At 73.4% G+C, this 55,876-nt stretch carries 49 protein-coding genes and 1 pseudogene (1 of these 50 cut by a window edge); 26 read left to right on the forward strand and 24 right to left on the reverse strand.

Features of this window, described 5'->3' with window-relative positions; translation table 11 throughout:
- Nucleotides 1-492: 492 nt before the first annotated feature.
- Together ACIBEC_RS39985 and ptsP are read left to right on the forward strand one after the other, a co-directional pair.
- Nucleotides 493-942 carry a PTS glucose transporter subunit IIA gene (locus tag ACIBEC_RS39985; protein WP_360504874.1) on the forward strand — a complete coding sequence of 150 codons (450 nt, stop codon included), beginning with the start codon at nt 493-495 and terminating at the stop codon, nt 940-942.
- A 102-nt stretch (nt 943-1,044) separates the two neighbouring features.
- A complete protein-coding gene (gene ptsP / locus ACIBEC_RS39990; protein WP_360504876.1) occupies nt 1,045-2,715 on the forward strand; it encodes a phosphoenolpyruvate--protein phosphotransferase in 1,671 nt (556 codons plus the stop codon).
- A gap of 93 nt (nt 2,716-2,808) precedes the next feature.
- Here the strand turns inward: ptsP and ACIBEC_RS39995 are convergent, their stop codons facing one another.
- The 4 genes from ACIBEC_RS39995 to ACIBEC_RS40010 all read right to left on the reverse strand — a co-directional run bounded on the left by ACIBEC_RS39995 (nt 2,809) and on the right by ACIBEC_RS40010 (nt 7,818).
- Nucleotides 2,809-3,834, reverse strand: a complete 1,026-nt coding sequence (locus ACIBEC_RS39995; RefSeq protein WP_396290177.1) for an IS30 family transposase — start codon at nt 3,832-3,834, stop codon at nt 2,809-2,811.
- Between the two features lie 276 nt (nt 3,835-4,110).
- Nucleotides 4,111-6,231, reverse strand: a complete 2,121-nt coding sequence (locus tag ACIBEC_RS40000; protein WP_396290155.1) for an acetoacetate--CoA ligase — start codon at nt 6,229-6,231, stop codon at nt 4,111-4,113.
- 45 nt (nt 6,232-6,276) lie between these two features.
- A complete protein-coding gene (locus tag ACIBEC_RS40005; RefSeq protein WP_360504880.1) occupies nt 6,277-6,825 on the reverse strand; it encodes an NUDIX domain-containing protein in 549 nt (182 codons plus the stop codon).
- A 90-nt stretch (nt 6,826-6,915) separates the two neighbouring features.
- Complete coding sequence (locus tag ACIBEC_RS40010) at nt 6,916-7,818, reverse strand: NUDIX domain-containing protein (protein WP_360504882.1); 903 nt, start codon at nt 7,816-7,818, stop codon at nt 6,916-6,918.
- A gap of 195 nt (nt 7,819-8,013) precedes the next feature.
- On the opposite strand from ACIBEC_RS40010, the gene mmuM reads away from it, so the two are divergent.
- The 5 genes from mmuM to ACIBEC_RS40035 all read left to right on the forward strand — a co-directional run bounded on the left by mmuM (nt 8,014) and on the right by ACIBEC_RS40035 (nt 14,338).
- Nucleotides 8,014-8,958 carry a homocysteine S-methyltransferase gene (gene mmuM / locus ACIBEC_RS40015; protein ID WP_360504884.1) on the forward strand — a complete coding sequence of 315 codons (945 nt, stop codon included), beginning with the start codon at nt 8,014-8,016 and terminating at the stop codon, nt 8,956-8,958.
- A 191-nt stretch (nt 8,959-9,149) separates the two neighbouring features.
- Nucleotides 9,150-9,914, forward strand: coding sequence for an IclR family transcriptional regulator (locus tag ACIBEC_RS40020; protein WP_360504886.1), 765 nt, complete (start codon nt 9,150-9,152; stop codon nt 9,912-9,914).
- A 286-nt stretch (nt 9,915-10,200) separates the two neighbouring features.
- Nucleotides 10,201-10,938 carry an MIP/aquaporin family protein gene (locus ACIBEC_RS40025; RefSeq protein WP_396290157.1) on the forward strand — a complete coding sequence of 246 codons (738 nt, stop codon included), beginning with the start codon at nt 10,201-10,203 and terminating at the stop codon, nt 10,936-10,938.
- Between the two features lie 109 nt (nt 10,939-11,047).
- Nucleotides 11,048-12,568: a glycerol kinase GlpK gene (glpK, locus tag ACIBEC_RS40030; protein WP_360504890.1), complete on the forward strand. Its 1,521-nt coding sequence runs from the start codon at nt 11,048-11,050 to the stop codon at nt 12,566-12,568.
- A 174-nt stretch (nt 12,569-12,742) separates the two neighbouring features.
- The gene (locus tag ACIBEC_RS40035; RefSeq protein ID WP_360504892.1) at nt 12,743-14,338 is read left to right on the forward strand and encodes a glycerol-3-phosphate dehydrogenase/oxidase; all 1,596 of its coding nucleotides are present in this window, start codon (nt 12,743-12,745) and stop codon (nt 14,336-14,338) included.
- Nucleotides 14,339-14,503: 165 nt separating this feature from the next.
- Here the strand turns inward: ACIBEC_RS40035 and ACIBEC_RS40040 are convergent, their stop codons facing one another.
- The gene (locus ACIBEC_RS40040; RefSeq protein WP_360504894.1) at nt 14,504-15,724 is read right to left on the reverse strand and encodes an amidohydrolase family protein; all 1,221 of its coding nucleotides are present in this window, start codon (nt 15,722-15,724) and stop codon (nt 14,504-14,506) included.
- Between the two features lie 123 nt (nt 15,725-15,847).
- Here ACIBEC_RS40040 and ACIBEC_RS40045 point away from each other — a divergent pair, with 123 nt between their 5' ends.
- A complete protein-coding gene (locus ACIBEC_RS40045) occupies nt 15,848-16,477 on the forward strand; it encodes a TetR/AcrR family transcriptional regulator (RefSeq protein WP_360504896.1) in 630 nt (209 codons plus the stop codon).
- Nucleotides 16,478-16,870: 393 nt separating this feature from the next.
- Here ACIBEC_RS40045 and ACIBEC_RS40050 read toward each other — a convergent pair whose 3' ends face one another.
- Together ACIBEC_RS40050 and ACIBEC_RS40055 are read right to left on the reverse strand one after the other, a co-directional pair.
- Nucleotides 16,871-18,265, reverse strand: coding sequence for a gluconate:H+ symporter (locus ACIBEC_RS40050; RefSeq protein ID WP_360504898.1), 1,395 nt, complete (start codon nt 18,263-18,265; stop codon nt 16,871-16,873).
- A 73-nt stretch (nt 18,266-18,338) separates the two neighbouring features.
- Nucleotides 18,339-18,893 carry a gluconokinase gene (locus ACIBEC_RS40055; protein WP_360504900.1) on the reverse strand — a complete coding sequence of 185 codons (555 nt, stop codon included), beginning with the start codon at nt 18,891-18,893 and terminating at the stop codon, nt 18,339-18,341.
- A gap of 150 nt (nt 18,894-19,043) precedes the next feature.
- Between ACIBEC_RS40055 and ACIBEC_RS40060 the strand changes: the two genes are divergently transcribed.
- From ACIBEC_RS40060 to ACIBEC_RS40070, 3 genes are all read left to right on the forward strand, one after another.
- Complete coding sequence (locus ACIBEC_RS40060; RefSeq protein WP_360504902.1) at nt 19,044-19,739, forward strand: FCD domain-containing protein; 696 nt, start codon at nt 19,044-19,046, stop codon at nt 19,737-19,739.
- A 186-nt stretch (nt 19,740-19,925) separates the two neighbouring features.
- Complete coding sequence (locus tag ACIBEC_RS40065; protein WP_360504904.1) at nt 19,926-20,393, forward strand: hypothetical protein; 468 nt, start codon at nt 19,926-19,928, stop codon at nt 20,391-20,393.
- Nucleotides 20,390-20,527, forward strand: coding sequence for a hypothetical protein (locus ACIBEC_RS40070; RefSeq protein WP_360504906.1), 138 nt, complete (start codon nt 20,390-20,392; stop codon nt 20,525-20,527). Before ACIBEC_RS40065 ends, ACIBEC_RS40070 begins: the two co-directional genes overlap by 4 nt.
- Here ACIBEC_RS40070 and ACIBEC_RS40075 read toward each other — a convergent pair.
- The 4 genes from ACIBEC_RS40075 to ACIBEC_RS40090 form a co-directional block, all read right to left on the reverse strand.
- On the reverse strand, nt 20,524-21,288 hold the full coding sequence (locus ACIBEC_RS40075) for a metallophosphoesterase (protein ID WP_360504908.1): 765 nt from the start codon (nt 21,286-21,288) through the stop codon (nt 20,524-20,526). The two genes, ACIBEC_RS40070 and ACIBEC_RS40075, sit on opposite strands and share 4 nt — an antisense overlap.
- Before the next feature lie 89 nt (nt 21,289-21,377).
- A complete protein-coding gene (locus ACIBEC_RS40080) occupies nt 21,378-25,940 on the reverse strand; it encodes a hypothetical protein (RefSeq protein ID WP_360504910.1) in 4,563 nt (1,520 codons plus the stop codon).
- A 41-nt stretch (nt 25,941-25,981) separates the two neighbouring features.
- Complete coding sequence (locus ACIBEC_RS40085) at nt 25,982-26,857, reverse strand: hypothetical protein (RefSeq protein ID WP_360504912.1); 876 nt, start codon at nt 26,855-26,857, stop codon at nt 25,982-25,984.
- A 59-nt stretch (nt 26,858-26,916) separates the two neighbouring features.
- Nucleotides 26,917-28,461 (reverse strand): hypothetical protein, encoded by a 1,545-nt coding sequence (locus ACIBEC_RS40090; protein ID WP_360504988.1) that lies wholly within the window; start codon nt 28,459-28,461, stop codon nt 26,917-26,919.
- A gap of 194 nt (nt 28,462-28,655) precedes the next feature.
- On the opposite strand from ACIBEC_RS40090, the gene ACIBEC_RS40095 reads away from it, so the two are divergent.
- The 6 genes from ACIBEC_RS40095 (at nt 28,656) to ACIBEC_RS40120 (ending at nt 33,813) form a co-directional block, all read left to right on the forward strand.
- Complete coding sequence (locus ACIBEC_RS40095) at nt 28,656-29,708, forward strand: IPT/TIG domain-containing protein (RefSeq protein ID WP_360504914.1); 1,053 nt, start codon at nt 28,656-28,658, stop codon at nt 29,706-29,708.
- Nucleotides 29,709-29,914: 206 nt separating this feature from the next.
- A complete protein-coding gene (locus ACIBEC_RS40100) occupies nt 29,915-30,439 on the forward strand; it encodes a hypothetical protein (RefSeq protein ID WP_360504916.1) in 525 nt (174 codons plus the stop codon).
- A gap of 152 nt (nt 30,440-30,591) precedes the next feature.
- The gene (locus ACIBEC_RS40105; RefSeq protein ID WP_360504918.1) at nt 30,592-31,368 is read left to right on the forward strand and encodes a 5-oxoprolinase subunit PxpA; all 777 of its coding nucleotides are present in this window, start codon (nt 30,592-30,594) and stop codon (nt 31,366-31,368) included.
- A gap of 140 nt (nt 31,369-31,508) precedes the next feature.
- Entirely contained in the window at nt 31,509-32,138 is a 630-nt protein-coding gene (gene pxpB, locus ACIBEC_RS40110; protein WP_360504990.1) for a 5-oxoprolinase subunit PxpB, read from the forward strand.
- Between the two features lie 54 nt (nt 32,139-32,192).
- Nucleotides 32,193-32,720 (forward strand): hypothetical protein, encoded by a 528-nt coding sequence (locus tag ACIBEC_RS40115; protein WP_360504920.1) that lies wholly within the window; start codon nt 32,193-32,195, stop codon nt 32,718-32,720.
- Nucleotides 32,721-32,802: 82 nt separating this feature from the next.
- A complete protein-coding gene (locus ACIBEC_RS40120; protein ID WP_360504922.1) occupies nt 32,803-33,813 on the forward strand; it encodes a biotin-dependent carboxyltransferase family protein in 1,011 nt (336 codons plus the stop codon).
- Nucleotides 33,814-33,822: 9 nt separating this feature from the next.
- On the opposite strand, the gene ACIBEC_RS40125 is transcribed toward ACIBEC_RS40120, so the two are convergent.
- The gene (locus ACIBEC_RS40125) at nt 33,823-34,746 is read right to left on the reverse strand and encodes an aminoglycoside phosphotransferase family protein (protein ID WP_360504924.1); all 924 of its coding nucleotides are present in this window, start codon (nt 34,744-34,746) and stop codon (nt 33,823-33,825) included.
- A gap of 114 nt (nt 34,747-34,860) precedes the next feature.
- Nucleotides 34,861-35,631, reverse strand: a complete 771-nt coding sequence (locus tag ACIBEC_RS40130; protein ID WP_360504926.1) for an alpha/beta hydrolase — start codon at nt 35,629-35,631, stop codon at nt 34,861-34,863.
- 170 nt (nt 35,632-35,801) lie between these two features.
- Here ACIBEC_RS40130 and ACIBEC_RS40135 point away from each other — a divergent pair, with 170 nt between their 5' ends.
- On the forward strand, nt 35,802-36,335 hold the full coding sequence (locus ACIBEC_RS40135; RefSeq protein WP_360504927.1) for a PadR family transcriptional regulator: 534 nt from the start codon (nt 35,802-35,804) through the stop codon (nt 36,333-36,335).
- 112 nt (nt 36,336-36,447) lie between these two features.
- Here ACIBEC_RS40135 and ACIBEC_RS40140 read toward each other — a convergent pair.
- Nucleotides 36,448-36,594 (reverse strand): annotated as a pseudogene (locus ACIBEC_RS40140) (DUF4396 domain-containing protein); the annotation flags it as partial.
- A 124-nt stretch (nt 36,595-36,718) separates the two neighbouring features.
- Between ACIBEC_RS40140 and ACIBEC_RS40145 the strand changes: the two are divergent.
- Together ACIBEC_RS40145 and ACIBEC_RS40150 are read left to right on the forward strand one after the other, a co-directional pair.
- The gene (locus tag ACIBEC_RS40145; RefSeq protein WP_360504929.1) at nt 36,719-37,414 is read left to right on the forward strand and encodes a class I SAM-dependent methyltransferase; all 696 of its coding nucleotides are present in this window, start codon (nt 36,719-36,721) and stop codon (nt 37,412-37,414) included.
- Nucleotides 37,415-37,641: 227 nt separating this feature from the next.
- Nucleotides 37,642-38,484 carry an undecaprenyl-diphosphate phosphatase gene (locus tag ACIBEC_RS40150; protein WP_360504992.1) on the forward strand — a complete coding sequence of 281 codons (843 nt, stop codon included), beginning with the start codon at nt 37,642-37,644 and terminating at the stop codon, nt 38,482-38,484.
- Nucleotides 38,485-38,632: 148 nt separating this feature from the next.
- Here the strand turns inward: ACIBEC_RS40150 and ACIBEC_RS40155 are convergent, their stop codons facing one another.
- Complete coding sequence (locus ACIBEC_RS40155) at nt 38,633-40,144, reverse strand: HEAT repeat domain-containing protein (RefSeq protein ID WP_360504931.1); 1,512 nt, start codon at nt 40,142-40,144, stop codon at nt 38,633-38,635.
- 287 nt (nt 40,145-40,431) lie between these two features.
- Between ACIBEC_RS40155 and ACIBEC_RS40160 the strand changes: the two genes are divergently transcribed.
- Nucleotides 40,432-41,037: a hypothetical protein gene (locus tag ACIBEC_RS40160; RefSeq protein ID WP_360504933.1), complete on the forward strand. Its 606-nt coding sequence runs from the start codon at nt 40,432-40,434 to the stop codon at nt 41,035-41,037.
- A 60-nt stretch (nt 41,038-41,097) separates the two neighbouring features.
- Here ACIBEC_RS40160 and ACIBEC_RS40165 read toward each other — a convergent pair whose 3' ends face one another.
- Nucleotides 41,098-42,579, reverse strand: coding sequence for a hypothetical protein (locus ACIBEC_RS40165; RefSeq protein WP_360504935.1), 1,482 nt, complete (start codon nt 42,577-42,579; stop codon nt 41,098-41,100).
- A 533-nt stretch (nt 42,580-43,112) separates the two neighbouring features.
- Here ACIBEC_RS40165 and ACIBEC_RS40170 point away from each other — a divergent pair.
- Nucleotides 43,113-44,351 (forward strand): aminoglycoside phosphotransferase family protein, encoded by a 1,239-nt coding sequence (locus tag ACIBEC_RS40170; RefSeq protein ID WP_360504937.1) that lies wholly within the window; start codon nt 43,113-43,115, stop codon nt 44,349-44,351.
- A gap of 81 nt (nt 44,352-44,432) precedes the next feature.
- Here the strand turns inward: ACIBEC_RS40170 and ACIBEC_RS40175 are convergent, their stop codons facing one another.
- From ACIBEC_RS40175 to ACIBEC_RS40190, 4 genes are all read right to left on the reverse strand, one after another.
- Complete coding sequence (locus tag ACIBEC_RS40175; protein ID WP_360504939.1) at nt 44,433-45,782, reverse strand: acyl-CoA dehydrogenase family protein; 1,350 nt, start codon at nt 45,780-45,782, stop codon at nt 44,433-44,435.
- Between the two features lie 164 nt (nt 45,783-45,946).
- Nucleotides 45,947-46,030, reverse strand: a complete 84-nt coding sequence (locus ACIBEC_RS40180; RefSeq protein ID WP_355211871.1) for a putative leader peptide — start codon at nt 46,028-46,030, stop codon at nt 45,947-45,949.
- 103 nt (nt 46,031-46,133) lie between these two features.
- The gene (locus ACIBEC_RS40185) at nt 46,134-46,628 is read right to left on the reverse strand and encodes a hypothetical protein (RefSeq protein ID WP_360504941.1); all 495 of its coding nucleotides are present in this window, start codon (nt 46,626-46,628) and stop codon (nt 46,134-46,136) included.
- 771 nt (nt 46,629-47,399) lie between these two features.
- Entirely contained in the window at nt 47,400-47,612 is a 213-nt protein-coding gene (locus tag ACIBEC_RS40190) for a DUF397 domain-containing protein (protein WP_360504994.1), read from the reverse strand.
- Between the two features lie 375 nt (nt 47,613-47,987).
- Between ACIBEC_RS40190 and ACIBEC_RS40195 the strand changes: the two genes are divergently transcribed.
- Nucleotides 47,988-48,527: a PTS fructose transporter subunit IIA gene (locus ACIBEC_RS40195; RefSeq protein ID WP_360504943.1), complete on the forward strand. Its 540-nt coding sequence runs from the start codon at nt 47,988-47,990 to the stop codon at nt 48,525-48,527.
- Between the two features lie 23 nt (nt 48,528-48,550).
- Here the strand turns inward: ACIBEC_RS40195 and ACIBEC_RS40200 are convergent, their stop codons facing one another.
- The 3 genes from ACIBEC_RS40200 to ACIBEC_RS40210 form a co-directional block, all read right to left on the reverse strand.
- Nucleotides 48,551-49,039: an NUDIX domain-containing protein gene (locus tag ACIBEC_RS40200; RefSeq protein WP_360504945.1), complete on the reverse strand. Its 489-nt coding sequence runs from the start codon at nt 49,037-49,039 to the stop codon at nt 48,551-48,553.
- Between the two features lie 120 nt (nt 49,040-49,159).
- Nucleotides 49,160-49,678 (reverse strand): sugar transferase, encoded by a 519-nt coding sequence (locus ACIBEC_RS40205; RefSeq protein ID WP_360504946.1) that lies wholly within the window; start codon nt 49,676-49,678, stop codon nt 49,160-49,162.
- Nucleotides 49,679-49,972: 294 nt separating this feature from the next.
- Nucleotides 49,973-50,188 carry a hypothetical protein gene (locus ACIBEC_RS40210; protein ID WP_360504948.1) on the reverse strand — a complete coding sequence of 72 codons (216 nt, stop codon included), beginning with the start codon at nt 50,186-50,188 and terminating at the stop codon, nt 49,973-49,975.
- Between the two features lie 594 nt (nt 50,189-50,782).
- On the opposite strand from ACIBEC_RS40210, the gene ACIBEC_RS40215 reads away from it, so the two are divergent.
- Entirely contained in the window at nt 50,783-51,745 is a 963-nt protein-coding gene (locus ACIBEC_RS40215; RefSeq protein ID WP_360504950.1) for a polysaccharide deacetylase family protein, read from the forward strand.
- Between the two features lie 1,522 nt (nt 51,746-53,267).
- Here ACIBEC_RS40215 and ACIBEC_RS40220 read toward each other — a convergent pair.
- The gene (locus ACIBEC_RS40220; RefSeq protein ID WP_360504952.1) at nt 53,268-54,038 is read right to left on the reverse strand and encodes an aspartate/glutamate racemase family protein; all 771 of its coding nucleotides are present in this window, start codon (nt 54,036-54,038) and stop codon (nt 53,268-53,270) included.
- Between the two features lie 57 nt (nt 54,039-54,095).
- On the opposite strand from ACIBEC_RS40220, the gene ACIBEC_RS40225 reads away from it, so the two are divergent.
- Together ACIBEC_RS40225 and ACIBEC_RS40230 are read left to right on the forward strand one after the other, a co-directional pair.
- A complete protein-coding gene (locus tag ACIBEC_RS40225) occupies nt 54,096-55,244 on the forward strand; it encodes a glycosyltransferase (protein ID WP_360504954.1) in 1,149 nt (382 codons plus the stop codon).
- Nucleotides 55,245-55,332: 88 nt separating this feature from the next.
- Nucleotides 55,333-55,876, forward strand: the 5' portion of a protein-coding gene (locus ACIBEC_RS40230) for a class I SAM-dependent methyltransferase (protein WP_360504956.1). 203 nt of this gene lie beyond the right edge of the window; the window shows 544 of its 747 coding nt (coding positions 1-544); the start codon lies at nt 55,333-55,335; the stop codon falls past the right edge of the window.

The raw sequence follows: 55,876 nt of genomic DNA on the forward strand, positions 1-55,876 counted from the left end.
TTTGGCACGCTGTTGAGTTCTCAAGGAACGGACGCTTCCTTCGGACCGCCTTCCAGCGGACCCTCCGGGCTTCGTTCTTTCGTGTTCCCAGCTTACCAGATGTTTTCCGCTCCGTTTACCGGGGCTTTTCGCATCTGAAATCTGGTGTTAACCGCCAAGTTGTGGCGACTCGACCAACCATAGCGGGTCGGTGACCGGAGTGCGAATCGAGGCGCGCCCGGTGTCACCCGGTCGGCGGCATGATTTGTTGCTCTCGCGAGCATATACAGCAATGGTCCCGATTCGCCAAGATGCCTGTAGAGTTCGGCACATCGGCCGAGAGGACTAGACCACTCGCGGGCTGGCGAGACGCCCGCCGACAGGCGGGCGGGGGCGGGGTTTTCGCCCGGGAATGTTGACAGATGTCCGAAGTTGACATGATTTAGGCTTCAGCTGATCGTCGCGCCGCTCCTCGCGGCCGCTCGCTGTACTGCGCCCTTGGGAGGCACCACCATGACCACTGTGACGTCGCCGCTGACCGGCAAGGTCGTCGGGCTCGCCGGCGTGCCGGACCCGGTGTTCTCGGGCGCGATGGTCGGCCCCGGTACCGCGATCGACCCGGTTCGTCGGCCCACCGAGGCGCTCTCTCCGGTGGACGGCGTCGTCGTCTCCATGCACCCGCACGCCTTCGTCGTCGTGGACGCAGAGGGCCACGGTGTGCTGACCCACCTCGGGATCGACACCGTCCAGCTCAACGGCGAGGGCTTCGAGCTGCTCGTCACCAAGGGCGACACGGTGACCCGCGGCCAGGCCGTCATCAAGTGGGACCCGTCCGCCGTCGAGGCCGCCGGCAAGTCGCCGATCTCGCCGATCGTCGCGCTGGAGGCCACCCCGGACTCGCTCGGCGACCTGCGGGAGGACGGCGAGGCCGTCTCCGGCGAGCCGCTGTTCAGCTGGAGCTGACCCTCTCGGCCACCGATACACACCCGCCCCGCAGGAAGTGACGGGGCGGCCCGGCACTCAGCGGTTCCCGGCGGGGCCGCTCCTCTCAGCGGAGACAGGTAGATGGAGAAGACACTGCGCGGCGTGGGTGTCAGCCACGGGGTCGCGATCGGCCAGGTGCGGCACATGGGGACGGCGGTTCTGGAACCCCCGGCCACCCAGATCCCGACCGAGGACGCCCCGCGGGAGCAGGCACGCGCCCAGGCCGCCGTGGAGGCAGTCGCCGCCGACCTGATCGCGCGCGGCAACCTGGCGGGCGGCGAGGCGCAGGCCGTCCTCGAGGCCCAGGCGCTGATGGCGCAGGACCCCGAGCTGATGGCCGACGTGTCCCGCCGGATCGCCGTCGGCAGCAGTGCCGAGCGCGGTGTGTACGACGCCTTCGCCGCCTACCGCGCGCTGCTCGCCTCCGCCGGGGAGTACCTGGCCGGGCGGGTCGCCGACCTGGACGACGTGCGGAACCGGATCGTGGCCCGGCTGCTCGGGGTGCCGATGCCGGGTGTGCCGGACAGCGACGAGCCGTACGTGCTGTTCGCGCGGGACCTGGCGCCGGCCGACACCGCGCTGCTGGACCCGACGCTGGTGCTCGGCTTCGTGACCGAGGAGGGCGGGCCGACCAGCCACAGCGCCATCCTGGCGCGGGCGATGGGCGTGCCGGCCGTCGTGGCGCTGCCCGGTGCGACCGACATCGCCGAGGGCACCGTCGTCGCGGTGGACGGCAGCTCGGGCGATGTGCTGCTGGAGCCGTCGCAGGAGAGGCAGGACGAGCTGCGGGCGATCGCCGCCGAGCGCAAGGCCGCGCTGGCCGCTTCCTCCGGTCCGGGGCAGACCTCGGACGGGCACCGCATCCCGCTGCTCGCCAACGTGGGTGGCCCGGCGGACGTGCCGGCCGCGCTGGAGAACGGCGCCGAGGGGGTCGGCCTGTTCCGTACCGAGTTCCTGTTCCTGGACGACTCGGCGAAGGCTCCCGGCGAGGAGAAGCAGGTCGAGGCGTACCGCAAGGTGCTGGAGGCCTTCCCCGAGGGCCGGGTCGTGGTCCGGGTGCTCGACGCGGGCGCGGACAAGCCGCTGGACTTCCTGACTCCGGCCGACGAGCCGAACCCGGCGCTCGGCGTACGCGGTCTCCGTACCCTGCTGGAGCACCCCGAGGTGCTGCGCACCCAGCTGCGGGCGCTGGCCACGGCAGCCGCGGGTCTGCCGGTGCACCTGGAGGTGATGGCGCCGATGGTGGCCGACCGCCAGGACGCCAAGGACTTCGCGACCGCGTGCCGTGAGGCCGGGCTGGACGCCAAGTTCGGTGCGATGGTGGAGATCCCCTCGGCCGCGCTGCGGGCCAGGTCGATCCTTCAGGAGGTCGAGTTCCTGTCCCTGGGGACCAACGACCTGGCGCAGTACACCTTCGCGGCCGACCGCCAGGTCGGTGCCCTGGCGCGGCTGCAGGACCCGTGGCAGCCGGCGCTGCTGGACCTGATCGCCGCGGCGGCCGACGCCGCGCGGGCGAGCGGCAAGAGCTGCGGCGTCTGCGGCGAGGCGGCCTCCGACCCGCTGCTGGCCGTGGTGCTGACCGGTCTGGGCGTCACCAGCCTCTCGATGGGCTCCGCGTCGATCCCGTACGTGCGGACGGCGCTGGCCAAGTACACGCTGGCGCAGTGTCGCCGGGCGGCCGAGGCGGCCCGGGCCGCGGACAGCGCCGAGGAGGCGCGGGTCGCGGCGCAGCAGGTGCTGTCCGGCGAGTAAGGGCCGAATAACAGCGCTGAAGGCGAGAACACGAGAAGGGGCGTCAGGACCAAGGGCGGTTTCTAGCGGTCGTCGCAACACGTGGTCGGTTGTCTAGGCCGCGATGAGTTTATGCAGACGCTCGGCTGGGGTTTCCCAGCCGAGCGTTTTGCGTGGGCGGCCGTTGAGCTCGGCGGCGGCCGCTGTGAGGTGCTCCGGGGTGTGGACGGACAGGTCGGTGCCCTTGGGGAAGTACTGCCGCAGCAGGCCGTTGGTGTTCTCGTTGGAGCCGCGCTGCCAGGGACTGGCCGGGTCGCAGAAGTAGACCGGGACGCCGGTGGCGACGGTGAAAGCACCGTGGGCGGCCATTTCAGCGCCCTGGTCCCAGGTAAGCGAGCGCACCAGGTGCGTGGGCAGGGTCCGCACGGTCTCCACGAGGGCGTCACGGACCTGTTCGGCGGTGCGGCCGTTGGGCAGGTGCAGGAGTATCGCGTAGCGGGTGGCGCGCTCGACCAGTGTGCCGATCGCGGAGGCGCCGTCCTTGCCGATGATCAGATCGCCCTCCCAGTGCCCGGGAACCGCCCGGTCCTCGACCTCGGCGGGACGTTCACTGATCATGATCATCGAGTCGATGAAACGCGGCCGGCGGACGGCGGCCTGGCGGTGCGGGACGCGGCGGGCGCGGCCGGTGCGCAGGGCGCCGGCCAGCTCGCGGCGGAGCTCGCCCCGGCCCTGGATGTAGAGGGCCTGGTAGACCGTTTCATGGGCCACGTGCATCTCCGGCCGTTCGGGGAAGGCGTCCCGTAGAGCCTGGCAGATCTGCTCCGGGCTCCACTTGCGGTCGAGGTGGGCCTGGATGAAGTCGCGCAGGTGGAGGTTCCGGGCGATCTTGGCCGGCTTGGGCCGGGGCCGACGCTGATCGGCGCGGGCCTGCGCGGCATGCGGCCGGTAACTCCCACTGTCCGGATGGCAGTTGCGCCGGATCTCCCGACTGACCGTGGACGGGCTGCGGCCCAGCTCGGCCGCGATCGCCCGGACGGTGGCCTTCTCCCGAAGCCGGTCGGCGATGTGGATCCGCTCGCCCTCGCGCAGGTACCGGGACGGACCGGACGGCTCTGCTACCGCGCGTAGCGGTAGCAGAGCCGTCCTTTGCGTCCCGGTGGGCTTGCGCCCCGTTTCGCCACTTCTGGCCGGTCCGAACGTCGATGCCGACGATCCGGCAGGCCTCCTTGTTGCCGTAGCCCTGCTGCATGAGCCGGAAGTATGCCGCCCGTTCCCGGGTCAGCTTCCGCGGGCCCTGAGGGGTCCGGTCCGCCCGGATCTCGAAGTCCAATGCATCCCCTGAGCTGGGGTGTTGCAACGACTCCTAGAACCCAAGTCGCGGTGGGGGCGCCCCTTTCGTGTGCGTCGGGGAGGTCAGGCCCGGCGGTCGATGCGGAGCCGCTCGAAGAAGCGCAGGTGCTCGATGTTGTCGACGGAGCCGGGGTTGACGGCCTGCTCCAGCGGGGTGCCGGAGAGGATGCGCTTGACCGGGACCTCGATCCGCTTGCCGGTGAGGGTGTGCGGGAGGCCGCGGACGGCGATGACCTCGTCGGGGACGTGGCGCGGGGAGAGTTCGGTGCGCAGCGAGGTGCGGATGCGGCCGATGAGGTCGTCGTTCAGTTCGGCGCCGGGGGCGAGGACGACGAACAGCGGCATCCAGTAGCCGCCGTCGGGTTCCTCCAGGCCGATGACCAGGGACTCGGCGATCTCGGGGAGGCGCTCGACCACCTCGTAGATGTCCGAAGAGCCCATCCGGACGCCCTGACGGTTGAGGGTGGAGTCGGAGCGGCCGTGGATGACGACGGTGCCCCGGGAGGTGACGGTGATCCAGTCGCCGTGGCGCCAGATGCCGGGGTACATGTCGAAGTAGCTGTCGTGGTACCGGGTGCCCTCGGGGTCGTTCCAGAAGCCGGTGGGCATGGACGGGATCGGCTTGGTGACGACGAGTTCGCCGACCGCGTCGGTGAGCGGCTTGCCCTGGACGTCCCAGGACTCGACGGCGGCGCCGAGGCAGGGGGCCTGGATCTCGCCGAGGTACACCGGGAGGGTGGGGACGCCGCCGACGAAGCAGGAGCAGACGTCGGTGCCGCCGCTGACGGAGGCGAGCCAGACGTCCTCCTTGACCTCGTCGTAGATCCAGCGGAAGCCGTCGGGGGGCAGCGGGGAGCCGGTGGTGCCGATGCAGCGCACGGCGGAGAGGTCAAGGTCGCGGCCGGGGTGGAGCTCGGCCTTGCGGCTGGCGATCACGTAGGCGGCGGAGGTTCCGAGGACTGTGGCGCCGGTGCGGGCGGCGACGGACCAGAGGGCGCCGGTGTCGGGGTGGCCGGGGCTGCCGTCGTAGGTGACGATCGTGGACCCGACGAGGAGGCCGGCCAGCAGGAAGTTCCACATCATCCAGCCGGTGGAGGTGTACCAGAGGAAGCGGTCCTGGGGGCCGAGGTCGAGGTGGAGGCCGGCCTGCTTGAGGTGTTCGAGCAGGATGCCGCCCTGGCTCTGGACGATGGCCTTGGGCAGCCCGGTGGTGCCGGAGGAGTAGAGGACCCAGAGCGGGTGGTCGAAGGGGACCGGCTCGAAGACTGGCTCGACGTCGTCGGAGACCAGGTCGTCCCAGGTCAGGGCACCCTCGGGGGCGGGGGCGCCGAGCAGCGGGATGTGGACGACGGTGCGCAGGCTGGGGAGCTCGCGGCGCAGCTCGGCGACGACCTCGGTGCGGTCGTGGTCCTTGCCGCCGTAGTGGTAGCCGTCGATGGCGAAGAGGACGGCGGGTTCGATCTGCTGGAGGCGGTCCAGGACGCTGCGGGCGCCGAAGTCGGGGGCGCAGCTGGTCCAGATCGCGCCGACGGCCGCGGTGGCGAGGAGGGCGACGGCGGCCTGCGGGATGTTGGGCAGGTAGGCGCTGACGCGGTCGCCGGGGCCGATGCCCTGGGCGCGCAGGGCGGCGGCGAGGGAGCCGACCTGGCGGCGGAGTTCGGACCAGGTGAGGGCGACGGGCTGCTCGGTGGTCTCGTCGAGGTGGAGGATCGCGGGGCGGTCGGCGTTGGCGCTCTTCTCACCGTCGGGGCCGGGCTCGGCGGCGCGCAGGGCGTGCTCGGCGTAGTTGAGGCGGGCGCCGGGGAACCAGCGGGCGCCCGGCATGGCCGGGTCGGCGAGGACGGCCTCGGGGGCCTGGGTGAAGCGGACGTCGAACCACTGGGTGACCGCGGTCCAGAACCGCTCGAGGTCCTCGGTGGACCAGGTGTGCAGGTCGGCGTAGCGCTGGGCGGCCTGCTGGTCGTCGGCGGCCGGGGCGAGCGCGGCGGCCGGGGCGCCGTGGTGTTCGGCGGCCCAGGCCTGGAAGGCCACCAGGCTGGTGGCGGCGGCGCGAGCGGGGTTGGGGCGCCAGAGCGGCTGGTCCTGGGATGGGGTGCTCACGGTGGTGGTCTCCCGGCCGGTGGTGGGGACGGGAGAGCTTGTGGCAGACCCGTCCGGTTGGGCTGTCGGTGCAGACCATGCCATGTGCGCGGCCGTCGCGCCAGGGTCGGCCGCCGAGCGGCGGGGAGGTCAGCGGGGGGCGAACTCGCCGCTGAACCAGCGGCTCAGGACCCCGTTGTGGAAGTCCCAGACGAGCGCGGTGTCGGCGGTGGCGAGCAGCCAGCCGTCGGTCTCGTCGGTGGGGCGCGAGGGCGGGAGCTCGGCGAGCGGGCGGGCGGGGAGCAGGCCGCAGAGCATCACGAAGCGGCCGTAGGGGTCGGAGGCGGTGTGGATCAGGGTGACCTCGGTGGGGTCGGCCGCGATGCCGGTCTCCTCCTGCAGTTCGCGGACGCAGGCCTGCTGCCAGCTCTCGCCGTAGTCCATGTAGCCGCCGGGGAAGGCGAGTTCGCCGTAGCCGGGTTCGATGGTGCGGCGGATGACGACCAGGGCGGGGTCGGCGTGGGGCCGGCTGACGGGGAGGACGGTGACCGCGACGGGCAGCGGGTTGCGGTAGCTGATCTCGGTGCAGCCCGGGCAGGTGCGGGGCCAGGCCCGGGTGCCGGCCGGGTACGGCGTACCGCAGAAGTGGCAGTGGGAGAACGGCCGGTGGACGGCCTGGGTCGCTTCGTCAGTCGTCATGGCCGGATGGTAGCCCCGGTAGCGTGACCGGGTCCCCGGGTCTTCGGTGATCAGACCGGCGGGCCAGCAGGTGATCAGGCGAGCGGGTGATCAGTGCGGCCCGGCGTCGCCGGGCGGGTCCTCGCGGGTGGGACGGAGCAGGGCGGGGTGCAGCAGGCCTGCGCCGCCGGCGTGGTAGGTGCGGGCGCGGGGGCCGCCGCGGGCGCCGCCGCGCTCGGTGGTGGTGCCGGTGCTCTCGACGAAGCCGGGGACGGAGAGGACCTTGCGGTGGAAGTTGCCGGGGTGGAGCTTCTCGTCCCAGACCGCCTCGTAGACGGCGCGCAGGTCCGGGATGGTGAAGTCGTGGGGCAGGAAGGCGGTGGCCAGCGGGCTGTACTCGAGCTTGGCACGCACCCGGTCGAGCCCGTCGGCGAGGATCCGGGCGTGGTCGAAGGCCAGCGTGAGCGCAGTGGGGCCGGTGCGCCCGTCGACGCCACCCCCGTGGGTGTCGGCGGGCGCACCGGCGGCTCGGGACCGGCCGCTGGGCCGGAGGTCCAGGTCGCGGACGGGGTGCCAGGCGGCGGCCGCGGCGTCCGTCCCGGCCTGGGGGTCGGGGAGGTCCGGTGCGAAGGCGAGGTAGGCGACGGAGACGACGTGCATCCGCGGATCACGGTCGGGGGCGCCGTAGGTGCCGAGCTGCTCGAGGTGGAAGCGGCAGAGCTTGGCCTCGGCGTCGGCGGCGCCCTGCAGGCCCGTCTCCTCGGCGAGTTCGCGGGCGGCGGCCTCGTCCAGGCTCTCCTCACCGGCCCGCAGGAAGCCGCCGGGCAGCGCCCAGCAGCCCTGGTAGGGCGGGGCGCCGCGCTCGACGAGCAGGACGTGCAGGCTGCCGTGGCGCAGGGTCAGGGCCACCACGTCGACCGTGACGGCGATCGGGGCGTAGGCGCGCGGGTCGTACGCGGCGAGCCACTCCTGCTCGGCCTCGGGCCCGGTGCCGGGCCGGTCGTCCGCCGCCATCGCCGGTTCCTCTCCGTGCTCGCGGTGCTCGCTCTTGTCTTCAGTGTTGTCAGGTGCTGCTGCTCAGGTGCTGTCGTTCTCGGGCTGAGCACAACGTAGCGATCCGGGTTCCCCGGCGGCAAATGCTTTCCCGGTCGGCCGGGGCGCCGGCCTTCTAGGCTGTGACCAGCAACGACCGCGTCAGAGGAGGCCGACATGCCCACTGCTCCCCCGCCGGACTTCGCCACGGCGCTGGCCGCCGGTCCGCTGGTGCTGGACGGTGGGATGTCGAACCAGTTGGCGGCGGCGGGGCACGACCTGTCGGACGAGCTCTGGTCGGCGCGGCTGCTGGCGGACGACCCGGGGGCGGTGGTGGCGGCGCACCGGGCGTACTTCGAGGCCGGCGCGGACGTCGCCATCACGGCGAGCTACCAGGCGAGCTTCGAGGGCTTCGCCCGTCGCGGCGTCGGCCGGGCACAGGCCGCGCGGCTGCTGGCGAGCAGCGTGGAGCTGGCCCGGGAGGCGGCGCGGGCCGAGCCCGGCAGGCGGCGGCGCTGGGTGGCGGCGTCGGTGGGCCCGTACGGGGCGGTGCTGGCGGACGGTTCGGAGTACCGGGGCCGGTACGGGCTGGGCGTCGCGGAGTTGGTGGCCTTCCACCGGCCGCGGCTGGAGGTGCTGGCGGCGGCCCGGCCGGACGTGCTGGCGTTGGAGACGGTGCCGGACGCGGACGAGGCCCGGGCGCTGCTGGAGCTGGTGCGCGGGCTGGGGGTGCCGGCCTGGCTGTCGTACAGCGTCGAGGGGGACCGGACCCGGGCCGGGCAGCCGCTCGCGGAGGCGTTCGCGCTCGCGGCGGAGGTGGACGAGGTGCTGGCGGTGGGCGTCAACTGCTGTACGCCACAGGACGCGGACCGGGCGGTGGCGCTGGCCGCCGAGGTGACCGGGAAGCCGGTGGTGGTCTACCCGAACAGTGGGGAGGAGTGGGACGCCGGGCGCCGTGGCTGGCACGGGGAGGCGACCTTCCGCTCGGCCCGGGTGGGCGGCTGGCTCGCGGACGGGGCCCGGCTGGTGGGCGGCTGCTGCCGGGTCGGGCCGGACGGGATCGCGGCGCTCGCGGCGGAGGTGGCGGTGCGCCGGGGTCCGTCGAACGACATGGAAGGCTGAGACCCGGCCGGAGTGAGGCCGGAGAATCGCGGGAGCCCGAGCACCGCAGGGGCCCGCGATTCCGGCCCCTGGCACCCGGCCGGGGACCGGTTACCGAGGGGGAAGGTGCACGGAGCCAGTACGGCCTGGCAGACTCGTCCCGTCACCACTGCGGTCGACATTGTCGACCGCCTGTCAGCGCGGAGGTATCCATGCCCGGCCCGATCCAGTCGCTTTCCCGGGCCGCCGCGATCATGCGCCTGCTGGCCGGCGGCGAGCGCCGCCTCGGCCTGTCCGAGGTCTCGACGGCGCTGGGCCTCGCCAAGGGCACCGCGCACGGCATCCTGCGCACGCTGCAGCAGGAGGGGTTCGTCGAGCAGGACCCGGAGAGCGGCAAGTACCAGCTGGGCGCGGAGCTGCTGCGGCTGGGGCAGAGCTATCTGGACGTGCACGAGCTGCGGGCGCGGGCCCTGGTGTGGGCGGACGACCTGGCCCGGGCGGCCGGGGAAACGGTCTACCTGGGGGTGCTGCACCAGCAGGGCGTGCTGATCGTGCACCACGTGTTCCGGCCGGACGACACCCGCCAGGTGCTGGAGGTCGGCTCGATGCAGCCGCTGCACAGCACCGCGCTCGGCAAGATGCTGCTGGCCTACGACCCGGTCGCACGTGGGGAGTTGGGCGACGGTCCGTACGAGTCGTACACCATGCGCACGCTCACCGAGGCCGCCGACGTGGACGCCGAGTGCGCGCTGATCCGCGAGCGCGGCTGGGCCGACGCGGTCGAGGAGACCTGGGAGGGCGTGGCCTCGATCGGCGCGCTGATCCAGGACCGGCGGCGCAACCCGGTGGGCGCGGTGTGCATCAGCGGGCCGGTGGAGCGGGTCTGCGAGGACGGCTTCGTGAGGCCCTCGCTGGTGGCCTCGGTACGCAGCGCGGCGCGCGCGATCTCGCGCGATCTGGGTGCCGGGCGGTTCTGAGAAAAGCGTTCACATCGTCACGCTGAGGCGCGGACGGGCGGTAGGCCTGTCCGCGCCTTGGCCGTTTTGTCCTGTTTCGGGGCGCTCCGCTCGGTAACTTCGGGGAGCGGGCCGAGGTAAGGGTCACAGCTGCGTAACCCCGCCTTGACGTGGGGGCGACCTGGGGAGGAAGCTTCCGCATGACGGTCGACATTGTCGAACGATGGCCGGGGAGATCACTCCCCCAGTGCGCTCACCCACACAGCGATCGACCGGCCGCCCACCCCCACCCACACCTCCGGGCCATATGGACAAGGGAGTCTTTGTGTCCGCGTTCTCCAACGGCGACGTATTCGTCGGCGAAACCCTCGGCACCGCCGCCCTGATACTCCTCGGCGGTGGCGTTTGCGCCGCCGTGACCCTCAAGAAGTCGAAGGCCGTCAACGCCGGCTGGCTGGCGATCACCTTCGGCTGGGGATTCGCGGTCCTCATCGCCGCCTACATGTCGGCTCCGAAGTCCGGCGCGCACCTCAATCCGGCCGTCACCATCGCGCTCGCGGTGAAGAGCGGCGAATGGAGCCAGGTGCCGCTCTACCTCGGCTCGCAGCTGCTCGGCGCGATCATCGGCGCCGTGCTGGTCTGGGCGACCTACCTCGGACAGTTCAACGCCAACGAGGAGCCCACCCTCGGCATCTTCTCGACCGGGCCCGAGATCCGGAACCCGATCCAGAACGTGCTCACCGAGGTCATCGGCACCTTCGTGCTCTGCTTCGCGATCCTCACCATCGGCACCAACTCCGGCCTCTCCCAGTCCGGCACCGGCACCCTGATGGTCGCCTTCACCGTCGTCGGCATCGGCCTCTCGCTGGGCGGCCCGACCGGCTACGCGATCAACCCGGCCCGTGACCTCGGCCCGCGCATCGCCCACGCCCTGCTGCCGATCCCCAAGAAGGGCGGCTCGGACTGGTCGTACGCCTGGGTCCCGGTCGTCGGACCGATCATCGGCGGCCTCGCGGCCGGCGGCCTGTACAACGCCCTCTTCTAAAGACCCCTCTTCACAAGAGCGGTGTCGACCCCGCCGAACACGGGGACTGACCGAGAAGCGCGTCAGGCCCACCCACCCCGTACCCCGAACCCGAGCCGAGGACCCTCCCATGACCTCCACCGGTAACTACATCGCCGCGATCGACCAGGGCACCACCTCCAGCCGCTGCATCATCTTCGGCGCCGACGGCCGAATCGTCTCCGTCGACCAGCAGGAGCACCGGCAGATCTTCCCCCAGCCCGGCTACGTCGAGCACGACGCCAGCGAGATCTGGACCCGGGTGCAGTCGGTCGTCCGCGGTGCCCTGGAGAAGGCCGGACTGACCAAGGACGACATCCGCGCCATCGGCATCACCAACCAGCGCGAGACCACCGTCCTGTGGGACAAGAACACCGGTGAGCCGGTGCACAACGCGCTGGTGTGGCAGGACACCCGCACCGAGGGGCTCTGCCGCGAGCTGGGCCGCAACGTCGGCCAGGACCGCTTCCGCCGCGAGACCGGCCTCCCGCTGGCCAGCTACTTCGCCGGCCCGAAGATCCGCTGGCTGCTGGACAACGTCGAGGGCCTGCGCGAGCGCGCCGAGGCCGGCGACATCCTGTTCGGCACCATGGACACCTGGGTGATCTGGAACCTCACCGGCGGTGTCGACGGCGGCAAGCACGTCACCGACGTGACCAACGCCAGCCGCACCATGCTGATGAACCTGAAGACGCTCGCCTGGGACGAGAGCATCGCCGAGTCGATGGGCGTGCCGATGGCCGTCCTCCCGGAGATCCGCTCCTCCGCCGAGGTATACGGCGAGGCCGTCGGCGACCTGGCCGGCGTCCCGGTCGCCTCCGCGCTCGGCGACCAGCAGGCCGCTCTGTTCGGCCAGACCTGCTTCAACGAGGGCGAGGCCAAGTCCACCTACGGCACCGGTACCTTCCTGCTGCTCAACACCGGCGAGAAGATCGTCAACTCGTACCACGGCCTGCTGACCACCGTCGGCTACCGGATCGGCGACCAGGCCCCGGTGTACGCCCTGGAAGGCTCGATCGCCGTCACCGGCTCGCTCGTCCAGTGGCTGCGCGACCAGCTCGGCATCATCTCCACCGCCGCCGAGATCGAGACCCTCGCCAACACGGTCGAGGACAACGGCGGCGCCTACTTCGTCCCGGCCTTCTCCGGCCTGTTCGCCCCGTACTGGCGCTCCGACGCCCGCGGTGTGATCGCCGGCCTCACCCGGTACGTCACCAAGGGCCACCTGGCCCGGGCCGTCCTGGAGGCCACCGCCTGGCAGACCCGCGAGGTCGTCGACGCCATGCAGAAGGACTCCGGGGTCGAGCTCACCGCCCTCAAGGTCGACGGCGGCATGACCAGCAACAACCTGCTCATGCAGAACATCGCCGACGTCCTGGACGCCCCGGTCGAGCGCCCGTACGTGGCCGAGACCACCGCCCTCGGTGCCGCCTACGCGGCCGGTCTCGCCGTCGGCTTCTGGAACGACCTCGACACCCTGCGGGCCAACTGGCACCGCGCCGCCGAGTGGACCCCGCGCATGGACGAGGCCACCCGGGAGCGTGAGTACAAGAAGTGGCTCAAGGCCGTGGAGCGCACCATGGGCTGGGTGGAGGAGGAAGAGAACAACTGACCGACCAGCCGGTCGGGGCCCAGTGCCCCGGCCGGCCGCCCGCTGTTCCGGCAACGGGCGTCACCGTGTTTCACCGGCCCGCCGCACCGGGCCGACCGGCCTCTCCCGCAGAGGCCGCACCGCACACGAGAGGAGTAACGGCGCCGCCCGACCCGCGCGCCGTACACAACCACCATGGCAACCATCCCGACCCTGGGCGCCGAGCGCACCGCCGGCCGCACCGCCTCCCGCGCCGAGACCCGCGAACTGCTCGGCAAGGCCACCTACGACCTGCTGGTGATCGGGGGCGGCATCCTCGGCACGGCCGTCGCCTGGACCGCGTCCCAGGCCGGCCTGAAGGTCGCCATGGTCGATGCCGGCGACTTCGCCGGTGCCACCTCCAGCGCCTCCTCCAAGCTCGTCCACGGCGGTCTGCGCTACCTGCAGACCGGCGCGGTCAAGCTGGTCGCGGAGAACCACAAGGAACGCCGCGCGCTCTCCACCGACGTCGCCCCGCACCTGGTCAACCCGCTGACCTTCTTCGTGCCGGTCTACAAGGGCGGCCCGCACGGCGCCGCCAAGCTCGGCGCCGGCGTCTTCCTCTACTCGGCGCTGTCCGCCTTCCGCGACGGCATGGGCCGGGTCTCCACCGCCGCGCACGCCGCCCAGCAGGTGCCCGCGCTGCGCACCGAGGGCCTGCGCTCGGTGGCCGTCTACGGCGACCACCAGATGAACGACTCGCGCGTCGCCGTGATGACCGTGCGCGCCGCGGTCGACGCCGGCGCCGTGGTGCTCAACCACGCCGAGGTCACCGGGCTGCGCTTCACCGGCCGCCGGGTCACCGGTGCCGAGCTCCGCGACCGCCTGGACGGCAGCGAGTTCGGCATCAACGCCCGCCTGGTGCTCAACGCCACCGGCCCGTGGGTCGACCACCTGCGCACGATGGAGGACGCCGGCGCCGCGCCGTCGATCCGCCTCTCCAAGGGCGCCCACGTCGTGGTCAAGCGCCGCTCGCCGTGGCGCGCCGCGCTGACCATCCCGATCGACAAGTACCGCGTCTCCTTCGCCATCCCGTGGGAGGACCACGTCCTCCTCGGCACCACCGACGAGGAGTACACCGGCGACCCCAAGGACGTCCGGGCCACCGACGCGGACATCGACCAGATCATGGGCGAGGCCGCGCACGCGATCCGCGACGAGCACCTCGACCGCGACCTGGTCACCTACTCCTTCGCCGGCCTGCGCGTGCTGCCCGGCGGCCCCGGCGACACCGCCGCCGCCAAGCGCGAGACCGTCGTCACCGAGGGCCGCGGCGGCATGCTGTCGGTCTCCGGCGGCAAGTGGACCACCTACCGGCACATCGGCCGCGCCGTGCTGGAGAAGCTGGCCCACGTGCCCGGCACCAGCCTCGGCGAGGACATGTCCCCGATCGCCCCGACCGTCCCGCTGCCGGGCGTCGGCGCGCCGAACGCGGTGGCGCACCGCCTGCTGATCGACCGTGAGCCGGGCTCGCGGATGGAGCCGCTGGTCGCCAAGCACCTGGCCAGCCACTACGGCACGCTCTCCTTCGAGATCGCCCGCATGATCGACGAGAACCCGGAGCTCGGCCGGCCGATCCACGAGGACGGGCCGGACGTCTGGGCGCAGGTCGCGTACGCCGCGGACAACGAGTGGGCGTACACGGCGGACGACGTGCTGCGCCGCCGCACCACGATGACGGTGCGCGGGCTGGACACGCCGGAGATCCAGGCCGAGGTCGAGGCCTTCCTCGCGAAGCGTGGGACCAAGTAAGCACAGCCTCGCGAAGCGTGGGACCAAGTAAGCACAGCCTCGCGAAGCGTGGGACCAAGTAAGCACAGCCTCGCGAAGCGGGTCGGCAAGTAACAACAGCTTTACGGCGGGCGGGCGTTCGGGGTTTCCCGGGCGCCCGCCCTTCGCTTTGTCAGATCAGGGTGTTCACACGACCGCGCCGGCCTTGACCACGTGCTTGAGGTGCCGCTCCGGGCGGGTGAGGACGGTGAGGTCGGCCAGCGGGTCGCCGTCGACGACGAGCAGGTCGGCGTGGGCGCCCGGGGCGAGGGTGCCGATCTCCCCCGCCATGCCGAGCAGTCGGGCCGCCGTGGTGGTCGCCGAGCGGAGCACGTCCGCGACCGGCTGGACCTGGGCGCGCAGGGTGAACTCCTCCAGCTGGGCCGGGTGCAGCGGGCCGAGCAGGTCGCTGCCGTAGACGAGGTTGACGCCCGCCCGGTGGGCCCGCTCCAGGGCGTCGAGGCCCCGGTCACGGACCTCGGCGAGCTTGCCGACGGAGGCGGGCGGCAGGCCGGAGGCGGCGCCGAGCTTGGCGGTCTGCTCGTAGGCGACCAGGGTCGGGACCAGGAAGGCGTCCTTCTCCAGCAGCAGGGCGATCGTGCCGTCGTCCAGCAGGTTGCCGTGTTCGACGCAGCGCACCCCGGCCCGCAGGGCGCGGTCGATCGCCCGCGGGTGGTAGGCGTGCACGGTGACGTAGCGGTTGTGGTTCTCCGCCTCCTCGACCGCCGCGCGGATCTCCTCCTCGCTGTACTGGACGGCGGCGATCTCGTCGTGCGGGGAGGCGACGCCACCGGAGAGCAGCACCTTGAGGTGGCGCGCGCCCTTGCGGAACTCGTCCCGTGCGGCGGCCCGTACCGCGTCCACGCCGTCGGCGATCCGGCCGAAGTTCGGCCGGGATTCGCAGCAGGGCAGGGCGTCGTCGCCGAGCGGGCGCAGGTCGCCGTGGCCGCCGGTCTGGGACAGCGCCTTGCCGCCGTGCAGCAGTCGGGGGCCGGGCACCAGGCCCTCGGCCAGGGCGCGGGCCATGCCGTGGTCGGCGCCGCCGACGTCGCGGACGGTGGTGAAGCCGCGGCGCAGCATGCGTCCGGCCTCGGCAAGGGCGCGGACGGTCGCGTAACCGGGGGTCCAGTCGGCGACGTCGTGCAGGTCGAGCGTGGTGACCAGCAGGTGGACGTGGGCGTCGATCAGGCCGGGCAGGACGGTGCCGCCGGCGGCGTCGACCACCCGGACGCCGTCGCTCGCGGCGGGCGGGCGGCCGGTGCCGGTGGCGGCGATCCGGCCGTCGGCGGTCTCCAGCCAGCCGCGGTCGGTGCGGGTGCCGTGCTCGGGGTGGAGCAGGTGGGCGTTGGTGATCAGCAGTCGGCTCATGGTGGTGGTCCCCCTCGGGTTCGGTGCGGCTGGCACCCGCGGTTCGGTACGGCTCGCACCGGCAGTTCAGTACGGCCCGTATTGAATACGACTCGTACTGAATACACCATGTATCGTTCCCCTGTGAACCCACCCCCGGCCGATGCCGCCGCTGCCCGACCGCCTCGCCGTCGTGTCCACACCCGGGCCCGGCTACTGGCCGCGGCGGGCGAACTGTTCCTCACCGTCGGCTTCGCACGGACGAGCATCGAGGACGTCTGTGCCGCCGCCGGCTACACCCGCGGCGCCTTCTACTCGAACTTCGGCAGCAAGGAGGACCTGCTGCTGGCGCTCTTCGACGACCAGGCGGCGCAGCGGATGGCCGAGCTGGAGCAGCTCGCCGCCGCCTGCGAGGCGCTGGCACCGCGGGATCGGGCCCGGCTGCTGGTCGAGGCGCTGCTGCGGGTCGAGCCCGCGGAGACCGGGTGGATCCTGCTGTTCCTGGAGTTCCGGCTGGTCGCCGCCCGGACGCAGGCGCTGGCCGAGCAGGTCGCCGCGCACGACCGGACGGTCGCGCGGGCACTGGCCGACGTCCTGGAGCGGGCGCTGCCGGAACTGGTACCCGAGGGCGCGAGCGCCGGGCAGGCCGCTACGGTGATCCTCGCCGCGCGCGAGGGGCTGCTGGCCCGTACGGCGGCGGGCGGCGCGGTCGCGGAGCAGCTGCTGGAGGCGACGGCGGCGGTGCTGTCGGGGCTGCTGGGGCAATCAGGCTGAGCCGAGGGCTCGCGTCCCACGTGGATCCTCGATGGGCCGGTAGCCCGCCTGGGCCCTTCCTGCGACGGACGGTGCCGACCGTGCACCTGCTGGCACGTTCCTGACGTTCTGTCGATCCGAATCGACGTGACCGGGGCCGTGCGGCGAGAATCGCTCTCCTCGGCATCCCACTGTCCGAGAGTGGCGCACCGTTCAGGCCCTGCTGCCACGAACGGCCCGTTGCGGTCGGCCCGTTGCGGCTGACTGGTGCCGCAGCGCGACCCCACGCGGTGTCGACCGGCTCAGCGCCGTCCGGGCGCCGTCCCGGTCCGGGATCGGGTACTCGGCAGCTGACGGGTCCGGCCCCACCGCTCACGCGCTGGGGCCGGGACCTGAAGGCTTTTCACCGAACTTCTAGATGATCAGGCTCAGCGGCAGGATCAGGGCGATCGCGACGACCGAGATCACCGTCTCCATCACCGACCAGGACTTCAGCGTCTGCCCGACGCTCATCCCGAAGTACTCCTTCACCAGCCAGAACCCGGCGTCGTTGACGTGCGAGAAGAACAGCGAGCCGGCGCCGATCGCGAGCACCAGCAGGGCCGCGTGGGTCGAGGACATGTTCGCGGCGAGCGGGGAGACGATGCCCGCCGCCGTGATCGTGGCGACCGTCGCCGAGCCGGTGGCCAGCCGGATCAGCACGGCGATCAGCCAGCCCAGCAGCAGCGCCGAGATGTGCCACTTGCCGGACCACTCGCTCACCGCGTTGCCGACGCCCACGTCGATCAGGGTCTGCTTGAAGCCGCCGCCCGCGCCGACGATGAAGACGATGCCCGCGATCGGGCCGAGCGACTTGCCGACGGTGTCGGAGATCCGGGCCTTGTCGAAGCCCGCCGCCCTGCCGAGGGTCAGCATGCCGAGCAGGGTCGCGGCGAGCAGGGCGACCAGCGGGGAGCCGACGAAGTCGAACACCCGCTGGCCGATCGCCTTCGGGTCGTCGATCACCACGTCGGCCAGCGCCTTGCCGAGCATCAGCACGACCGGCAGCAGGATCGTCGCCAGCACCGCGCCGAAGGACGGGGTGCGCTCGCGCTCGGCCGACTCCGCGGGGGCGGTGGCCGCCGGCAGCTCCAGCGGACCGACCCAGCGCTCGGCGACCCGCGCGAACAGCGGACCGGCGATGATCAGGGTCGGGACGGCGATCAGCAGGCCGAGCGCCAGGGTGATGCCGAGGTCGGCCTTCAGCGCGTCGACGGCGACCAGCGGGCCCGGGTGCGGGGGCACCAGACCGTGCAGCACCGACAGGCCGGCCAGGGCCGGGATGCCGACCCGCATCAGTGGAACGTTGCCCCGGCGGGCGACCAGCAGCACGATCGGGATCAGCAGGACGACGCCGACCTCGAAGAACAGCGGCAGGCCGAGCACGGCGGCGATCAGCGCCATCGCCCAGGGCAGCGCCTTGTTGCCCGTACGGGAGAGCACGGTGTCCGCGATGATGTTCGCGCCGCCGGAGTCGGCGAGGAGCTTGCCGAGCATCGCGCCGAGGCCGATCAGCAGGCCGACACTGGCCACGGTGGAGCCGAAACCCGTCGAGAAGCTGCTGAGCAGCTTGTCGAAGGGAGCGCCCGCGACGGCGGCCAGCAGGCCGGAGCCGAGCGTGAGGGCGAGGAACGGGTGCAGCTTCAGCTTGGTGATGAGTACGACGATCGCACCTATGCTGAGCAGCACCGCGATCAGCAGCTGGGAGTCGCTGCCGGTGTGCGGCAGGGCCGGTGGGGCGGCAGAGAGGAGAGTGGCGGACAAGCTCATGCGCCCGCCTCGCTTCGCTCGGTCGGGGCATTCGCCCTTACGCGCCTTCTGACGGCTCGCTCGCTTCGCTCGCTCACGTGAGGTCTCCATTGACGGGCCGCAGCAGTGCCGCGGCCATCTCGACGAGTTCTTCGGGGGACGGGCCCACGTCCAGGACGGCGCCGTGCTCGTCCGCCTCCAGGGGTTCCAGGGCGGCGTACTGCGAGTCGAGCAGCGACGACGGCATGAAGTGGCCGGTGCGGTGGCTGAGCCGGTCCTCGACCAGCTCGTGGCCACCGCTGAGGTGCAGGAAGAAGGCGCCCGGGCAGGCCGCGCGCAAGGCGTCGCGGTAGCGGTGCTTCAGCGCCGAGCAGGTGACCACACCGCCGGTGCCGTCCTCGGTCCGCTCCTTGAGCCACGCGCCGATGGCGCGCAGCCAGGGGGCGCGGTCCTCGTCGTCCAGCGGGACGCCGGCCGACATCTTGGCGATGTTGGCCGCCGGATGGAAGTCGTCCGCCTCGGCGAAGGGGAGGTCGAGACGGTACGCCAGCAGGCGGGCCAGAGTGGTCTTGCCGACTCCCGAGACGCCCATCACCACGATGGTGAGGGGGGCCTGCGGGAGGTCGTGGTTCTCGACGCTGAGAGCCATGGGTGGTGCTCCTTCGTTGCCTGGCCGCCACTATCGCCTCAAAGATATGACGTATTCAAGTAGTGGAAACCAAATCGTCATACTTTTGAGGTGTGGGCTGGATCGCAGGGCGATGCGAACGCTCACGGGCCGGACGTCTACCCTGGGCGGATGGAGATCCAGGGGCTGCCCGGGCGGCTGCTTGACGAGCTCGGGCCGACGATCGCGTCCGGGGAGATCCCCGAGGGCGCGGTCCTGCGCGGGGAGGACCTGGAAGAACGGTTCGGGGTGTCCCGGACGGTGGTCCGGGAGGCGGTGCGGATCCTCGAGGGAATGCGCATGGTGGCATCCCGGCGACGGGTCGGGATCACCGTGCTGCCGAAATCGCTCTGGGACGTCTTCGACCCGATGGTGATCCGCTGGCGCCTCGCCGGGGCCGACCGGCCCGCCCAGCTGCGCTCCCTCGGCTCGCTGCGGATGGCCGTCGAGCCGGCCGCGGCGGCACTCGCCGCGGTCCACGCCACCAATGACGACCGACGCGAACTCAGCTCACTGGCCGTCGAGTTGACGGTCTCCGCGCGCGAGGCCGACCTGACCACCTTCCTCGGCCACGACATCGCCTTCCACGCCCTGGTGCTGCGCGCCTCCGGCAACGAGATGTTCGCCCACCTCGGGGACACCGTGGGGGCGGTGCTCACCGGGCGGACCGAGTACCATCTGATGCCCCATCAGCCGGAGCCGTACGCGATCCGGTTGCACCGCGAGGTCGCCGACGCGATCTGCTCGGGGCACGCCGACGAGGCCGAGCAGGCGATGCGGACGATCGTCACGGGCGCCCTGGAGGAGCTCAACCAGCAGTTGGGCTGACCTCCCGGTGACCCCTGCCCGGATGACACGATTTGGTGGCAGTTCGGTGGATTCGGACGCATAGTCCTGGTTCGGCGGGGCAGAGTGAGCCTGGGGTCGCGTTTCGCGTGCGCCCGTTCCGTAACCAGTTGTTCCGTAACCAGTTGTTCCGTGTCCCGCGCCGAATCCGCGCCTGGGGGTCGCCCGATGTCCGTGTCACGCCGCCGTCGCCGCCTTCCCGACGAAGTGCGCGCCGCCGCAGTCCGGGCCGTGCTCTCCCTGGCCTTCACCCTGGTGGGTGTGGTCGTCGCGACGCTGTCCTCGTACGCGGGCAGTTCGATGCTGACGCCCGCACTGATGGCCATGGGGCTCGGGGTGTTCGGCACCATGTGGTGCCTGCTGGAGATCCTGATCTCCCGCCAGGTCGCCGCGCAGCGGATGCGGGCGCCGGTCTCCACCCACCCGATGGCGGGCGGCCGAGCGCCCTCCGAACCGCTGGCGGCCCGGCCGTTCCCCCGGCCCGGCTCGTCAGTGCACCAACAGGCGTACCGACAGCCGTACCAACAGTCGTACCAGTCGGTGTACCAAGAGCCGGATCAGCAGCCGGATCAGCCGCTCTACCCGTGGCCGCAGCACCCGCCGCACCAGCCGCGGGTGTCGACCACGCCGCCGTGACACCGGGGCCGAGCGTCAGCGCGATCACCGATCCGACCGAGTTCGACGGGGCGGAGCGTTCCTTCGCCATCGCCCCGCCCGCCGAACTCATGGCGGTCCTGCGCCGGTTGAAGGAAGGCCGGCGGGCGGGCTAGTCGACCGGGACGACCCGGTAGTGGGTGGTGATCCGGGCCTCCCCGTCCAGGACGTGGAAGGCGAGCATCGGCGGGTGGTCGAAGGAGATGCCGCGCCCGCCCTCGCAGGGCAGGGTGACGGTGGAGACCACGCCGGGCGCGACCAGCAGCGGCAGGCCCGCGAAGGTGGTCGCGGCGGGGGTGTGGGAGTGACCGCAGAGCAGGGCGGCCACCCGCGGGTGGCGGCGCAGCACCGCGGCGAGGTCCGCCTCGCCGAACTGGCGGATCCCGTCGACCATCGGCAGGTGCAGCTCGACCGGCGGGTGATGGAAGGCCACCAGGGCGGGCAGCTCGGTGCGCCCGGCGGCGAGCCGGGTGTCCAGCCAGTCCAGCGTCTCCTCGTCGAGCAGGCCGTCGTCCTTTCCGGGTATGGACGAGTCGAGCATCAGCACGTCGGCGCCGGGCAGCTGGTGCAGACGGTTGATCGGCCCCTCCCCGGCCGGCTCGCCGAGCAGCACCTCCCGGTACGGCACCCGGGAGTCGTGGTTGCCGGGGCAGGTGAGCACCGGGTGCCGGGAGGTGAGCGCCTTGGCCACCTGCCGGTACTCCTCGGCCAGGCCGTGGTCGGCGAGGTCGCCGGTGACCAGCACCCCGTCCAGCGGGCCGGGCAGGGCGTCGAGGTACGCCATCACCTGCTCGGTCCGCCGCCGGGCGCGCTTGCCGCCGTCCCGGCGGTGGACCTGGCCGAGGTGGATGTCACTGAGGTGCGCGATCGTCAGCATGCCGATCACGCTAGTCAGTTCACGGCTGCGCGGGAACTCCCTTCACAGCCGCGTGGGACCCGCGTTCACGGCCGCGCAGGGACATCCGCTCACGGCTGGGCGGGAACCTCCGCGGGGCGCTTGAACATCCGGGTGGCCGTGATCTCGCCGTGGATGGTCGGGCCGTCCGGGTCCGGGGCGGCGGGCAGGCCGGGGCGCAGGTGCTCCTCGACCGAGATGTACTTGAGGCCGGCCCGCAGGTCGGCGTCGTTGCGCAGGCGGATCACCAGCGGGAACTCGGCGAGCGCGGTGGTGTCGAACAGGCCGGTGGTGTAGATGAGCTGGACGCCGAGCGCGTCGGCGACGGCGCGCTGGAGCTCCAGCAGGTAGGTGGCGTTGGCGCGGCCGATCGGGTTGTCGAGGAACAGCGTGCCGGCGTGCCGCAGTTGGGACTGGCCGCGGTCGTTGGCGCGCAGCGCGGCCATCGTGCAGTAGAGCGCGATGGCGGCGGTGAGCAGCTGGCCGCCGGAGAAGACGTCGGACATCTGGCCGACGCCGACCCGCTCGGCGCGCAGCACCGCGTCGGGCTTGAGGATCTCGACGCTGACGCCCTTGGGGCCGATCGCGGCGGCGACGCCGCGCAGTAGCAGGGACATGCCGTCGCGGCGCAGGTCGCTGTTCTTCTTGACGGCGGCGCGGGTGGCTTCGTCGATGACCTCGCCGAGGCGTTCGACCAGGGTGGCGTGGTCCGGGTCCTCGAAGCGGATCCGGAGGAACTCCTGGCCGGACCACTCCCCCAGGCCTTCGGGCAGCCGGGAGAGTCGCTGGGCGGCGCGCAGGGTGGTGAGCGAGGACTCGACCAGGCCGCGCAGGCGGTCCACGATCGAGCCGCGGTTCTTCTCCAGCTGGGCGAGTTCGTCGGTGAGTACGCGCAGTCGCGGTGCGAAGGCGGCGGCCCAGGCGGCGGCGTGCTCGGGAAGCGCGGAGGCGGGCAGTTCGCGGATCTGCTGGCGGGCTGGGGTGCGGACGGCCTCGTAGCGGGCGGCGTTGGCGTGCCGGACGAGGGCGTCGGCGGTGTCGCGGACGGCGAGTTCGGCGCTGGACAGTTCGCCGGCGGCGGTGCGCAGGGCCCGGCGGGCCTCGGTGGCACCGGTGCGGGCCTCGGCGAGGGAGCCGAGGTACGGCTCGATCGGGTCGTCCGGGTCCTCCTGGTGGTCGCGCAGGCCGTCGCGCAGCTGGCCGGCCAGTTCGTCGAAGTCGGCGGCTGCGGACTGGGCGGTGTCGAAGGTGCGCTGCAGGTCGGCGTGGGCGGTGCGGGCGGCGTCGAGGGCCTCGCGGCGTTCGGCGAGGCGGCTGGTGGCGGTGCGCAGCAGGGCCTGGGCGTGCTCCGGGTCGGTGGGGACGAGGTCCTCGGGCAGCTCGGTGTGCGCTTCGCCGTCGGTGGGGGCGGAGCGCTCGGCGTCGCCGCGCAGGCGGCCGAGGTGTTCGCTGGCGGCGGCGGAGCGGGCCTCGATGGTGGCGACCAGTTCCTCGGCGCGGGCGGCGGCGGCCTGGCGGGCCGGGCCGTCGGCTCCGTCGGGGCTGCCGAGGAGTTCTTCGGCGCGGGTGCGCACCTTGTTGGTGAGGCGGTCGAGTTCGGTCGCGGCGGCGGCCTCGTCGCCTTCGGCGCGGGCCTGTTCGGCGCGCAGGTCGGCGCCGACGCCGACCTTCTCGTAGAGCTGGGAGGCGGCGCGGTAGGCCTCGCGCAGGGCGGGCAGCGCGGCGGGGGCGGTGTCGGCGGGCTCGTCGGTCTGCTCGGCGGCGGGGATCTCGGCGCGTTCGGCGCGCAGCGCGCGGGTCGTACGGCGGGCGTCGTCGGCGGCGCGCTGGGCGGCGCGGCGGTCCTCGTCGCAGGTACGGGCGCGTTCGGCGCACAGCGTCTGGCGGCGGTCGCACTCGGCGGCGTCCTCGGCGAGTTCGCGCTGGCGGCGGGCCCAGTTGGCGCGCTCGCGCAGGCGGAAGGCGAGGCCGGAGAGGGCGTCGGCGCGGCGGCGGGCGCGCTGGGCGGTCTCGCGGTGTTCCTCGTGGGCGCAGACGGCGGTGGCGTGGTCGGTCTCGGCCTCGTCGTGGTCGGCGCGCAGGGTGGCCAGGGCGGCGGCGGCCTGCTCGGCGTGTTCGCGGGCGGTCTCGGCGGCGGCGGCGAGCTCGGCGAGGGTGCCGGGCGGGCAGCTGGCGTGCCAGGAGGCGAGGCGGGCGGCTAGGGCGCGGTCGGCGCCGAGGCGGGCGGCGAGTTCGCGGATGTGTTCCTCGCGGGCGCTCGCCCGGGCGCGCAGGTCGCGGCGCTCGCCGTCGGCGGCGGACTCGTCGTGCATGGCCGGGTTCGGCGGCACGAGGAAGAAGGCGGGCTCGTCGGTGATCGGGGCGATCAGCGAGGCGGCGGCGCCGACGGCCACGGTGGAGCGCGGGAGCAGGGCGGCGGACTGGAGGGCCTCGCGGGCGCGCTCCAGCGAGGAGGGATCGGTGACGACGACGCCGTCGACCAGTTCGGGGCGGGCGGCGAGGATCGCGTCGTGGTCGGCCGGGTCGACCGACTGGGCGAGGTAGCGCCAGCCGGGCAGGGCCGGGATGCCGTGCTCGGCGAGGTACTCGACGGTGGCGAGGACGTCCGGGCCGGGCGGCAGCAGGCCGCCGTCGCCGAGGGCGGCGAGGATGCGGGAGTCGTCGGCGGCGGCCGTCCGCAGGTCGAACAGGGTGCGTTCGGCGGTGGCGATGCCCTCGTCGAGGAGTTCGCGCAGGTACTCGGCGTTGCGGTCGAGGACGGCGGGGGTGAGGAAGCCGGCGTCCTCCTCGCCGCCCTCTTGGTACGGGGTGAGGGAGAGCAGGTCGGCGAGGCGCTGCTCGGTGGCGAGCAGGGCCGCGGTGCGCTGTTCGCCGGCCAGGGCCTGGGCGGCGGCCTTGCGGGCGTCGCCGGCGCGTTCGGCGGCGAGTTCGGCGCGCGAGGTGGCGGCGGCGGCCTCGCGCAGCCGGGCGGCGCAGGCCTCGGCGGCCGTACGGGCCTGGGCGAGGGCGGCGGCGGCGGCCTTCTCGACGTCGGCGGCGTGCAGGGCGGCGCGGGCCGGGTCCACGTCGCCGTCGGCGTCGATGAAGCCGGCCTCGACGGCGGCTTCGGTCTCCTGCTCGACCTCGGTGAGGCGCTGGCGCAGGTGCTCGGCCTCGCTGCGGGCCTTCTGGGCGGCGGTGGCGGCCTCGGTGGCGTCGGACTGTGCCTTGGCGCCGTCCGCCTGGAGTTCGCCGGCGCGCTGTTCCTCGGTGTCGGCGCGGGTCTCGGCGGCCGCGGCGGCGGTCTCCAGGGCGCGGGCGAGGGCGGTCGCGGCGCGGGCGCGGGCGGCGAGCGCGGGGGCGGCGTCCAGCTCGGCCTCGCGGATGGCGGCGGCGACCCGGGTGACCCGGTCGGCGGCGGCGCGCTGGCGCAGCACCGCCTCGGCGGCCTGCCAGGCGGCGTGCAGGGTGCGGGCGTCGATCAGCTCGCGGCGCAGTGCGGCGGCTTCGGCGGTGGCCGCGGCGAGGCTCAGGGTGGCGTGCCGGTAGGTGAGTTCGTCGGTGATGAGGGTGTGCCGGGTGCGGTCGGACTCGGCGGCGGTGACGGCGCTCGCGGCGGCGGCGACCTCGATGGCGAGGTCCTGGGCGCGGTCGCGTTCGGCGGTGGCCCGGGAGGCGAGGGCGTGGGCGAGGCGGCGGGTGCGGCGCTCGGCGGTGCGGTGGGCCTCGCGGACGGTCTCGCGGGCGGTGGTGGATTCGGCGATGCGCTCGAGCAGGTCCAGGGAGCCGGCGGTGAAGTCGCGTTCGGCGGTGAGTTCGGCACGGCGGCCGAGTTTGGCGGCGAAGCCGTGGACGAGGTCGGCGAGGCCGTCGGTGTCCCGGGTGTCGGTGACGGCGCGCAGCAGGAGGTCGGTGAAGTCGCTGTCGTGCTTGACCGCGAAGAGGCCGGCCGCCTCGCCTTCGTCGGCGTTCATCTCGCGCTGGTAGCGGAAGAGTTCGGGGTCGAGGCCGAGTTCGCCGAGGTGTTCGGTCCAGCGGTCGTGGCCGTCCTCGAAGACCAGGTCGAGGTGGGGGTGGCCCTTGCCGGCCTCGGTGAGGGCGTCGCGGAAGCCCTTCATGGTGCGGCGGCGGCCGCGGGCCTTCTGGTCGCCGGCCAGGCTGAGCCGCTCGGAGACCGGCAGGGAGTCGAGGGTGAGGCCGGGGCCGGGGCGGAAGGAGTACCAGGTCTCGGCGAACTTGCGCGGGTCGGAGGAGACCTGGCGGCCGCGCCACTCGCTGACCTTGCCGACCACGATCAGCTCGCCGGTGACGGTGTGCTGCCACTCCAGGGCGACGTGGCCGCAGTCGTCGGCGAGCAGGAACTTGCGCAGCACTCCGGAGCTGGCGCCGCCGAGGGTGTTGCGGTGGCCGGGGAGCATGACCGAGAAGATCAGCTTGAGCAGGACGGACTTGCCGCCGCCGTTCTCCAGGAAGAGCACGCCGGCCGGGGCGGGGCGGCGGACCGGGCCGTCGGTCTCCTCGCCGAACAGGCCGATCTGCTGCGGGGCCGGGTCGGCGACGGGCTCGCCGACGCCGCGCAGGTCGAGCACCGTGTCGGCGTAGCGGGCGCCGGCCGGTCCGATCGAGTAGAGGCGGACCCGGTTGAGCTCGTACATGTGCGGCGGTTCTCCGTGCGTCTATGGGGTTGTCAGAGCGATCAGAGCGAGTGGAACGGCAGGCCGGCGTCGGCGACCAGTTCGTCGGAGGTGTCCGGCGGCAGCAGGCTGGCGGTGCCGTCGGAGACCGGGACAACGCCCAGGTCGATCAGTTCGGCCATGGCCGCGCTGCCGGCCAGGTCGCGGACCTGGAGCTGGTAGCGGGCGGTGGTGCGGTAGGTGCCGCCGGAGTCGTCGGAGACCTTCTGCAGGAAGCCGGAGTCGACCAGGAACAGCACGGCCTTGGCGACGATGCCGATGGTGGAGCCGGAGAGCCGGCGGGCGTCCTTGGTGGCGCCGGTGGCGGTGCGCCGGGCCCAGACCCGCCAGGCGGCCTCCAGGCCGGGGGCGTCGGACTGCGGGTCGGTGTTGGCGCCCTCGGCGTCGGCCTGCTCCTCCAGGCGGCGGCAGGCCTGGCGGACGAAGGAGTCGACGCCGTTGACGGTGATCCGGCCGAGGTAGGTGTCGTCGGCGAGGTCCTCGGGGCGGGGGAAGGCCATCGCGGCGACGGCCAGGTGGGCCAGGCCGTGCAGGAAGCGGTCGGTGGACTCGGAGGCGGCGCGGCGCGAGTAGTCGCCCATCCGGACGGCGAACAGCGAGTCCTCGGCGGCGGCCACGGCCATGCCGGCGCGTGGCGAGACCTCCAGGACGACCAGGCCCATGCCGGTGGCGATGGCGTCGGCGAGCCGGGCGAACGGCGGGTCCTCGCGGTGGCGGCGCACGAGCTCGGCGTACTCGACGTCCCGGGCGGGCAGCAGCTTGGCCTGGAGGCCGAAGGAGACCAGCCGGGCGGCGTCGGCGACGTCGGCCGGGGTGATCGGCGCGGGGGCGGCCGGTTCGGTCTCGGTCGCCCAGGACGTGTCGTGGTGGGTCGTCACGGGCGGTGCTCCTCGGGGGTGGCGCGGTTACGGGTGTTCTGCTGGTGCGGCACGGCCGGTCAGCCGGCGTCCTTGCGGTCGGCGGCCATGCCGACCGCGTCGAGCAGGGCGCTGCCGACGATCAGGTCGGCGCCGCCGAACTCGAGGTCGCGCAGCGGGGTGCCGTCGTCCACGGCGAAAAGCAGCCGCTCCTCGCCCTGGCGGTAGGCGGTGCCGACCGGCGGGCTGGCGGCGTGCACGGCGAGCAGGGCGACCAGGTACGGCAGCTCAGGGTCCTGCTTGCGGGCGTCGGCGAGCAGGCCGGAGAGCCGGCGGGGGGCGTCCGGGGGCAGGTCGAGCAGGACCAGCGCGGCCTCCAGCTGGGCCTCGGAGAACCGGCTGTCGTCGGGGGTGGCGACCAGGTCCGGGTCGGGCAGCTCGGCGCCGAGGTGCTCGCGCTCGACCGGTGGGGTGAGCAGCAGGTCGACCAGGTCGGTGACCCGGACCGAGGCCGGGGTACGCAGGCCGGCGCCGCGGGCGAAGAAGGCGCCGGTGGGGCGGACGGCCTGCTCTATCGGCAGCCGGAGCACGGGGGCGAGCAGTTGCCCGTACAGGTCGATGCCGCTGCGGGCGCCGGGGGTGGCGAAGGCCTGCCGGTCCTGCTCGGCGCGGAACAGCGGGCCGGCCTCCAGCAGGCGGGTCTGCAGCTTCGTGTGGCGGCGGATGCAGTCCTTGACGATGTCGAGCAGCTCGGCGGCGCGGCGCTTGTGCTCGGCCCCTTCGGGAGTGTTCGGCTCGGCTTCGTCGCGGGCCTTGCGGATGTTGGTGAGAATCGCGTTCTCGTGCCGGTAGCGGTCGGCGATGTGGTCCAGTGCCTCCTCGATGAGGTCCGGGACGGCGCGCATCCAGTCGACGGCCCGGACGTTGCGGCGGGTGGCGTCGAGGGCGCGGCGCAGCGTCTCGGCGTACTGGACGGTGCGGTAGCGGGCCTGCTCGGCGGCGAGCTGGGCGTCGGCCAGGCGGCCGCGGCGGATCAGCACCTCCAGCTTGACCTCGGCGGCGATCTGGGCCGAGGTGACGTCGGTGTCGAGCGCGCCGACCAGGACGTTGACCGCCTCGTCGGTGGTGCGCAGGTAGACGCCGCCGTCGGGGCCGGGGACCTCCTCGATGAGCTTGAAGTCGTAGTCGCGGCGCACGTACGCGCCGTCCGCCCCGAAGGTGCCGTAGACGGCGCGGAAGCCGCGGTCCACGCTGCCGACGTTGATCAGCGACTCCAACACCCAGCGGGCGACCCGCTCGTGCTCGGCGGCGGGGCGGCCGGCGGCCTGGGCGGCGACCCGGGGCAGCAGGCGGGCGAGGACTATGTCGCGGTCGGCTCCGGTGTCGAAGTCCATGTTCAGGGTGACCAGGTCGATCGCGGCGAGGCCGACCTCGGCCATCGCGTAGCCGCCGTACTCGCCGGCCAGGTTGACCTTGCGGTTGTCCAGGTCGTGCAGCGGGGCGGTGCAGGCCAGCGCCTTGAGCCGGCGGGCCAGTCCCTCGTCGGCGGCGGGGCCGGGCGCGGGGCGCGCGACGGCCGGGCCGGCGGACGGTCGGAGGCCGGGCTCGGTGGGCGGATCTGCGATGGCGGTCACGGGGGACAAGATTAGAGGTTCGCACCGACATCGACCGAAACGGACCTTGCGGACGGACGGAGCGGCAGGTGGGAAGCCGTCCGGGGGACGTTTTCAGAACGCGGTTTCGACGGTATTCCGCCATTCTCGAACCGATATTCGAGAAAGCCGTGAGGGCGGCGCAATGGTTCGGTGATGATCGACCTATGATCAGCCGACTGGCCAAGGCGGGCCTCGCCGCCGCGCTGTCCGTGACCACCCTCACCACCGGTGTCGTCCTCACCACCGGCGCCGCCGCGGCCGCGCCGGCCGCCACGGCATCGACCTCCGCGCAGCACGTGACCGTATCCCTGAACGGCTACCTCCCGAGCACCACACCGCCCGGGCCGGGCCAGTTCTCGATCGGCTGGACGTCCGCCGGGACGGCCGACCTCACCGGGCCGACCCACATCACCGTCGACCTGCCCCCGGGTCTCACCACCGACGGCGCGATGTTCTACTCCACCCCGTACGACTACACCTTCACCGAGACCGTCTCGCCCGACGGCCGCCACCTGGACGCCGTCCTGGTCGGCACCCGGCGGCCCGGCCACTACGAGTTCATGAAGATGAAGCTCTACGGCAACCCCAACCAGCAGCCGGACGGCCAGATCGTCGCGACGGTCGGCAACCCGAACGACACCGACCCGACCGGCCACGTGGCCCTCGCGGCGCTGAACGGCAGCACGCCGACGCCGGCCACCCCGCCCGCGCCCGCCGTCACCGGCCTCGACACCACCACCGGCCCGGGTACGGGCGGCACCGCGGTGACGGTCAGCGGCAGCAACCTCACCCACGGCATGGTGCTGGTCGGCGGCGTCCCCGCGGCCGGGAACTGCACCGACACCGCGTGCACGGCGACCACGCCAGGCGGCTCGGGCAGCGCCCCGGTCAGCGTGGTGACGCCCGGCGGCACGGCCGCCGCCCCCGCCACCTTCGACTACACCGGCGCCGCGCCGCCGGCGCCGCCCGCGCCGGTGGTCACCTACCTGTACCCGACCAGCGGACCGGTCGCCGGCGGCACCCAGGTCTCCATCGCGGGCACCGACCTGACGTACGGGTCGGTGCGGTTCGGCGGGGTGCCCGCCGACCACGTCTCCTGCGGCCCGAAGTTCTGCACGGCGTACGCGCCGGCGGCCTCGCACTCCGGCCCGGTCGGCCTCACCGTGACGACGGCGGGCGGGACCAGCGCGCCGGTCACGTACACCTACACCGCGTAGCGCTCACTGTCGGTGCCCGGGTGCCTCGGCGCCCGGGCACCGACGCGTTTCCTGCCGCGGACGCGCTTGCGGACCCGACGCGCTTCCGGGCCTGCGTTCGGCTATCCCGAAGGGGCAAGTTGAACACGTTCAAAAAGAAGGTCTAGAGTCGGTTCCGCGCAGTCGGGACAAGGCCCCGCCTGCCCTTCGGCATGGAGGTGCACGACATGGACGGCGACCCCGCGGTCACCCTTCGCAAGGTCCGGCGCTGGCTGTGGTTCTTCCTGGTCTGCCTGGTGCTCAGCGGCCTGACCGCCTTCCCGCTGGAGACCGAGACCCGCCTGCTGGCCGAGTTCGCGACCGGCCCGGCCGCCCCGCTGACCGACCACTTCCCCGCCGTGACGGCCTGGTTCGAGCGGGTCCACACGGGCATCGCCGAGACCAACGAGCGCTACCCCTTCCTGGCCTACGGCACCGACTGGCTGGCCTTCGCCCACCTGGTGATCGGCGCCGCCTTCTGGGGGCCGCTCAAGGATCCGGTCCGCAACATCTGGGTGATCCGCTGGGCCGCGCTCGCCTGCGGGGCCGTCATCCCGCTGGCCCTGATCTGCGGGCCGCTGCGGGGCATCCCGCTGGTGTGGCGGTTCATCGACATGTCGTTCGGCGTCTTCGGTGTCATCCCCCTGCTGATCGTGCTGCGGGCCCTGCGTCCGCTGGAACGTTCCTTCCCGGAACCGGTGCCCGCGCGCTGAGCCGAGACGGCCCGCACGCCCCGCATGGCGCCGCCCCGGGGCGTGCGGACCCGGTCGCACGCCGCAGGCCCGGCAGGGGCCGGGTCACGGACAACGGCCTTCACCCACAGGCCCTACCATCTGGCTCAAGAGCTGCTGGGAGGCGGACGGGCGTGGCCGATGCGGTGATCGATCTCAATGCGGACCTCGGCGAGGGGTTCGGACGCTGGACGCTGACCGACGACGAGGCGCTGCTGTCCGTGGTGACCAGCGCCAACGTCGCCTGCGGCTTCCACGCCGGCGACCCCTCGACGATGCGCCGGGTCTGCGCACTGGCCGCCGAGCGCGGCGTCCGGATCGGCGCCCAGGTCTCCTACCGCGACCTGGCCGGCTTCGGCCGCCGCGCGATGGACGTCCCCCCGGAGGAACTCGCCGACGAGATCGCGTACCAGATCGGCGCCCTCCAGGTCTTCGCCCGCGCCGCCGGCTCGAAGGTCTCCTACGTCAAACCGCACGGCGCCCTCTACAACCGGGTGGTCGCCGACTCCGAGCAGGCCGAGGCCGTCGTGGCCGGCGTCCTGCGGGCAGGCGCGGTCTGCGACGGGCCGCTGCCCGTCCTCGGCCTGCCCGACTCCCGGCTGCTCGAGGTCGCCGAGGGTGTCGGACTGCCGGTGGTCGCCGAGGCCTTCGCCGACCGGGCGTACACCCGCTCCGGCACCCTCGTCCCGCGCCGCGAACCCGGCGCCGTGGTGCACGACCCCGAAGCAGTGATCACCCGCGCGGTCGGCATCGCCCGGGACGGCGCGGTGGAAGCCGTCGGCGGCGATCGGATCACCGTCGAGGCCCGCTCGCTCTGTGTCCACGGCGACACCCCCGGCGCCGCCCAGCTCGCCTGGCGGGTGCGCGGCGCCCTGGCCTCGGCCGGGGTCCGGGTGGAGGCGTTCACGTGACGGCCGGCGCCGAGCCACCGCCGGGCGGCCCGGTGCGGCCGGTCGGTTCCGCACAGCGGGTCGGCTCGGTGCGACCGGCCGGCTCCGTACAGCAGGTCGGCTCGGTGCGACCGGCCGGCTCCGTACAGCAGGTCGGCTCGGTGCGACCGGCCGGCTCGGTACAGCGGGTCGGCGAGCGGGCGCTGCTGGTCGAGCTGCCCGGGACGGCCGAGGTCACGGCGCTGTACGGATGGCTCCGCGAACAGCGGGACGCGGGCGCGCTCGGCGAGGTCCAGGAGCTGGTACCGGCCGCCCGCACGGTACTGCTGGACGGCGTCGCGGACGTCGACGCGGTGGCCCGGCTGCTCCGCACCGTCCGTCCGACGGCGGCCGAGACGGCACGCGGACCGCTGCTGGAGGTCCCGACCGTGTACGACGGCGCCGACCTGGCCGAGGTCGCCGCCCTGTGGGAGGTGTCCGAGGAGGCGGCCGTCCGGATCCACACCGAGCCCGAGTACGTGGTCGCCTTCTGCGGCTTCGCCCCCGGCTTCGGCTACCTCACCGGCCTGTCCACGCGGTACGAGGTCCCGCGCCGCGCCACCCCGCGCAGCTCCGTCCCGGCCGGCTCGGTCGCCCTGGCCGGCCCGTACACCGGCGTGTACCCGCACCCCTCCCCCGGCGGCTGGCAGCTCATCGGCCGTACGGCGCTCCCCCTCTGGGACACCGACCGGGAGCCCCCGACCCTGCTGGCCCCGGGCGTCCGGGTCCGGTTCACGGCGCAGCGGGCATGAGTGGCGCGGGGCCCGACCCGGCCCTCCGCGCAGTGCGCTCACTAGACTTCGAGGATGATCGAGCTCCTCGACAACCTTGATCTGCTGACCCAACGCCACCTCGACCCGACCACCCTGACCTTGGGCGGTGTGGCGTTCGGAGCCCCGGCCTCCGACATCCCGCGCCGGCGGATCGTCGACGCGACCGCGCCCGTCGTCGCCCGCCGCACGAGCGGGACCGACATGGAGTCCGCGTACGAGGACGGCAACGGGCGGCGGCTGACCCTGGACGAGGTCGTCGACGACGCCGTCCGCTCCCAGGGCTTCCTGTACGCCGCGGACACGCTCACCTACCGGATCCGCTCCGGGACGGTCGTCGGCTTCGCGGTCTACGGCCCGCACCTGGCGCACTTCGCCGCGCTGACCTCGTACGAGGAGTTCCGCACCGCGTTCGGCACACCCGACCGGGTCGACACCGACGACGAACCCGGCGGCGGGCCCATGGCCTACTGGCACCACTACTCGGCCCCGCGGAAGTGCGCGCGATGGGACGCCTGGGACAACCGGGTGAGCCTGGTCAACCTGGGTGACTTCGACGTATAAGGCCCGTCGGCAGGGCAAGCGCTCGGCAAGGCAAGGCAAGCAGACGGGCAGGCGGCCGACAGGGCGTCAGGAGGCAGCGGCGATGAGTGAACTGGTGGTGGTGCGGCCCGGGCCGCTGACCACGGTTCAGGACCCGGGGCGGCGCGGGGTCGCGCACCTCGGGGTGCCCAGGGCCGGGGCGCTGGACGAGCCGGCGCTGCGGGCGGCGAACCGACTGGTGGGCAACGAGCCGGGGGCCGCCGGGCTGGAAACCACGCTCGGCGGGGTCGCGCTGCGGGCTGTCGGGACGGTGGTGGTCGCGGTCACCGGTGCGCCTGCGCCGGTACGGGTGGACGGACGGGCGGCGGCGTGGGCCGCGCCGGTCGCGGTCACCGGTGCGCCCGCGCCGGTATGGGTGGACGGACGGGCGGCGGCGTGGGCCGCGCCGGTCGCGGTCACCGGTGCGCCCGCGCCGGTACGGGTGGACGGACGGGCGGCGGCGTGGGCCGCGCCGGTCGTGGTGCCGGACGGGTCCGTGGTCGAGGTGGGCCCGGCGACGGACGGGGTGCGCGGCTACCTGGCGGTGGCCGGCGGGATCGCCGTCCCCCCGGTGCTCGGCAGCCGCTCGGCGGACCTGCTCTCCGGCCTCGGGCCGGCCCCACTGGCCACCGACGACCGGCTGCCGGTCGGCACTCCGCCGCCGTACCGGGCCCGGCCCGAGCTGGTGCCGCTGCCCGCTCCCCCGGCCGAACTGGTGCTGCGGCTGCGGCTCGGCCCGCGCGCGGACTGGTTCACGGCGGACGCGGTGGCCCGGCTGGGCCGCGACGACTACCGGGTCTGCTCGACGAGCAACCGGGGCGGGCTGCGCACCGACGGCCCGGCGGTCACCCGGGCCCGGGACGGCGAACTGCCCAGCGAGGGCATGGTGCTGGGCGCGGTGCAGATCCCGCCGGACGGGCAGCCGGTGGTCTTCCTGGCCGACCATCCGACCACCGGCGGATACCCGGTGATCGGCGTCGTCCCGACCGCCGACCTCGCGGCCGCCGCGCAGGCCCGGCCGGGGACCCCGGTGCGATTCGCGCCGCTGCGGTTCGCGCCGCCGCAGGAGCGTTGACAGCGCTCTTCAACGCCCCAACAGCAGTTCGGCGATGGCCCGTTGGGTCGGGTCCAGTACGGTCTCGCCCTCCTCGGCGGCCCAGGCCGCGTTCTGCAGCACCCGGGCGAGCGTCCAGGCCGTCGCGATCTCGCGGTCCAGCTCCAGGGTCTCCGTCAGGAGGTCGAAGCGCCGCAGCAGCGCCCGCGTGAGGTCCCCGGTGGCCACCAGGTCCTCCCAGCGGTTGCGCAGCGCCGGGAGCAGTTCGAACCCGGGGTGCCCGGCGAGCGGCTTGGGGTCGATGGCCAGCCAGGGGCCGCGGCCGCTCCCCGGGAGCGGGGCGAGGACGTTGCCGTAGTGCAGGTCCCAGTGGAGCAGCCGGTCGCCGGGCTCGGCGCGCACCTCGCGGAGGGCTGCCGTGCAGTCGGCGAGCAGGCTGCGCTCGTCCGGGTGGCCGAGAGTGGCGACGGCCGCCGGGGACCGCGACAGCAGTTCTGTCGACGCTTCCGCCAAAGTCCTTAGGCTGCGGGGAGCTTGATGCTGTGTCAACTGGCGCAGCAGATCGGCGATCACCCGTACTGCCTCGAGGTCGTCGGGCAGGGCGAGGAGCGAACGCGCCGGGTCCAGGCGCTCCAACAGCATGGAGCCCGAGAGGGGTTCGTGGTCCAGCAGTCGGACGGCGCCGCACCCGTCCCAGGCATCCAGGGCTAGGGGTTCGCCCGCCGTTTCCTCGTCCACGGGCTGCAGTTTGAGCACGGCGGGCGTCCCGTCGGCGCGCAACACAGGCAGCACCAGGCCGACGACGCCGTGCGCGGGCGGCCCGTCCGGCCGCAGCTCCCAGCGGTCGAGCAACTCGCCTGCCAGGGCGGGCAGTCGGGCCGCCCAGGCGCGGCCCTCCGCGCCGAGGAACTCCTCCAGGGACGCGGCCAGGTCGGGCGGGACATCGACGGGCATCGGGCGGGCTCCTCTCGAGCGGTCCCGTTCAACCTAAGCGATCCCGTTCAATCCGGCCCGGGCGATCCCGCTCGCCCCAAGCGATCCCGGTCAATCCGGCCCGGGCAGTCCCGCTCACCCCAGGCCGAATGCCTCCGCCGCGGCGGCCGCGAAGCCGTCCGGGTTGTCGAGCATGATGTTGTGCCCGCAGTCCGGGACGGCGACCACCCGCACGCCCGCCGCGCGGAGCCCGCCCGTGCCCGCCAACTCGCCGTCCGCCGCCGGGTGGAGGAAGGTCCGCGGGAGGTCGAGGCCGAGCAGCAACTCGCGCATGGCCGGGACCGTCGCCCGGGCCAGGTGGCGGGCGCTGCGGTAGAGCGCTTCCGGGCCGGCCAGCCGCATCGTGGACCACCAGAACGGCCCGACCCGCTCGGCGACTTCCTCCCGGCCGTCGGCCAGGAACTCCGCCTCGGTGTAGCCCGCGATGCCACTGCTGCCGGGCCGCTGCCGGTCGGGGGTGACCGGGTCCAGGTTGGCGTCCACCAGGACGAGTCGGGAGACCAGCCCGGGGTGCCGGTGGGCGAGGACGATCGCGATCGCGCCGCCCATGCTGTGGCCGACCACCTCGACCCGGCTCAGCCCGGCCGCTCGCACCGCCGCCGCGACCGCGTCGGCGTGGTCCTCCAACGTGTACCCGAAGTCCGCCGGACGGTCGCTGATGCCGAAGCCGAGCAGGTCCATCAGGAGCGAGCGGCGTCCGGCGAGCAGCGGGTGGGCGGCGGCCGCCGCGAAGTAGACCGGCGAGGTGGCACCCAGGCCGTGCAGGTAGAGCCGGGCCGGCTCGGCGCCGGGCAGTTCGACCCAGCGGATCAGGTCGCCGTTCGGGGTAACGGGGGCGTGGCGCATCGCGAGGACTCCTCTGCCAGGGGAAGCACCCGGGAACCGCCGGGAGCACCCCGGGAACAGCGGGGAACAGCCGGGAGCACCGGGGGAACGCCGAAACCATACCTCGCGATCGAGGTATCCCGCAGTCAATATACCCATGGATCGAGGGATGGGCGTGAGAGGGTGTCCCCATGTTCAAGCTCGCGATCCTCGGGTTCCTGTACGGGCGGCCGCTGCACGGCTACGAGCTGCGCCGCCACCTCTCCGCGCTCTCCGGGCATGTCCAGCCGATCAGCGACGGCACGCTCTACCCCGCGATCAAGCGCCTGGAGGCCGCCGGACTGCTGGTCCGCCGGACCGAACCCGGCAGCGCCGCCGCGCCCCGGCACACCCTGCACCTCACCGAGGCCGGCCGCGCCGCACTGCTCGACCAGCTGCGCGAGCCCGAGCCACTGGACATCAGCGACGAGAACCGCTGGTTCACGCTGCTCGCCTTCCTGCGCCACCTCGAGGACCCCGCCGCCCAGGCCGCCGTGCTCCGCCGCCGGCTGGCCTTCCTCTCCGAGCCGGCGAGCTTCTACTACGACGGCGACCGCCCGATGGGCGCCGAGGAGTTCGCCGACCCCTTCCGGCGCGGCCAGCTGCTGATCGCCCGCGCCACCACCGAGGCCGAACTCGGGTGGCTGCACGCCACGTTGGCCGAGCTGGAGGGCGGCGAGCAGTAGCGGGCGCGCCGGAACGCACTGTGGCCCGGACCGACCGTCGAAGGGTCGGTGCGGGCCACGGGCAAGGGTCTCCGGCATCCCGGAGCACGATCGGCGCCGGCGGGTACGGGATTCAGTGCTGGTGGTGGGCGTGAACCACGGCATGGCCGCGCCCCCGGCCGATCATCCACTTGTTGACCGGGACGGTCAGCCCGAAGGCCAGGGCCAGCGAGCCCGCCAGCGCCACCCAGAACAGCAGGTCACCGAGGCCGGCGCTCCGACGCCCGTTCGGCGCCGCTTCCCTCGCTCCGTCGATGATCGAAGTTATACCCCCCTGGGGTACCTTGCAAGCCCTTGACGGCGCCCCCTTCCCACCCGCGCCCATCCGTGCTCGGATGAAGGACATGACCGACGACCGACGCAAGGGCTATGACGGAACGGGCGCGGGCGCGATCACCCCGGACGGCTGCGCCGTCGAGGTGTGGAGCCGACTCCCCGCGGGCAACGCCCCGGACGTGATCGAGGCGGCGGTGCCGCCCGGCGCGAGCATCCTCGAACTGGGCTGCGGCGTCGGCCGGATGACGCACCCACTGGCCGACCGCGGCTTCACCGTGACGGCCGTGGACGAGTCCGCCGAGATGCTGGCCCGAGTCCGCGAGGACGTCCGCACAGTGCGCAGCCCGATCGAGAAGCTGGACCTCGGCGAGCGCTTCGACGTCGTCATGCTCGCCTCCTTCCTGGTGCACGCCGGTGATGTGACGGTTCGTCAGAGACTGCTGGAGACCTGCCGTCGCCACGTCGCCGAGGACGGCTGCGTGCTGGTGCAGCGCGAGGGCGAGGACTGGCACCTGAACGTGCCGCGCGAGAGCGCGATCGGCCCTGGCGCGTGGTCCCGGCTCGTCTCCGCCACACCGGTCGGCGACGGCGTGAACTCCGTCCGCTGCGAGTACGAGTTCCCGGACGGCACCTGGACGCAGACCTTCCTGTCCCGGCCACTCGGCACCGAGGCGTTCGAACAAGCCCTGGCCGAGGCCGGCCTGACGGTCGAGCGCTACCTGACGGAGGACCGCACCTGGGTCCGGGTCCGGCCCGTGGACTGACCGCCCGCGGCCGGAAAGGGGCCCGTTCGCAAAGGCCGAACAAAGGGTGAACCAAGAACTGTCACTTTCACCCCGTACCATCGGCCGCGCGCCGGGCCCGCGCGCGGCCTGCGGGCCGGGCGGGTCGCGGTCGTCCGCACGCCCGTTCCGACCCGCAAGGACCCGCCCATGCCGCCCCTGCCGCCCCCGCCCCCCACCCGACGGATATCCGCGGCGGGTGCCCGGTGATCAACTGGTTCCACGGGGCCGTTCTCGGTCTGATCCAGGGGCTCACCGAGTTCCTGCCGGTCTCCTCCAGCGCCCACCTGCGGGTCTTCTCCGCGCTGCTGGGCTGGGACGATCCGGGCGCGGCCTTCACGGCGGTGACCCAGCTCGGCACCGAGACGGCGGTGCTGATCTACTTCCGCCGGGACATCGCCTCGATCGTGAAGACCTGGGCGCGGTCACTGGTCCGCCCGGCGCTGCGCTCGGATCCGGACGCCCGGATGGGCTGGTTCGTGATCATCGGCACCCTGCCGATCGGCATCCTCGGCAAGCTGTTCCAGGACACCATCGAGACCCATCTGCGCGACCTGCGGATCATCGGCACCACACTGATCGTCTTCGGCCTGGTCCTGGCCTTCGCCGACCGCACCCGCGCCGTCCGCAACGCCCGTCCGATCACCGACCTCACGCTGCCGCACGCGGGCATCTACGGCTTCGCCCAAGCGCTCGCGCTGATCCCGGGCGTCTCCCGATCCGGCGGCACGATCAGCGCGGGCCTGCTGCTCGGCTACAGCCGGGAGGCGGCGGCCCGCTACTCGTTCCTGCTGGCCATCCCGGCGGTGCTCGCCTCGGGGGCACTGGAACTGTTCAAGATCGGCGAGGGCCCGGCACCCGCCTGGGGGCCGACCATCCTGGCCACCCTGATCGCCTTCGCGGTCGGCTACGCGGCGATCGCCTGGTTCCTCAAGTACATCTCGAGCCACAGCTTCCTGCCGTTCGTCGTCTACCGGGTGCTGCTCGGCATCCTGATCATCGGACTGGTGGCCGGCGGCGTCCTGACCCCGGACGCAGGCGCGGTGAAGTAGAGCGGCGGAGCGGAGCGGCGAAGTGGAGCGCGGAAGCAGAGCTGAGAAGTAGAACCACGTTTCAGAACCGCTCCCCGAAGGCGCCGGCTCCGGAAAGCAGTGGGCCGGGACACCGTGTCGGTGTCCCGGCCCGCTGAACGGCGAGGACCTAGCGCGGCTCCCGGGTGGCGGTCAGTCGGCCGCGGACGGCGGCGTGGACCTCGGCCTCCTCGGCCGGGTCGGCGGCGAGCCTGCGCAACCGCTCCAGCACACGCGCGTCGCCCGTGGTGGCGACGTGGCGCGCGGCGAGCTCACGTGTCGACTCCTCGCAGTCCCAGAGGCACTCGACGGCCGGCCCCTCGGGAAAGTGCACGTCGGTGGCGGCGAGCGCCCGGGCGGCACGTCCGCGCAGCTCGGAGGAGGCGGCCTCACCGTAGATGTGGCGCAGGACCGGGACGGCGTCGGCGGCGGCCAGCCGCCCCGCACCGTCCACCAACGACCCGAGCCCGGTACCGCCGACCCCGCGCACGGAGATCCAGCGGCGCAGCCCGGCAACCACCAGCGGCCCGTCCTGCTGCTCCCCGGCGTCGGCGAGCAGCTGGACGGCGGCCTCGCCGAGCGCGCTGTCCGCGCCCCCGCTGGCCGGGTCGGCCCAGCGGCGGGCCTGCGCCAGCACCTCGGGGCCGCGCATCCGGCCGAGCAGTTCCAGGGCGGCCCGGACGATCCGGTCGTCGACGTCGGCGGCGGCGGCCTCGATCAGCTCGACCGCGGCCGGGTCCCGTTGGTCGACCAGGTAGCGCAGGGCCGCGCGGCGGGCGCCGGGCAGGCCGTCGCGGGCGGCCTCCAGCAGCGCCGGACGGTCCTCGGGGCGGACGACGGCGGTCAGGCAGCGGGCGGCCGCGGCGGCGCGGCGGTCCACCGCGTCGGGGCCGTTGCCCGGGGAGTCGGTGTCGCGCGCGGGCTCCGGGCGGGCGTCGGGCCGGTCGAGGAAGGCGCCGACGCCGACGCCGCCCAGGTCGCCCTGGTCGGCCCAGGCCAGCACGTCGGCGGTGGACCAGCCCGGGGTGACGCCGCTGCGGTTGATCTGCCGCTGCCAGAGGTCGAAGGGTGACTGCTCACTGGCCGCCGCCACTCTCGGGTGGTAGGCAGCCCACAGCCGCCAGGGCCGGGGCTCGTACGCGTTGCGGATGAACTCACGCAGTTCGGCGTCGCCCTCGGGGCCCGGCGGGAAGTGGTCCAGCACGGCGGTACCGAGCAGCAGCAGGCCCCGGTCGTCGTCGCGCAGGGCGAGTTCGTCGAGGGCCCAGGCCCAGTTGGCGCCCGTGGCGGCGTACTCGCGCAGCATCAGCAGCGCGTCGCGCCGGCCGTACGCGGCGAGGTGGCCCAGGACGGAGAGGGCGAGGCCGGTACGGCTCTCGTCGTCGGTGACGAGGTCCTCGGCGGAGTGGAGGTGGTCCTCGATGCCGTCGAGGGGAGCCTCCAGCTCCATGTAGAGACGGGCGTAGTAGAGGGAGCGGCTCTCGACCTGCCAGTCGGCTCGCGGATCCCTGGTGACGCACTCCTCCAGCGCGGCGATGGCCTCGGCACGGTCGGCGGCCAGCGCATGGAGCTGCCCGTCACCACGGCCTCGCTGCAGGAGGCCTAGGAGGCTGGCACTGGGTGCTATCACTGGCTCGAACATGAGGTCAGCATCCGTTGCGGCGGTCGTAGTGGCAACGGGATTTCCGTCGCCGGGGTCTCTGGTCGGTACTGCGGTGGGCGCCCGGGCGCCGGAATCACCGAAGGTTACCGCCTCGGGCCACCTTCCGCACACAGGGCGACGGAGCCTGCTGCCACAGTGGCATATGCCAGGGGAATTTTGCCTGCGATCTGTCCAAATCGCCCACGGGGGTCAGGACGCTGTGCGACAGTCTTCTCACAACCCGAACGACCCGCACAAAGCGGGCCGAACCGAACGATGGACCCGCCATGAACATGCCCTCAGGCGCCGCCCGCCCGCCGGGCACCGCCACGGTGGACGGCGCCCCGGCGGGCGCGAACGGCTCCGGCTCGAAGGCCTCCGGTGCGAGCACCTCGGACATGGCAGGCGCGGGTGCGACGGGCACCGCGGGCCGACCGGGCCACGCCGGCGGCGGAACGCATGACGACGGCACCGGCGGCGAAGCCGGCAGCGGAACGGACGGCAGAGTGGACGGCACGGCACAGGAGCCGTCCGGCCCCTACCTCGGCGGCGGCAGCAACAACGACAGCCTCCTCGGCTCCGCCGAATGGGACCTGCAGACCGACGGCATCCGCTGGAACGCGGAGACCTACCTCCTCCTCGGTTGCGACCCGGACCGCGGCCCGCTCAGCCTCGACCGGCTGCCCGACCGCCTCCCCGAGGCGGACCGGCCGCTGCTGCGCCGGATGATGACCGACGCCCTGGTGCACGGCCGTGTCGCCGCAGGCACCCTGCGGATCCGCCGGCCCGGCGGACGGCACGGCAGCGTCGAGTGCGCGGGCGAGCCCGTCCTCGGCGCGGACGGCACCGTCACCGCGCTGCGCATGCTGCTCCGCCCGGCACCGCCGGACTGAGCCGCGGCGCCCCGGCGCACCCGGGACCGCGCATCCCGGCCCCGCACGTCAGCCCGCCCCTCAGGTCAGCCGCGGCCGGTTCTTGGCGTCCGCCGCCCGCAGCTCCCGGCCCAGCTCGGCCCGCAGCTCGTCCACCGCCGGCAGCCCCCGGTACGCCGCGGTCAGCCGGTACATCTCGCGCAGCCGGTCCCAGGTCCGGTGCGAGGAGTTCTGGCCGATCAGGTTCATCACCATCTTGGCCTGCAGCTCGGCCGCGTCCGGCTCGCCCGTGATCAGGTGCACCGAGGCCAGGGTGATCCGGTCGAACAACGCCGAGCGCAGCTGCCCGGTGCCCTCCCGCAGGGTGATCACCTGCTCCGCCCGCTTGCGGGCCCTGGGGGCCGCCGCCGGGTCGTGCTCGGCCAGCGTGCGCAGCACCAGGGCCTGCATGCCGCGCAGTTCGGCTTCGTCGAACACCTGCATCCAGGACGGCGGCGGCTCCGGCGACTCCTCGGCGAACAGGTCCTCGGCCTCGCCGAGCAGCCGGTAGGTGTCCTGGGAGTGCCCGATCGAGGCGTGCGCCCAGGCCTCGACGGTGTTCAGCATGGCGCGCGTTCTGGGCACCACCGTGCCACCGGCCGCCTTCGCCGCCGACATCAGGTCGAGCGCGTCGTCGGCCCGGCCCAGGTGGACCATCTGCCGCGCGGCGCGGCTGATCGCCTCGCCGGCCCGCGGCCGGTCGCCGGACTCCATGGCCGCCTCGGCCGCGATCACGAAGTACCGCTGGGCGGTGGGCTCCAGGCCCACGTCGTGCGACATCCAGCCTGCCAGCACCGCGAGGTTGGCCGCGACCAGCCACAGCCGCTGCTCCACGGCGGGCGGGTGCCGGTGCGTCAACAGACCGCCTACCTCGTTGAGTTGACCGACCACCGCCTTGCGCTGCAGTCCGCCCCCGCGGGCCGCGTCCCAGGCCCGGAACACCTGTACCGAGTGTTCCAGCGACTCCACCTCATCGAGCCCGACCGGGCCCGCGTCGTACACGTCCACCACCGGGCGCGCCGCGCTCCCGGTGATCACCTGGCGCGGCCCGGGGACGGCGGCCGCGTACGCGACCGCGTCCCCGCCCAGCCATCCCTTCAGCGAGTCGGCGATGACCGCCCCGGCCGTGAGCGCGGCTCCGGCGCCCACCAATCCACGTCGGTTCAGCATGAGGTCCATTCCCGTGAACTCGGTGAGGACCACGGCTGTTCGATCCGGCGACCACGGCACTGCTGCGGACGGCTCCGCTCCGGACCTGGTGGGCCGGTGTCGTTCCAGACCGAGGTCCTCAGTGGTGACGACACGGCCGAGCCGCTCCGTGAACACGGCAGCCAGCACCCTCGGCACCGGATCGCGCGGGATCTCCCCCTGCTCGATCCAACGTCGTACCCTCGAGGTGTCGGTGGACAGTTGCATCTGCCCCATCGCGGCACCGCGACGATTGACCAGCCGCGCGAGCTCGCCCTTGGACCATCCGGTCAGGACGAACAGATCGGCGAGTCGGGTGTTGGGTCCCCTGCTCAATGAAGCCCCCAGGTTCCTCGGCTCCTTCGAGGCTAGAGGCTCCGGCAAGTGCCAGGCGAGCATTCGCCACCGTTCGCCAGGGCCCGCCAGACTACTAAGCCAGTGCCCGAGGGGTGTGTTGTAGGGGTGCGCCACCTCGCCCCCCGGGTCGGGCGGCGTCCCACCAGCGTCGGGGCAGTCCCCCGACGGTGTCACGGGACGCTCCCGGTCCTCACCCGAGGGGGTGGCGCGGCCGGGTGGCGCGGGAGCGCCGGGCACGGCCACGGCAAGTCCGACCGACCGCATTCCCCAGGGTGCGGACGGCCGGAGCACAGCCGAACAGGGGTTCCTGCACCCCGCGTCCGTGCCCGGCGCTCGCGCACCACCCGCCGTACCGCGACGGCGTACTCCCCCGCCCCGCGGGGGCGCACCACCCAACGCCGTACCGCACCACCCGCAGGGCCGCCGTCACGCCAGGAAGCACACGGCACCAGCCCTCCCCGCCCCCGCGGGGCCGCACCCGCCGACGGACCGGAAGGGACCACCCTCAGCCCATGTACTCCTCAGCGACGACCCCCACGCCGACCGCGACCCGCACCGCGCTGCGCCCCCCCACCGCAGCCGCCGGCCGGCCCGGCCCCAAGCAGGCGCCCCCGGCGAGCCGCCCGGTGGCTCCGCGCGGCGTCGAGGGCCGGGCTGCCGACACCCGGGTCGTCCCGGCCGGCCGTACGGCGCTGGGCCCCACCGGCCGTACCGCACTGGGGCTGCGCGGCCCCGAGGCCGCCCCGCCGGTCGGCAGCCGGCTCCCGCTCGCCCGCCAGGCCGACGGCCAGGTGCTGCGCGCCCGACGTCCCGGCCAGCCCGGCGGAGCGGAGCGGATCGACCCGTCGGCGCTGCAGACCCCGTCGGTACGGGCGGCGCTGGCGAGCATCGCGCGGATATGTCCCGCGTTCACCCCGCGCCAGGTCCTGCGCGAGGGCAGCCGCCACATCCTGGTGGCGGGCACCATCGGGCGGGCCCCGGTGGTCGCCAAGTGCCTGGCGCCGCAGGCGGTGCGGAGTGAGTACTTCGATCAGCTGGTGGCCGACTTCCACCACGAGGTCGCGGTCTACCGGGCATTCGTCCGGCACCGCCCGCCGGTGCGGCTGCCCCGGCTGGTCGCGGCCGACCACGACCGCTGCGTACTGGTCATGGAGCGGATCCCCGGCCGCCCGGCCGCCCGGGAGCGCCACCCGGTCAACGCGCCCACCCCGGGCGAGGTGCGGGCGCTGCTCACCGCCGTCCGTACGCTGAACCTGTGGCGGCCGCCGACCGACGTGTTCCAGCCGCGCCTGGACTACCAGTGGGAGATCGCCCGCTACCACTCGGTGGGCCAGCTCACCGACCGGGACGCCGGCGACCTGCGCGGCCTGCTGCACGGCCTCGGCCACACCCCGCTGCAGCTCTGCCACGGCGACGCCCTGCTCAGCAACATGCTGCTGGCGCCGTCCGGCCCGGTGCTGGTCGACTGGGAGCAGGCCGGCTGGTACCTGCCCGGCTACGACCTGGCGGTGCTGTGGAGCGTGCTCTCCGGGGACACCGCGGCTCGCCGTCAGATCAGCCAACTCGCCCAGAGCGGCGGCACGCTGGCCCGGGACGCGTTCCTGGTGAACCTGGTGCTGGTACTGATGCGGGAAATCCGGCTGTACGACGTGCCGGGCGCCGGCGAGGAGCAGCGGATCATGATCCGCCGACTCTACGACGACGCCGCGCTCGCCCGCCGGGCCGTCCGGGCCGCGGTCGGGACGCGCTGAACCGCCACCCCCGGCAGTTCGGGTCCGAACCGGCCTGCCCGGCCGGGCGTTTTACCGCCGCGCGTCGTACGACCAGGCGTGCTACGGCCGGGCGCCGCGCTCCAGGGCGGCCCGGCCGGCGGCCTCCAGGACGGTCTCGTCCGACGCCAGGTGCACCCGGCTGCTGAGCACGTCCCGCAGGTACCGCTCCAGCGGGTGACGTCGGCTCAGGCCGGGGTTGCCGGTCAGGGCGACGGCCTGCTGGACCGCCGTCGTCGCGGCCCGGGTGGCCAGCAGGTGGGCCGGGCCGGTCCGGGCGACGGCGTCCGGTTCGCCCCGGTCCACCCGGGGCGCCAGGCCCTCGACCAGTTCCTCGGCGCCGATCAGCTGCGCCTCGATCTCGCCGAGGGCGCAGCGGTAGCGAGGCAGGGTGCCGAGCGGCTCGGTCAGGTTGGCCGGGGTGCGCTGGTTGAGGAAGCGGACCAGCCAGGACTCGGCGGCCCGGGCGACACCGATCGCCACCGCGGAGAGGGCCAGATCGTGCCAGGCCCGGGAGAGTTCGGCGTCGGCGTCCTTCGACTCACGGGCGCCGAGGCCGAGTGCGAGGTCGGCCGGCACCCGGACCCCGTCCAGCACGACGTCATGGCTGGCGCTGGCGCGCAGGCCGAGCTGGTCCCAGGTCGGATCGATCTCGAGGCCCTCGCTCTCACCGCGGACCAGGAAGGTCCCGATCCTCGGCTCCTCCTCGTCGGTCCGCGCGGTCACCGCCATCCAGGCCAGCGCCTCGGCGCCGGTGCAGTACGTCTTCCGGCCGGTCAGCAGCCAGCCGTCGCCGTCCCGCCGGGCGACCGTCTCGGGCAGTTCGCCCGATCCCGCGCCGGGCTCCGCCCGCAGCGTGTTGACCAGCGCCGGGCCACGCCGGGACTCGGTGATCAGTCGCCGGTAGCCGGCCGTCGGCCAGTCGGCGAGGCGGGCCTGCTCGGCGTGCCGGAGCAGCGTGAACGCGGTGACCACGGCCACCGAGGCGTCCCCACGGCCGAGTTGGGACAGCACCCGGACGGTGTCGGCAAGCGAGCCGCCCGGTCCGCCGTACTTGCGGGAGACGGTGAGGGTGAGCAGTCCGGCCTCGTGGACCGCCTCGATGCCCTGGTACGGGAAGGTCGCGTCGCGGTCGTGCTCCTCGGCGCGGGCGGCCAGCAGGTCGACCACCCGGGGCAACCCGGCCAGCGCGGTCTCGACCGCCGCGCGGTCGGACGTCGGATGGCCGGATGTCGGACGGCCGGATGTCGGACGGCCTGAATCGGCCTGGCCGGAAGTCGACGGCGGCGAAGACACCGGCGAACCGGTCCGGGAGCGGCCGGCGGAGGGCCGGTCCTCGAGCGGGCGGTCGCCGGAAGGGTGCTCCTCGGTCGAACGGTCGACGGACGGACGGTTGGCGGCGCGGGTCGTCATGATGCTGTGCCTCCGGGCGGCAGCGTGGGCTCGACGGATGCGGGCGGCACGCCGCACGGGCGCGCGGTACCGATTGGCGGCCCCGGAGGTCAGTTCACGGCCCGCCCCCGGGTTTCGGCGTCGACCGGACCCGGCCGACCACCCGCCGCCGGGGGACGGCCCCCTCAGCGGCCCGGACACACCGCGCTGGCGGTGCGCCGCAGATCCAGATGCCTGCGACGGGTCAGCAGCGGAAGACGGCACGGCATGTTCGCGACTGTACGAACCGTTGATCGATACCGTCAAGCGGCATCCGGCCCCCGGGCGGGCGCCGGACGAACCGCCGCCGGCAGCCCCGGGGATCCCGGAGGATCAGCCCTGCTGGAACATGTCCGCGGGGAGCGGCTTGAGCAGCTGATACAGGTCGTCCGAAATCGGTCGGTCCCAGGACGCGATGGTGACCAGGACGCCGTCGCTGCGGCCGAACTGGGCGCAGAACACGCGTTCCTCGCTGACCTTGACCTTCTTCACGATCAGCAGGTCGTCCCCGAGCATGACCGGGAAGTCCTCGGCCGAGACGAACTCGACCGACTCGTCGTTCTCCAGCGCCGCGAGCAGCTGCCGCACCTCGAAGGGCACGTCGTCGCCGGTCTCCCGGGCAGGCGAACCTTCGGGGAGGTTGCCGATGAACATCGCCGGGCCTCTGCCGCCGAACAGGTCGTAGCGCAGGAAAATCCCCTGGCAGGAGCCGTCCGGGCCGGTCATCATGGCCGCACCGAAGTCACCGGGCCAGTCGCCCGGGTCCATCGCGAGCACGTCGAAGTCCGGGCCGGCGGGCTGTCCGGAGCGACGGCGGAGAAAAGACATGGGAACATCGTACGTGTCCGGCACACCGCGCTCGTGGGGTGGGTGGGGCACCGGCGGGGGGCGGGCGGGAGCATCGACGCTCAGAGACCAATGTTGACTCTGAGCAACCGTCCGGGCTACGTTCGGTTCAGCACGACAGCCGTTCTGGTTTTCACCCTCCGGGGGGACGGCATGTCGCAACGCGGCCCTACCCGCGTATCCCTCACCGTGCACTTGTCGTGCCGAACTGCCGAGCACCCAGCTTCGTCGTCGCACACAGCACAAACACAAGCCAACAGTTCCATGCATCACAAGCCAGATCCGCGGGGCCCCGGCCCGTCGCTCCCGTGGATCTGCTCGGGACGCCGCCGCGTGGGGGCGTGCGGGTCCCGAGCATCGGTGCCGCGATCCGAGTCGCTCTCGGGTTCGGCGCCAGCCTCCCGGCGACTGCCGGCCCCTTGTGGGCCGGGACCGGCCGACGCACCCCGGTGCGCAGGGGATGACTGGGAGGATGGCCTGGCAACGCTGCCGGGCCGCACAGCAGGCGCCGTGTCTGGCCGCGTGGGGGCGGTGGGCACGGCGTCTGCCTGTGCTCATACTCTGAGCTGAGTTTGTCTAACAGTCAACAGAAATTCTGACGGGGCACGCTCAATAGATCATCAGTTGTGATGTTCCGACCGGAAAACCGCCTGCGGAGCGGGCCCCCGGTCGGTTCCGGGGGCCCGCTCCGCAGTGGCTCAGGCGAGCGGCTCGAGGCTGCTTCGAGCGGCTCAGGCGGCTCAGGCGAGCGGCTCAGGTGAGGTCGAACTCGCCGTCCCGGGCGCCGAGCACGAACGCCCGCCACTCCGCCGGCGTGAAGACCAGGACCGGCCCCTCCTCCTGGCGGCCGTCCCGCATCCCGATGTACCCGTCCACGAACGCGATCTGGACGTCTCCGACCCCCTGGCTGCTGCACAGCCACTCCGCGCCGGTGAAGTCCACCCTCGGCTTCCCGCTCGGCGCCAGGCCCGGCTGCGCGCCACCGGCCTCCGTGTCCGTCCCAGTGTTGACTGCCACTGACCGATCTCCTCCCGACGATGTTCCGGGCCCAGCCTAGCCACACCGCCCGGCCCCGGTCAGCGGGTTGACGAGGACTCCTCCGGCTATGGACGGGCGCCGCCGGAGGGCGGCTCGAGGCGCGGCGGAAAGGTCGAGGCGTGTCCCGACCGGCGGCGGCGGCGGGCAGCTGCCAGAGTGCTGCCAGGGCGCCACCCGGGCCGACAAGCGCGGGAGAGCGCCCCCTCCGACCTACAGAGCCCTCCGCGGCCCCCAGGGGCCGGACCGCACCGCCGACGACCCCGCCCACCCCAACACCCACCGAACCGCCCAAGGGAGCAGCCGATGAGCCGCCGGGACGGCACCCGCGCCGACGTCATCCCCATCTCCGACGCCCCCTCGGCCCACCCCCCGGCACCCCGTACGCCTCCCTCGGCCACGCCACTGCCCCGGCCGACCCCCGCCCGGCCCCCCACGCACGGCCGGGTCGGCATCGTCCTGGTCTCGCACAGCCAGGAACTGGCCACCGCCGTACGCAACCTCGCGCTCGCATTGACCGGATCCGACTCCCCCGCCCCGATCTCCGCGACCGGCGGCGACCCGTCGAACGGGCCCGGCATCAGCGCCGTCCTGGTGGCCGCCGCGACCCGCCGGGTGGACCAGGGCCACGGCGTCGTGGTGCTCGCCGACCTGGGCGGCGCCGTCACCACCGTTCGCGCCCTGCTGTCCGACGCCGACGAGCACGGCCTGCCGTTCCCGGTCCGGTTCGCCAACGCCCCGTTCGTCGAAGGCGCGGTGGCCGCGACCGCGACCGCGACGGCGGGCGGCGACCTGGCGGCGGTGCTGGACGCAGCCGAGGAGGCCTACCGGCAGCACAAGGGCTGACCGGGGGCCGAGCCCGCGGCCGGTCAGGGGCGCTCCTTGCCCTCCCAGGTGAAGACCGCCGGGCCCTCGCACTCCAGCGCGTGGCGCAGCCGCTCGTGCTCGGACTCGATCATCGGCGGCAGCTCGTCCAGTGCGAACCAGCCGACCTCGAGCGACTCGTCGTCGTTCACCCGCGCCTCTCCGCCGACCGCACGGCAGCGGAAGGTCAGCACCAGGTACTGCGTCACATCGCCGTTCGGGTACGTCACCTGCGGCGAGACGGTGACCGAGGCGAGCAGCTCGGGCACGGCCACCACGCCGGTCTCCTCCTCGCACTCGCGCACCACGCCGTCGCCGGGCTGCTCGCCGGGGTCGAGGATCCCGCCGACCGGCGCCCAGCGGCCGTCATCGGCCCGGCGGGCGAGCAACACCCGGTCGCGATCGTCCAGCACGACGGCGACGACGGCGCTCAGCCACAGCGGGCGGTGGCCCACGAGGGAGCGGAGGTCGGCGAGGAAGGGGGGAATTGCCATGTGGCGCAGCCTATCGGGGCGGCTGCCGGCCGGGGTGGGGTCGGCCGGGGTCGGGTCGGCCGGCTCCGCTCGAGCGGCTCGGGTCGGCCAAGTCGGCCGGGTCGGGGCGGCCGGGTCTGCTCAACCGGGTCGGCGCGGCCGGTCTCCGGTGGGGCGCAGCCGGTCGGTGGTCGGGCGCACCAAAGCGAGGATGGTGAGGCCGAGGATGTGCAGGTCGAGCCGGAGGGAGCGGTGCTCGACGTACCAGAGGTCGAGTTCGGCGGCATGACCGTGGAGCTGGGCCCAGCCGGTCAGCCCGGGGCGCACGGCGAACCGGCCGCGCTCGCGGCAGGAGTAGCGGCCCAGCTGATCGGGCCGGGCCGGTCGGGGGCCGATCACCCCCATCTCGCCGCGGACGACGTTCCAGAGCCGCGGCAGTTCCTCCAAGCCGGTGCGGCGCAGCAGGGTGCCGAACCCGCTGTCCCCACCCGTCCGGAAGCGCAGGATCTGGAACTCGCGGCCGTGCTGCCCGGCTCGGGTCTGCCGCTGGAGCACCGGGCCACCCCTGGTGCAGCGCAGCAGGACGGCGATCAGTACGGCCAGCGGTAGCGCGACGATCGCGGCCAGGGCGGCGAGGGCGAGATCACCACCGCGTTTCATGAGGTGGACATGGCACTATCCGATCTGCCGCTCATCGCTCCCCCTCTACGGCGCTTCGAGCCGGAAGAACGCATTCACAGTAGAGGCGCGATGAAGCCGCCGTCCAAGAATGGTGAAAGAAGGGGGCGGGAGATTGTCCGACAGGACGATATTCGGTCGGTCTGACCAATTTCGCTCGATCTGCCGTTTCGAAATTCCGAACGCGATCGACATACGGGCGAGCGGGCGGGTGGCCCCGTCAGTGTTCTCCGGCCGGCGCCTCCAGCCCGTGTCGTCCGGTCGGCTCGTCCGCCTCTAGAGCGCGGCGCGGCGCCGGTCACGAAAGTGACCGAAGGCGATCCGACCGAGCAGCAGGACACCCGCCGCCAGGCAGCCGGCCACCGCCATCGCCCAAGCCGGGCCGCCACTGTCCGGAACGAGCACCGCCACGACGATCCCCGCCGCCAGGCAGGCCACACCCACCACGGCCAGCGGAAGCTGGTGGGTAACCAGGGCTCCGCCACTGCACACGCGAGCCATCCGAGAAGCGCCGTGCAAGTGGAAGGGGTCACGGTCCGCATCTGCCATGAGCCCAAGGTACCCCGGGCCGAAGCAGGAGGCAGCCCGCAGGGAGTGCAGGACCGAACACTCTGCGCGACCGACGGATCGGTACCCGTCCGGGGTCGGGCGGGGGTGGCTACGGGGGTGGCTACGGGGTGATTGCGGGGCGACACGGCGGCCGATCCGGGCCCCACCGAAGCAGCGCCCGATGCCCCCGGATGCGCATTCCTACTCCACAATCAGTCCACGAAAAATCCTCGTCCCCCCGGTACAACCATCCCCGCGGTGCAACGGTCTCAATGGCATTGAGTGATCCAGGAGCCGTTCGAGGGACGGGTGTGAACCCCCCACCGAGAACAGGAAAGTCCAGGGGCGGAGCCGCCGACCCCTGGAGTCGGAGGCCGGGCTCCGTCCTCCGGCGGTACCGCCACGCCGCTCGGCGAACGAGGGGGAACCGTGCCGCAGTCCCAGTCCACAACATCGATCTCCATGGCCCGCGCCAGGCCCATGCCCGGCGTGCGCGCACTGCCGCCCCCTGTCAGGTGGGCTGCGGACCGGCACGAGGTGAGCCGACACGGCGGGGGCCGTCGCCGACTGACCGTCGAGACGGAACAGCAGGACGCGCGGGGCGAATGGCTGCGGTTCGCCCCCGTCCAGCCGCTGTTCCGGGCCCGGGCCGCCCAGCGCCTCGCCGTGCTCGCGTACCACGGGGTGACCGACCACCGGTCGTTCGGCGCCCAACTCGACCGGCTCCAGCGGCTCGCCACTCCCGTGTCGCTCACCGCCGTCCTCCAGGCCGTGGCCGAGCGGCGGCCACTGCCGCCCCGGAGCGTCCTGGTCACCTTCGACGACGCCGACCGGAGCGTCCTCACCCACGCCCTGCCCGCCCTCGACGCCCGTGGCATTCCGGCCACCGCCTTCGTCATCTCGGAGCTCATCGGCACCGAGCGACCGTTCTGGTGGCACGAGGCCGACTTCCTCGCCCGACACGGCGGCCGCGCCCGCTCGCTCGACTGCGGCCACCCGTCCCAGCTGCTCCGCCGACTCAAGGCCATGCCCGACCCGGACCGCCGACGCAGCCTCCACGAGCTGCGCGTCAGCGCCGACCGCCGACCGCCCCGCCAGGAACAGCTCACCCCCGCCGACCTCCTCGCCCTGCGGGACGGGGGCGTCGCGATCGGCAACCACACCCAGGGGCACCCGTGCCTCGGACGCTGCGACGACGACACCGTCCGCGCCGAGATCACCGGCGCCCACGAGGCCCTCACCCGCTGGCTCGGCGAACCGCCGACCGCGTTCGCCTACCCGGACGGCGGCCACGACCCCCGTGCCGAAACCGTCCTGCAGGAACTCGGCTACCGCCTCGGCTTCCTCTCCGACCACCGCCTGGGCCCCCGCCTCCCCTCCCACCCCCTCCAGATCAGCCGCCTCCAGGTCGACTCCACCACCAGCACCCGCCGCTTCGACACCATCCTCTCCGGCCTCGAACCCGCCTACCGCCGCTGGCGCCGCCAAGCCGTCGCCTGACCCCCCGCGCGTGCCCGACAGTCATTCGAAATGCCAATAGGGCACGGAACTGGCGCCTTGAGGGATATCTATGCGGGTAGCGCGTGCACGGGAAGTCGGCTGGGTCGACTTCCTGTGCACGGCGCCATGTCTACGCGAGTAGAAGACTGCCACGGATTAGCCTCGGGACATTACCGGGCATGGAAGTCGAATCGGCCGATTCCCCACACGTCGCCGCATCGCGATCGCGCCGGCGGTTGAGCGTGCCGCCGCCAGGGGTGACCCATGCGCGAGAAGTCGATCAGGCCGACTTCTCGTGCACGGCAAGCACCCGCCGCGCAGTCTACGCGGGTAGATCCAGCCCTGCGCAGACCGTCGCGCGCCAACACTCCAAGCCGCCCGGCGGCGGGCGATCCGGCACCCCACCCGCACAGGAAGTCGGCCAGGCCGACTTCTCGCACCCCGCAAGCCGAGCGGCCCAACTTTCTACGCGAGTAGACAGCGCGCGCCGCAGCCGCCCCGGGACATCGCCGGGCACAGGAAGTCGGGCCAGCCGACTTCCTGTGCAACGCACCGCGCCCTCGCCCACCAGGCAGGCGGGCCCGCACCAGCCCCCGCACAAGCACTGGGTGGCCGGTGCGTGAGAAGTCGGCCCAGTCGACTTCTCACGCACCACAAGCAGGCTGTCTATGCGAGTAGATACAGCGCCGCTGCAGACAGGCCGGCACCGCCAAGCGCAGGACGTCGGATCGGCCGACTTCCTGTGCGGCGCACCGCAACCCGGCCTGCAAGGGTGCCCACAAGCACAGGCAGCTCGCACCAGAAGTCGGCCTGGTCGACTCCCAGTGCAATGCACCCCCACCCCGCCCATCGAACGCGCCCACGGCCACGGGCTCAGGCGAGTACCGGATGGCCGTCGCGCGAGAAGTCGGATCGGCCGACTTCCTGCGCAACGCACTGTGGCCTGGCCCGCCGGACCGGCCACCAGCAGGCAGCTCGCGCGAGGGGTCGACTGGGCCGCTTTCCATGCGGCGCATCGCAGGTCACCCGCCGGGCTGGCCGCGGGCGCCGGCCTGCACAGGGCGTCGGCCTGATCGACTTCCCGCGCGCGACAGGCAGGCAGACAGGCAGGGCCCAGCCTCCTACGCGAGTAGATCCAGCCTGGGCGACGTCGCCGGACGCAGGAGGTCGGATCGGCCGACGTCCTGCGCAGCGCACTGCGGCCCGGCCCGCCGGACCGGCCACCAGCAGGCAGCTCGCATCAGAAGTCGGCCGGGCCGACTTCCTGTGGCTGCCGGGTCGGGCGGTGGGGGCGGCGCATCTACGCGGATAGAAGTGCCGGGCAGCGGATCTGCCGGCATTTCCTGCGGGAAATGGGGCGGCCCGGATTTTCTTCATCGCGCAACGGAAATCGGCAGCAAAGCCCATTTGCGGGTATTCAGGGCGCCGCGCCGTGTCTGGCACTTTGTGTGTGAATCCGGCTGTTGGGTCCCGAAATCGCCGCCACGTGGGACTGATGTGTGGCCGCCGTTGCCGGGATGGATCAGCCGATGAGGGTGGCCAGCGCGTTGCCCTGTGGGTAGAGGGCGGCGGCCGGCGGGAGTACGGCGGGGAGGCCGGCGTGAAGCACGGTGAGGGTGCCCGTCCCCGTGCGGGTGGGGTCGCTGACGCGACGGAGGGCCTGGGCGGCGACGGCGTCGGCGGAGCCGAGCAAGGTGAGCGCGGGGGACGCGGTCGGGGCGACGGCGGCGCGGATGCGGTCGTCGACGAGTTCGTAGTGGGTGCAGCCGAGCACGAGGACGTCGGTGCCGGCCGGCGTGCGGGCGGCGGCGTCGGCGATGGCGGCCGTGATGGCGTCGTCGTCGCCGTGCTCGACGGCGTCCGCGAGGCCCGGGCAGGCGACCTCCGTGACGTCCGCCGTCCCGCCGAAGTCGCGGATCAGTCCGCGCTGGTAGGCGCTCCCGGTGGTGGCCGGGGTGGCCCAGATGGCGACCCGGCCGCCCAGTGCGGCAGCGGGCTTGATGGCCGGGACGGTGCCGATCACCGGCAGTCCGGGCTCCAGTTCGGCGCGCAGGGTGGCGAGCGCGTGGACGGAGGCCGTGTTGCAGGCGATCACCAGCGCGTCGGGTTCGAGCGCGGCGGCGGCCCGGCAGCAGCCGAGGGCCAGTTCGGTGACCTCTTCGGGCGTACGCGGCCCCCAGGGCATCGAGGCCGGGTTGGAGGACAACACCAGGTCCGCGTCCGGGCGCAGCTTCCGGAGGGTGGCGGCGGCGGCCAGCAGGCCGATTCCGGAGTCCATCAGTGCGATCTTCACGGGTCAAGACTTTAGTCGATCCGCCCGCTCGGCCCTGTTCTGCGGCAGACTGCCGGGGTGACCGTCCTGCTGTGGATCGCCGCGTTCTCCCTGCTGGTCTGGCTCTGGCTGGCGTGCTGCCACGGCTTGTTCTGGCGCACCGACGTGCGGCTGCCGCCGCGTCGCCCGCCGGTCCGCTGGCCGCAGGCGGCGATCGTGGTGCCGGCCCGGGACGAGGCGGCGGTGCTGCCGGTGAGTCTGCCGACGCTGTTGGCGCAGAAGTACCCGGGGCGGGCGCGGGTGATCCTGGTGGACGACCACAGCTCGGACGGCACGGGCCCGCTGGCGGCGGAGCTGCGGACGATCGACGGGCTGGAGCTGACCGTCACCACGCCTCCCCCGTTGCCGCCCGGCTGGACGGGCAAGCTGTGGGCGCTGCGGCACGGGGTGGAGCTGGCCGGTCCGGACGTGGAGTACCTGCTGCTGACGGACGCGGACATCGCGCACGGCCCGGACTCGCTCGCCGAGCTGGTGGCGGCGGCCGAGAGCAACGGCCTGGACCTGGTGTCGCAAATGGCCCGGCTGCGGGTGGAGACCGGCTGGGAGCGCCTGATCGTGCCGGCCTTCGTGTACTTCTTCGCCCAGCTGTACCCGTTCCGCCGGAGCAACCGTCCGGGTGCCCGGACGGCGGCCGCGGCGGGCGGCTGCTCGCTGGTGCGGCGCGAGGCGCTGGAGCGGGCCGGCGGGGTGGCGGCGATCCGGGGCGCGGTGATCGACGACGTGTCGCTGGCCCGGGCGGTGAAGTCCACCGGCGGCCGGACCTGGCTGGGTCTCGCCGGGGAGGTGGACAGCGTCCGCCCGTACCCGCGGCTGGAACAGCTGTGGCGGATGGTGTCGCGCAGCGCGTACGCCCAGCTGAGGCACTCGCCGCTGCTGCTGCTCGGGACGGTGCTGGGGCTGGCGCTGGTGTACCTGGTGCCGCCGGTGGCGACGGTGGCCGGGCTGGTGGCCGGGGCGCCGGTGGTGGCGGTGGCGGGTGGGGCGGCGTGGGCGCTGATGGCGGGGACGTACCTGCCGATGGTCCGGTACTACGGGCAGCCGGCCCCGGCCGTGGTGCTGCTGCCGTTCACGGCGGGGCTGTACCTGCTGATGACGGTCGACTCGGCGGTGCAGCACTGGCGCGGCCGGGGCGCGGCGTGGAAGGGCCGGACCTACTCGCGGGCGTGACCCCTGTACACGCCCGCGAGCAGGCGTCCTCCCCCGCGGACCGGGGGAATCCCCGGCGTCGTGTGCCGATCGGCTCCATACTGCTCGGATGGACCGTCAGCAGATCTCCCGCCTCGCCCATGCCCACCACCCGATCGCTGCCCCGCTGGCGGACGAGTCGGTGGCCCGTCTGCTGGACCGCGCGACGGCCGGGAAGGAGGACGGCCGGGCGCTGGACCTCGGTTGTGGCGAGGGCGCCTGGCTGGTCCGGGCACTGGCCGCACGCCCGGGCTGGCAGGCCGTGGGGGTGGACCTGGACGCCCGGGCCCTGACCCGCGCCCGGGAGACCGCGACCGCTCTCGGCGTCGTACGCCGGATCGGCCTGCACCACCTGGACGCACGGGAGTTCACCTCGAAGGAGCCCTTCGACCTGGTGCTGTGCGTCGGTTCCACGCACGCCTTCGGCGGACTGCTTCCGACGCTCTCGGCGGCCCGCGAACTCCTGGCCCCGGGCGGCCGGTTGCTGGTCGGCGAGGGATTCTGGCAGCGCGATCCGTCCCGGGCCGCCCTGGACGGGCTGGGTGCGACCCGGGACGAGTTCGCGGATCTGGCGACGACCACCGACCGGGTCCTCGCGGACGGCTGGACGCCGG

Origin of the sequence: Kitasatospora sp. NPDC051164 (assembly GCF_044455625.1) — a bacterium.
In the GTDB taxonomy this organism is placed as follows: domain Bacteria; phylum Actinomycetota; class Actinomycetes; order Streptomycetales; family Streptomycetaceae; genus Kitasatospora.

Coding starts and splice junctions, on each gene's coding strand:
- ACIBEC_RS39985 (WP_360504874.1), top strand. CDS start 493: ATGACCACTGTGACGTCGCCGCTGACCGGCAAGGTCGTCGGGCTCGCC.
- ptsP (WP_360504876.1), top strand. CDS start 1,045: ATGGAGAAGACACTGCGCGGCGTGGGTGTCAGCCACGGGGTCGCGATC.
- ACIBEC_RS40000 (WP_396290155.1), bottom strand. CDS start 6,231: ATGGCATGGTCTGCACCGACAGCCCAACCGGACGGGTCTGCCACAAGC.
- ACIBEC_RS40005 (WP_360504880.1), bottom strand. CDS start 6,825: ATGACGACTGACGAAGCGACCCAGGCCGTCCACCGGCCGTTCTCCCAC.
- ACIBEC_RS40010 (WP_360504882.1), bottom strand. CDS start 7,818: ATGGCGGCGGACGACCGGCCCGGCACCGGGCCCGAGGCCGAGCAGGAG.
- mmuM (WP_360504884.1), top strand. CDS start 8,014: ATGCCCACTGCTCCCCCGCCGGACTTCGCCACGGCGCTGGCCGCCGGT.
- ACIBEC_RS40020 (WP_360504886.1), top strand. CDS start 9,150: ATGCCCGGCCCGATCCAGTCGCTTTCCCGGGCCGCCGCGATCATGCGC.
- ACIBEC_RS40025 (WP_396290157.1), top strand. CDS start 10,201: ATGGACAAGGGAGTCTTTGTGTCCGCGTTCTCCAACGGCGACGTATTC.
- glpK (WP_360504890.1), top strand. CDS start 11,048: ATGACCTCCACCGGTAACTACATCGCCGCGATCGACCAGGGCACCACC.
- ACIBEC_RS40035 (WP_360504892.1), top strand. CDS start 12,743: ATGGCAACCATCCCGACCCTGGGCGCCGAGCGCACCGCCGGCCGCACC.
- ACIBEC_RS40040 (WP_360504894.1), bottom strand. CDS start 15,724: ATGAGCCGACTGCTGATCACCAACGCCCACCTGCTCCACCCCGAGCAC.
- ACIBEC_RS40050 (WP_360504898.1), bottom strand. CDS start 18,265: ATGAGCTTGTCCGCCACTCTCCTCTCTGCCGCCCCACCGGCCCTGCCG.
- ACIBEC_RS40055 (WP_360504900.1), bottom strand. CDS start 18,893: ATGGCTCTCAGCGTCGAGAACCACGACCTCCCGCAGGCCCCCCTCACC.
- ACIBEC_RS40060 (WP_360504902.1), top strand. CDS start 19,044: ATGGAGATCCAGGGGCTGCCCGGGCGGCTGCTTGACGAGCTCGGGCCG.
- ACIBEC_RS40065 (WP_360504904.1), top strand. CDS start 19,926: ATGTCCGTGTCACGCCGCCGTCGCCGCCTTCCCGACGAAGTGCGCGCC.
- ACIBEC_RS40075 (WP_360504908.1), bottom strand. CDS start 21,288: ATGCTGACGATCGCGCACCTCAGTGACATCCACCTCGGCCAGGTCCAC.
- ACIBEC_RS40080 (WP_360504910.1), bottom strand. CDS start 25,940: ATGTACGAGCTCAACCGGGTCCGCCTCTACTCGATCGGACCGGCCGGC.
- ACIBEC_RS40095 (WP_360504914.1), top strand. CDS start 28,656: ATGATCAGCCGACTGGCCAAGGCGGGCCTCGCCGCCGCGCTGTCCGTG.
- ACIBEC_RS40100 (WP_360504916.1), top strand. CDS start 29,915: ATGGACGGCGACCCCGCGGTCACCCTTCGCAAGGTCCGGCGCTGGCTG.
- ACIBEC_RS40115 (WP_360504920.1), top strand. CDS start 32,193: ATGATCGAGCTCCTCGACAACCTTGATCTGCTGACCCAACGCCACCTC.
- ACIBEC_RS40120 (WP_360504922.1), top strand. CDS start 32,803: ATGAGTGAACTGGTGGTGGTGCGGCCCGGGCCGCTGACCACGGTTCAG.
- ACIBEC_RS40125 (WP_360504924.1), bottom strand. CDS start 34,746: ATGCCCGTCGATGTCCCGCCCGACCTGGCCGCGTCCCTGGAGGAGTTC.
- ACIBEC_RS40130 (WP_360504926.1), bottom strand. CDS start 35,631: ATGCGCCACGCCCCCGTTACCCCGAACGGCGACCTGATCCGCTGGGTC.
- ACIBEC_RS40135 (WP_360504927.1), top strand. CDS start 35,802: ATGTTCAAGCTCGCGATCCTCGGGTTCCTGTACGGGCGGCCGCTGCAC.
- ACIBEC_RS40145 (WP_360504929.1), top strand. CDS start 36,719: ATGACCGACGACCGACGCAAGGGCTATGACGGAACGGGCGCGGGCGCG.
- ACIBEC_RS40155 (WP_360504931.1), bottom strand. CDS start 40,144: ATGTTCGAGCCAGTGATAGCACCCAGTGCCAGCCTCCTAGGCCTCCTG.
- ACIBEC_RS40160 (WP_360504933.1), top strand. CDS start 40,432: ATGAACATGCCCTCAGGCGCCGCCCGCCCGCCGGGCACCGCCACGGTG.
- ACIBEC_RS40170 (WP_360504937.1), top strand. CDS start 43,113: ATGTACTCCTCAGCGACGACCCCCACGCCGACCGCGACCCGCACCGCG.
- ACIBEC_RS40175 (WP_360504939.1), bottom strand. CDS start 45,782: ATGACGACCCGCGCCGCCAACCGTCCGTCCGTCGACCGTTCGACCGAG.
- ACIBEC_RS40180 (WP_355211871.1), bottom strand. CDS start 46,030: ATGCCGTGCCGTCTTCCGCTGCTGACCCGTCGCAGGCATCTGGATCTG.
- ACIBEC_RS40185 (WP_360504941.1), bottom strand. CDS start 46,628: ATGTCTTTTCTCCGCCGTCGCTCCGGACAGCCCGCCGGCCCGGACTTC.
- ACIBEC_RS40195 (WP_360504943.1), top strand. CDS start 47,988: ATGAGCCGCCGGGACGGCACCCGCGCCGACGTCATCCCCATCTCCGAC.
- ACIBEC_RS40200 (WP_360504945.1), bottom strand. CDS start 49,039: ATGGCAATTCCCCCCTTCCTCGCCGACCTCCGCTCCCTCGTGGGCCAC.
- ACIBEC_RS40205 (WP_360504946.1), bottom strand. CDS start 49,678: ATGAAACGCGGTGGTGATCTCGCCCTCGCCGCCCTGGCCGCGATCGTC.